General features: G+C 50.7%; 54 protein-coding genes (2 of these 54 only partly in view). 28 read left to right on the top strand and 26 right to left on the bottom strand.

The window, feature by feature from the left end; translation table 11 throughout:
• Positions 1 to 762 carry the 5' portion of a Re/Si-specific NAD(P)(+) transhydrogenase subunit alpha gene (locus tag ACO0LD_RS11455; RefSeq protein ID WP_423006774.1) on the bottom strand. Its footprint begins 354 nt before the window's first position, so the window shows 762 of its 1,116 coding nt (coding positions 1-762); the start codon lies at positions 760 to 762; the stop codon falls past the left edge of the window.
• A gap of 452 nt (positions 763 to 1,214) precedes the next feature.
• Here ACO0LD_RS11455 and ACO0LD_RS11450 point away from each other — a divergent pair, with 452 nt between their 5' ends.
• The 6 genes from ACO0LD_RS11450 (at position 1,215) to ACO0LD_RS11425 (ending at position 6,402) form a co-directional block, all read left to right on the top strand.
• Positions 1,215 to 1,706, top strand: a complete 492-nt coding sequence (locus ACO0LD_RS11450) for an NUDIX hydrolase (RefSeq protein WP_423006964.1) — start codon at positions 1,215 to 1,217, stop codon at positions 1,704 to 1,706.
• On the top strand, positions 1,703 to 2,800 hold the full coding sequence (gene mnmA, locus ACO0LD_RS11445; RefSeq protein ID WP_423006772.1) for a tRNA 2-thiouridine(34) synthase MnmA: 1,098 nt from the start codon (positions 1,703 to 1,705) through the stop codon (positions 2,798 to 2,800). The genes ACO0LD_RS11450 and mnmA overlap by 4 nt, the downstream gene beginning before the upstream one ends.
• 362 nt (positions 2,801 to 3,162) lie before the next feature.
• Entirely contained in the window at positions 3,163 to 4,110 is a 948-nt protein-coding gene (locus ACO0LD_RS11440; RefSeq protein WP_423006770.1) for a MurR/RpiR family transcriptional regulator, read from the top strand.
• Between the two features lies 1 nt (position 4,111).
• Positions 4,112 to 5,101, top strand: a complete 990-nt coding sequence (locus ACO0LD_RS11435; RefSeq protein WP_423006768.1) for an isoaspartyl peptidase/L-asparaginase family protein — start codon at positions 4,112 to 4,114, stop codon at positions 5,099 to 5,101.
• 88 nt (positions 5,102 to 5,189) lie between these two features.
• Positions 5,190 to 5,981 (top strand): prohibitin family protein, encoded by a 792-nt coding sequence (locus ACO0LD_RS11430; RefSeq protein WP_423006766.1) that lies wholly within the window; start codon positions 5,190 to 5,192, stop codon positions 5,979 to 5,981.
• A gap of 76 nt (positions 5,982 to 6,057) precedes the next feature.
• Positions 6,058 to 6,402: a hypothetical protein gene (locus tag ACO0LD_RS11425; RefSeq protein ID WP_423006764.1), complete on the top strand. Its 345-nt coding sequence runs from the start codon at positions 6,058 to 6,060 to the stop codon at positions 6,400 to 6,402.
• A 625-nt stretch (positions 6,403 to 7,027) separates the two neighbouring features.
• Here the strand turns inward: ACO0LD_RS11425 and ACO0LD_RS11420 are convergent.
• From ACO0LD_RS11420 to ACO0LD_RS11405, 4 genes are all read right to left on the bottom strand, one after another.
• Positions 7,028 to 7,552 carry a carboxymuconolactone decarboxylase family protein gene (locus ACO0LD_RS11420; protein WP_186950911.1) on the bottom strand — a complete coding sequence of 175 codons (525 nt, stop codon included), beginning with the start codon at positions 7,550 to 7,552 and terminating at the stop codon, positions 7,028 to 7,030.
• 78 nt (positions 7,553 to 7,630) lie between these two features.
• Complete coding sequence (locus ACO0LD_RS11415; protein WP_110255121.1) at positions 7,631 to 8,179, bottom strand: peroxiredoxin; 549 nt, start codon at positions 8,177 to 8,179, stop codon at positions 7,631 to 7,633.
• 189 nt (positions 8,180 to 8,368) lie between these two features.
• The gene (locus ACO0LD_RS11410; RefSeq protein ID WP_423006762.1) at positions 8,369 to 10,291 is read right to left on the bottom strand and encodes a PAS domain-containing sensor histidine kinase; all 1,923 of its coding nucleotides are present in this window, start codon (positions 10,289 to 10,291) and stop codon (positions 8,369 to 8,371) included.
• A 5-nt stretch (positions 10,292 to 10,296) separates the two neighbouring features.
• A complete protein-coding gene (locus ACO0LD_RS11405) occupies positions 10,297 to 11,601 on the bottom strand; it encodes an HD-GYP domain-containing protein (protein ID WP_423006760.1) in 1,305 nt (434 codons plus the stop codon).
• A 175-nt stretch (positions 11,602 to 11,776) separates the two neighbouring features.
• Here ACO0LD_RS11405 and asd point away from each other — a divergent pair, with 175 nt between their 5' ends.
• From asd to ACO0LD_RS11370, 7 genes are all read left to right on the top strand, one after another.
• On the top strand, positions 11,777 to 12,628 hold the full coding sequence (asd, locus tag ACO0LD_RS11400) for an archaetidylserine decarboxylase (RefSeq protein WP_423006758.1): 852 nt from the start codon (positions 11,777 to 11,779) through the stop codon (positions 12,626 to 12,628).
• Between the two features lie 329 nt (positions 12,629 to 12,957).
• The gene (gene hemP, locus ACO0LD_RS11395; RefSeq protein WP_423006756.1) at positions 12,958 to 13,161 is read left to right on the top strand and encodes a hemin uptake protein HemP; all 204 of its coding nucleotides are present in this window, start codon (positions 12,958 to 12,960) and stop codon (positions 13,159 to 13,161) included.
• Positions 13,162 to 13,188: 27 nt separating this feature from the next.
• The gene (locus ACO0LD_RS11390; protein WP_423006754.1) at positions 13,189 to 13,548 is read left to right on the top strand and encodes a hypothetical protein; all 360 of its coding nucleotides are present in this window, start codon (positions 13,189 to 13,191) and stop codon (positions 13,546 to 13,548) included.
• Between the two features lie 3 nt (positions 13,549 to 13,551).
• Positions 13,552 to 13,791 carry a (2Fe-2S)-binding protein gene (locus ACO0LD_RS11385; RefSeq protein WP_423006752.1) on the top strand — a complete coding sequence of 80 codons (240 nt, stop codon included), beginning with the start codon at positions 13,552 to 13,554 and terminating at the stop codon, positions 13,789 to 13,791.
• An 8-nt stretch (positions 13,792 to 13,799) separates the two neighbouring features.
• Complete coding sequence (locus tag ACO0LD_RS11380) at positions 13,800 to 14,477, top strand: energy transducer TonB (RefSeq protein ID WP_423006750.1); 678 nt, start codon at positions 13,800 to 13,802, stop codon at positions 14,475 to 14,477.
• 261 nt (positions 14,478 to 14,738) lie between these two features.
• Positions 14,739 to 15,584 carry a helix-turn-helix domain-containing protein gene (locus ACO0LD_RS11375; RefSeq protein WP_423006748.1) on the top strand — a complete coding sequence of 282 codons (846 nt, stop codon included), beginning with the start codon at positions 14,739 to 14,741 and terminating at the stop codon, positions 15,582 to 15,584.
• A gap of 48 nt (positions 15,585 to 15,632) precedes the next feature.
• The gene (locus ACO0LD_RS11370) at positions 15,633 to 16,040 is read left to right on the top strand and encodes a DUF2000 family protein (protein WP_423006746.1); all 408 of its coding nucleotides are present in this window, start codon (positions 15,633 to 15,635) and stop codon (positions 16,038 to 16,040) included.
• Positions 16,041 to 16,248: 208 nt separating this feature from the next.
• Here ACO0LD_RS11370 and ACO0LD_RS11365 read toward each other — a convergent pair whose 3' ends face one another.
• The 3 genes from ACO0LD_RS11365 to ACO0LD_RS11355 form a co-directional block, all read right to left on the bottom strand.
• Complete coding sequence (locus ACO0LD_RS11365; protein ID WP_423006744.1) at positions 16,249 to 17,496, bottom strand: hypothetical protein; 1,248 nt, start codon at positions 17,494 to 17,496, stop codon at positions 16,249 to 16,251.
• A 12-nt stretch (positions 17,497 to 17,508) separates the two neighbouring features.
• Positions 17,509 to 18,234 (bottom strand): hypothetical protein, encoded by a 726-nt coding sequence (locus ACO0LD_RS11360; RefSeq protein WP_423006742.1) that lies wholly within the window; start codon positions 18,232 to 18,234, stop codon positions 17,509 to 17,511.
• Between the two features lie 196 nt (positions 18,235 to 18,430).
• Positions 18,431 to 18,787, bottom strand: coding sequence for a hypothetical protein (locus ACO0LD_RS11355; RefSeq protein WP_423006740.1), 357 nt, complete (start codon positions 18,785 to 18,787; stop codon positions 18,431 to 18,433).
• Between the two features lie 445 nt (positions 18,788 to 19,232).
• Here ACO0LD_RS11355 and bfr point away from each other — a divergent pair, with 445 nt between their 5' ends.
• Positions 19,233 to 19,709 (top strand): bacterioferritin, encoded by a 477-nt coding sequence (gene bfr, locus ACO0LD_RS11350; protein ID WP_423006739.1) that lies wholly within the window; start codon positions 19,233 to 19,235, stop codon positions 19,707 to 19,709.
• A 90-nt stretch (positions 19,710 to 19,799) separates the two neighbouring features.
• On the opposite strand, the gene ACO0LD_RS11345 is transcribed toward bfr, so the two are convergent.
• On the bottom strand, positions 19,800 to 20,408 hold the full coding sequence (locus ACO0LD_RS11345; protein WP_423006738.1) for a glutathione S-transferase: 609 nt from the start codon (positions 20,406 to 20,408) through the stop codon (positions 19,800 to 19,802).
• Between the two features lie 263 nt (positions 20,409 to 20,671).
• On the opposite strand from ACO0LD_RS11345, the gene purB reads away from it, so the two are divergent.
• The gene (purB, locus tag ACO0LD_RS11340) at positions 20,672 to 22,039 is read left to right on the top strand and encodes an adenylosuccinate lyase (protein ID WP_423006736.1); all 1,368 of its coding nucleotides are present in this window, start codon (positions 20,672 to 20,674) and stop codon (positions 22,037 to 22,039) included.
• A 154-nt stretch (positions 22,040 to 22,193) separates the two neighbouring features.
• Here purB and ACO0LD_RS11335 read toward each other — a convergent pair whose 3' ends face one another.
• Entirely contained in the window at positions 22,194 to 23,327 is a 1,134-nt protein-coding gene (locus ACO0LD_RS11335) for a sterol desaturase family protein (protein ID WP_423006962.1), read from the bottom strand.
• A 325-nt stretch (positions 23,328 to 23,652) separates the two neighbouring features.
• On the opposite strand from ACO0LD_RS11335, the gene ACO0LD_RS11330 reads away from it, so the two are divergent.
• The 4 genes from ACO0LD_RS11330 to ACO0LD_RS11315 all read left to right on the top strand — a co-directional run bounded on the left by ACO0LD_RS11330 (position 23,653) and on the right by ACO0LD_RS11315 (position 25,911).
• A complete protein-coding gene (locus tag ACO0LD_RS11330; RefSeq protein ID WP_423006734.1) occupies positions 23,653 to 24,189 on the top strand; it encodes a cytochrome b in 537 nt (178 codons plus the stop codon).
• 36 nt (positions 24,190 to 24,225) lie between these two features.
• Complete coding sequence (locus ACO0LD_RS11325; RefSeq protein WP_423006732.1) at positions 24,226 to 24,777, top strand: YceI family protein; 552 nt, start codon at positions 24,226 to 24,228, stop codon at positions 24,775 to 24,777.
• 58 nt (positions 24,778 to 24,835) lie between these two features.
• Entirely contained in the window at positions 24,836 to 25,402 is a 567-nt protein-coding gene (locus tag ACO0LD_RS11320; RefSeq protein ID WP_423006730.1) for a YceI family protein, read from the top strand.
• Between the two features lie 116 nt (positions 25,403 to 25,518).
• Entirely contained in the window at positions 25,519 to 25,911 is a 393-nt protein-coding gene (locus ACO0LD_RS11315; protein WP_423006728.1) for a MarR family winged helix-turn-helix transcriptional regulator, read from the top strand.
• 53 nt (positions 25,912 to 25,964) lie between these two features.
• On the opposite strand, the gene ACO0LD_RS11310 is transcribed toward ACO0LD_RS11315, so the two are convergent.
• From ACO0LD_RS11310 to queA, 10 genes are all read right to left on the bottom strand, one after another.
• Positions 25,965 to 29,060, bottom strand: coding sequence for an efflux RND transporter permease subunit (locus ACO0LD_RS11310; RefSeq protein WP_423006726.1), 3,096 nt, complete (start codon positions 29,058 to 29,060; stop codon positions 25,965 to 25,967).
• Positions 29,057 to 30,394: an efflux RND transporter periplasmic adaptor subunit gene (locus tag ACO0LD_RS11305; protein WP_423006724.1), complete on the bottom strand. Its 1,338-nt coding sequence runs from the start codon at positions 30,392 to 30,394 to the stop codon at positions 29,057 to 29,059. Before ACO0LD_RS11305 ends, ACO0LD_RS11310 begins: the two co-directional genes overlap by 4 nt.
• Positions 30,395 to 30,687: 293 nt before the next feature.
• Positions 30,688 to 31,710 carry a protein translocase subunit SecF gene (gene secF, locus ACO0LD_RS11300; protein WP_423006722.1) on the bottom strand — a complete coding sequence of 341 codons (1,023 nt, stop codon included), beginning with the start codon at positions 31,708 to 31,710 and terminating at the stop codon, positions 30,688 to 30,690.
• Positions 31,711 to 31,743: 33 nt separating this feature from the next.
• Positions 31,744 to 33,621, bottom strand: a complete 1,878-nt coding sequence (gene secD, locus ACO0LD_RS11295; protein ID WP_423006720.1) for a protein translocase subunit SecD — start codon at positions 33,619 to 33,621, stop codon at positions 31,744 to 31,746.
• Between the two features lie 78 nt (positions 33,622 to 33,699).
• Positions 33,700 to 33,966, bottom strand: coding sequence for a preprotein translocase subunit YajC (yajC, locus tag ACO0LD_RS11290; RefSeq protein ID WP_423006960.1), 267 nt, complete (start codon positions 33,964 to 33,966; stop codon positions 33,700 to 33,702).
• 362 nt (positions 33,967 to 34,328) lie between these two features.
• Positions 34,329 to 35,786: a YdgA family protein gene (locus ACO0LD_RS11285; RefSeq protein ID WP_423006718.1), complete on the bottom strand. Its 1,458-nt coding sequence runs from the start codon at positions 35,784 to 35,786 to the stop codon at positions 34,329 to 34,331.
• 214 nt (positions 35,787 to 36,000) lie between these two features.
• Positions 36,001 to 37,524 (bottom strand): flavin monoamine oxidase family protein, encoded by a 1,524-nt coding sequence (locus ACO0LD_RS11280; protein WP_423006716.1) that lies wholly within the window; start codon positions 37,522 to 37,524, stop codon positions 36,001 to 36,003.
• An 85-nt stretch (positions 37,525 to 37,609) separates the two neighbouring features.
• Complete coding sequence (locus ACO0LD_RS11275; RefSeq protein ID WP_423006714.1) at positions 37,610 to 38,023, bottom strand: hypothetical protein; 414 nt, start codon at positions 38,021 to 38,023, stop codon at positions 37,610 to 37,612.
• A 48-nt stretch (positions 38,024 to 38,071) separates the two neighbouring features.
• Complete coding sequence (gene tgt / locus ACO0LD_RS11270) at positions 38,072 to 39,205, bottom strand: tRNA guanosine(34) transglycosylase Tgt (RefSeq protein WP_422640532.1); 1,134 nt, start codon at positions 39,203 to 39,205, stop codon at positions 38,072 to 38,074.
• Positions 39,198 to 40,247 (bottom strand): tRNA preQ1(34) S-adenosylmethionine ribosyltransferase-isomerase QueA, encoded by a 1,050-nt coding sequence (gene queA, locus ACO0LD_RS11265; RefSeq protein WP_423006712.1) that lies wholly within the window; start codon positions 40,245 to 40,247, stop codon positions 39,198 to 39,200. Before queA ends, tgt begins: the two co-directional genes overlap by 8 nt.
• Positions 40,248 to 40,466: 219 nt before the next feature.
• On the opposite strand from queA, the gene recG reads away from it, so the two are divergent.
• Together recG and ACO0LD_RS11255 are read left to right on the top strand one after the other, a co-directional pair.
• Positions 40,467 to 42,632, top strand: a complete 2,166-nt coding sequence (gene recG / locus ACO0LD_RS11260; protein WP_423006710.1) for an ATP-dependent DNA helicase RecG — start codon at positions 40,467 to 40,469, stop codon at positions 42,630 to 42,632.
• Between the two features lie 6 nt (positions 42,633 to 42,638).
• Positions 42,639 to 43,127: a GNAT family N-acetyltransferase gene (locus ACO0LD_RS11255; RefSeq protein ID WP_423006708.1), complete on the top strand. Its 489-nt coding sequence runs from the start codon at positions 42,639 to 42,641 to the stop codon at positions 43,125 to 43,127.
• Positions 43,128 to 43,150: 23 nt separating this feature from the next.
• Here the strand turns inward: ACO0LD_RS11255 and ACO0LD_RS11250 are convergent, their stop codons facing one another.
• Positions 43,151 to 44,029, bottom strand: coding sequence for a LysR family transcriptional regulator (locus ACO0LD_RS11250; RefSeq protein WP_423006706.1), 879 nt, complete (start codon positions 44,027 to 44,029; stop codon positions 43,151 to 43,153).
• 137 nt (positions 44,030 to 44,166) lie between these two features.
• On the opposite strand from ACO0LD_RS11250, the gene ACO0LD_RS11245 reads away from it, so the two are divergent.
• From ACO0LD_RS11245 to ACO0LD_RS11225, 5 genes are all read left to right on the top strand, one after another.
• Positions 44,167 to 44,985, top strand: coding sequence for an SDR family NAD(P)-dependent oxidoreductase (locus tag ACO0LD_RS11245; RefSeq protein ID WP_423006704.1), 819 nt, complete (start codon positions 44,167 to 44,169; stop codon positions 44,983 to 44,985).
• Positions 44,986 to 45,741: 756 nt separating this feature from the next.
• Positions 45,742 to 46,653, top strand: coding sequence for an SDR family NAD(P)-dependent oxidoreductase (locus tag ACO0LD_RS11240; RefSeq protein WP_423006702.1), 912 nt, complete (start codon positions 45,742 to 45,744; stop codon positions 46,651 to 46,653).
• 286 nt (positions 46,654 to 46,939) lie between these two features.
• Complete coding sequence (locus tag ACO0LD_RS11235) at positions 46,940 to 47,884, top strand: hydrogen peroxide-inducible genes activator (RefSeq protein ID WP_423006700.1); 945 nt, start codon at positions 46,940 to 46,942, stop codon at positions 47,882 to 47,884.
• Positions 47,885 to 47,903: 19 nt separating this feature from the next.
• Entirely contained in the window at positions 47,904 to 48,449 is a 546-nt protein-coding gene (rimJ, locus tag ACO0LD_RS11230) for a ribosomal protein S5-alanine N-acetyltransferase (RefSeq protein ID WP_423006698.1), read from the top strand.
• A gap of 176 nt (positions 48,450 to 48,625) precedes the next feature.
• Positions 48,626 to 50,896 (top strand): patatin-like phospholipase family protein, encoded by a 2,271-nt coding sequence (locus ACO0LD_RS11225; RefSeq protein WP_423006696.1) that lies wholly within the window; start codon positions 48,626 to 48,628, stop codon positions 50,894 to 50,896.
• On the opposite strand, the gene ACO0LD_RS11220 is transcribed toward ACO0LD_RS11225, so the two are convergent.
• Positions 50,869 to 51,657 (bottom strand): helix-turn-helix domain-containing protein, encoded by a 789-nt coding sequence (locus tag ACO0LD_RS11220; RefSeq protein WP_423006694.1) that lies wholly within the window; start codon positions 51,655 to 51,657, stop codon positions 50,869 to 50,871. The genes ACO0LD_RS11225 and ACO0LD_RS11220 overlap by 28 nt on opposite strands.
• A 234-nt stretch (positions 51,658 to 51,891) precedes the next feature.
• Here ACO0LD_RS11220 and ACO0LD_RS11215 point away from each other — a divergent pair, with 234 nt between their 5' ends.
• The gene (locus ACO0LD_RS11215; protein WP_423006692.1) at positions 51,892 to 52,152 is read left to right on the top strand and encodes a hypothetical protein; all 261 of its coding nucleotides are present in this window, start codon (positions 51,892 to 51,894) and stop codon (positions 52,150 to 52,152) included.
• 51 nt (positions 52,153 to 52,203) lie between these two features.
• On the opposite strand, the gene ACO0LD_RS11210 is transcribed toward ACO0LD_RS11215, so the two are convergent.
• The 4 genes from ACO0LD_RS11210 to ugpB all read right to left on the bottom strand — a co-directional run bounded on the left by ACO0LD_RS11210 (position 52,204) and on the right by ugpB (position 56,501).
• A complete protein-coding gene (locus tag ACO0LD_RS11210; RefSeq protein ID WP_423006690.1) occupies positions 52,204 to 53,280 on the bottom strand; it encodes a sn-glycerol-3-phosphate import ATP-binding protein UgpC in 1,077 nt (358 codons plus the stop codon).
• 1 nt (position 53,281) lies between these two features.
• Positions 53,282 to 54,133 carry a sn-glycerol-3-phosphate ABC transporter permease UgpE gene (gene ugpE, locus ACO0LD_RS11205; protein ID WP_423006688.1) on the bottom strand — a complete coding sequence of 284 codons (852 nt, stop codon included), beginning with the start codon at positions 54,131 to 54,133 and terminating at the stop codon, positions 53,282 to 53,284.
• Between the two features lie 2 nt (positions 54,134 to 54,135).
• Positions 54,136 to 55,017: a sn-glycerol-3-phosphate ABC transporter permease UgpA gene (ugpA, locus tag ACO0LD_RS11200; protein ID WP_110255157.1), complete on the bottom strand. Its 882-nt coding sequence runs from the start codon at positions 55,015 to 55,017 to the stop codon at positions 54,136 to 54,138.
• A gap of 170 nt (positions 55,018 to 55,187) precedes the next feature.
• Positions 55,188 to 56,501 (bottom strand): sn-glycerol-3-phosphate ABC transporter substrate-binding protein UgpB, encoded by a 1,314-nt coding sequence (ugpB, locus tag ACO0LD_RS11195; RefSeq protein WP_423006686.1) that lies wholly within the window; start codon positions 56,499 to 56,501, stop codon positions 55,188 to 55,190.
• A gap of 191 nt (positions 56,502 to 56,692) precedes the next feature.
• Here ugpB and ubiA point away from each other — a divergent pair, with 191 nt between their 5' ends.
• Positions 56,693 to 57,450, top strand: the 5' portion of a protein-coding gene (gene ubiA / locus ACO0LD_RS11190; RefSeq protein WP_423006684.1) for a 4-hydroxybenzoate octaprenyltransferase. 109 nt of this gene lie beyond the right edge of the window; 758 of the gene's 867 nt are visible here — the first part of the coding sequence; it begins with the start codon at positions 56,693 to 56,695; its stop codon lies off the right edge, out of view.

The following is a 57,450-nucleotide window of genomic DNA, read 5'->3' as shown; positions in this document are numbered from 1 at the left end:
GTCAGCCTGCTTGGCACGTTCATGCACCAGTGCTGCCTGTCTTTCCATCCACGCTGCTGGCATGGAGCGGGCATAGCCGCCTACGCCTTTGGCGATCTCACGTTCTTCATCGGTTTCATAAGGCACGTCGATGAATTTTGCGCCCAGGGATTCAACCTGTTCCTTGACTGGTGGGCGTACATCCGATGCTTCAATCACTGCACCCAGGCGCTTGGCCGTGGCAATCGCTTGCAGACCGGCCACGCCCACACCCATGATCAACACGCGTGCGGCCTTGACCGTGCCTGCCGCAGTCATCAGCATGGGCATGAAACGTTGATAGGTATTGGCGGCCAGCATGACAGCCTTGTAACCGGCGATATTGGCTTGCGAAGACAAGACATCGAGCGACTGCGCACGGGTAATGCGCGGTGCAGCTTCGAGTGCAAATGCGGACAGGCCGTGTGTGGCCATTGCCGCAATATTGTCTGCGTCAAAAGGATTGAGCATGCCGACCAGCACCGTACCTGATTTCATCAGGGCACGTTCTTCTGCATTGGGGGCACGTACTTTCAAGACCAGCTCAGCGCCCAGTGCATCGGCAAGCGTGCCAATTTCCGCACCGGCAGCCTGGTAAGCCTCGTCAGTAATACTGGAAGCCACGCCTGCACCAGACTGCACGATCACCTGGTGTTTGGCTGCAACATATTTCTTGATGGTTTCTGGGGTTGCCGCTACACGCGTCTCCCCCGGCCGTGACTCGGCGGGTATGCCGATTTTCATAGATTTGCTCCCTTTTTAGTATGAATATTGGTGTATCAATTTCGTGCTGGAATGGTCAAGGGTAAGCTCTGATCATCCCATTATTTTTTTGCTGATGCGGGCCACTAGTATCCTTACCCGAATCTTACATTTGATATTCGACAACGATATTACACGCAAAATGTTTTTTAGCACAACCGTTCACTTTTTTGTGTTTTCTGCAAATTTCTTTAAAGAATCATGCCCAGGGTACCCTACGAACGCCTATAAAACTAAATTATTTCCTTTAAAAACAGTCACTTGAAAGCCGAATCTGGAACTATTCAAGTCTGGTGCAAAATCAAAATATGGTGAAAGCGTAAAAATAAGGAGATATAGATAAATTACGCATTAGCTAATTCGCTTTCAAATTTGCTGGTTTGCCACACAAAATTTGACGGCAAAGTAAAATGTCGGACTTACCGAGAGAAGCCATGTCTGCCATTTGGAAACCATCCGTCACTGTAGCCGCAATTATTGAGCGCGACCAACAGTTTTTCATGATTGAAGAAGAAACTATTGATGGCGTGCGCATCAACCAGCCCGCCGGTCATCTGGACCCCGATGAAAGCCTGCAACAAGCCGTCATCCGTGAAACGCTGGAAGAGACCGCGCACGACTTCACACCGACCGCATTGATAGGCACATATCTGTCGCGCTTCATTTCACCGAAGACCGGTGAGGAAGTCACTTATCTGCGCTTCGCATTTACCGGCGAACTGGGCGCAGCACACGACCGCGCCCTCGATACCGGCATCTTGCGCACCGTGTGGATGAGCTACGAGGAGATCGTGGCGGCACAAGACAGGCATCGCAGCCCTCTGGTGATGCAATGCATAGACGATTATTTGCAGGGCAAGCGCGCGCCGCTGTCCCTGTTGTTTACCCATCCAAGCGCACTTGGAAACTTGGAACCGCAAAAATGAGCAAGAAAAAAGTAGTGATAGGCATGTCAGGCGGCGTTGACTCATCCGTCTCGGCATGGCTGCTGAAAGAACAGGGCTATGAAGTCATCGGCCTGTACATGAAAAACTGGGAAGATGACGATGATTCAGAATACTGCTCCACCCGTGAAGACTGGATAGATGCCGTCAGCGTTGCCGACGTCGTCGGCGTCGATATCGAAGCCGTGAATTTTGCCAGCGAATACAAGGACCGAGTCTTTGCCGAGTTCCTGCGTGAATACCAGGCTGGCCGCACACCCAACCCGGATGTGCTGTGCAATGCCGAAATCAAGTTCAAGGCCTTCCTTGACCACGCCATGAAGCTGGGTGCCGATTACATTGCAACCGGCCACTATGCCCGCGTGCGTGAAATGAATGGCCAGTTCCAGTTGATGAAAGCAATGGACGCCAGCAAGGACCAGAGCTACTTCCTGCACAGGCTGAACCAGAAACAACTGGCAAACACCCTGTTCCCGCTCGGTGAAATCCAGAAGACAGAAGTACGCAAGATAGCCGAACAATTGCAGTTGCCGAATGCGAAGAAGAAGGATTCAACTGGCATCTGCTTTATTGGTGAACGCCCTTTCCGTGAATTCCTTAACCGTTACCTGTCGTATAAGCCAGGCAATATCCAGACGCCGGAAGGTGAAATCATAGGCCAGCATGTAGGCCTGAGTTTTTATACTCTGGGCCAGCGCAAAGGCATAGGTATAGGCGGTATCAAGTCGCACCAGAATGCCGACGGCAGCAGCGACGCCTGGTATGTGGCGAAAAAAGATGTAGAAGCCAACACCCTGTATGCAGTGCAAGGCCATGATCATCCCTGGCTTTTGTCTGCAGGTCTGGAAGCGGGACAAGTCAGCTGGGTGGCGGGTGAAGCACCGCAAGCTGGCGACCTGTCTGCCAAGACGCGCTACCGCCAGCCTGATGTCGCCTGTCATTTCAGTGGTGACACTGAGCGCTTTCAACTGGACTTCCCGCAAGCGCAATGGGCGGTCACCCCTGGCCAGTCTGCAGTTTTGTATGATGGTGATGTTTGCCTGGGTGGTGGGATTATCGATGCAGCCAGCCGCTAAGCCATTTTGCTGACAGTCAATCTCCAGCAAACGATCGCCACAAAATTGTATGCCTACATGTCTGTGGGCATTTGTCGGCGGGCATTTTTTACCACTTGGTAAATAATCAAATCTATTTCAATTCGCTTTCATAAATGCCGACAATCTTTTCAATTACACCACCATTAGCTTGCGTAAATTCAGGTAAATTCAGAACAAAATTTGATGTATTTTGTTTATTCTGACAAATCTCCTAAATAGACCAAATTATCCAAAATATGTACGGAGAGAGACATTCATCGATTTGACACGATTCATTTCTTTACAATTTAAATCGATGAAATTATATTTACATTTCTATTTCACCGGAAAAGCCAGCCGATATGAATCGTCCTGATACGCAATCCCTGGGTGGTACTGTTAATGCGCGCATAGGCAAGGTCTATATGAACTTGTCAAAAGCGCACAGAAAAGCAGCCGATTATGTGCTGTCGAATGTATTTCGATCAGCCACCATGTCTATCGATGAGCTGGCAAATGCCGTCGGCATCTCGGTCGCCACGGCAAATCGCTTTGCCAGGGCGCTGGGCTTTGAAGGTTATCCGCAATTCCGTGCTGAACTGGTGTATGGCTTTGAAGCCATGCTGGCACCTATCGATAATCTGCGCAGCGAAATCCAGCGCCCTGCCACCAGCACAGAAATCATTTCCAGCTCTCTCAACGAAGACATGGCCAATCTGGAAGCTACCCGCCGCGGCCTGGCTCCCGATTTGTGTAATCAGGCGGTACGCCAGATCCTGAATGCGGAAAGAATTTACATCGTCGGCTACGGTGCCAGCGCCTTTCTGGCTGGCCTGATGGCGCATAGCCTGGACCCATTTTGCAATACCGTGCAATCAACACTGGGCTCAGGCGGGCCATCCAATGTCGCGCGCCAATTGTTCAAATACACGGAGCGTGACCTGGTCATCGGCATTTCTTTCCCGCGCTATGCAGAAGATGTGGTGACCATTTTGCAGCAGTTACGCGACAAGGGTGTGCCCATCCTGGCGCTGACGGATGCACCAAGCTCACCATTGGCTTCGCTGGCGAATATCACCCTGTATGCGCAAACCCGGCGTAATTTCTCACCGAATTCTGAAGGCGCAGCTCTGTGCCTGATAGAAGCGATCTGCAGTGCTGTCGCCCATCAGGCCAAAGCCCCCGTGCATGCGGCATCTGAAATGACCAAGTTCATGCTGCCATGGCTGTATCAAGAACCAAATGCCACCACCCGCAAATCGCAGGCAGCTGCAGCCAGCAAGATCATCGACATGGACAGGCCGGCTTAAGATGAGTGCACGTGCCGCTATCGCCATCCACGGTGGTGCTGGCACGATCTTGCGCAGCAGCCTGACTGCGGAACAGGAAGCCCGTTATCTGCATGCCTTGCGGTCTGTGGTCACTGCGGGCAATGATCTATTGGCACAGGGTGGCAGCGCGCTGGATGCAGTGAGCCTGGCCGTCAGCCTGCTGGAAGATTGCCCGCTTTTCAACGCAGGCAAAGGTGCGGTATTCACCAATGCTGGCACCATGGAAATGGATGCCGCCATCATGGATGGTAAAACCCGCCGTGCAGGTGCCGTCGCTTGCATACAGCATGTGCGCAATCCCGTTAGCGCTGCCAGAGCCGTCATGGAGCACAGCCCGCATGTCTTGATGGTGGGCAAAGGCGCAGAAGAGTTCCTGCGCCAGCACGGCCTGCAATTCGAAGACCAATCTTACTTTCATACTGAAGAGCGCCACGCTCAATTACAACGTGCAAGGCAGGAATCTGGCGTGCTGCTCGATCATGATGCAGCGAATTTGCTGAACATTTCATCTAAACCTGCACCACTTGATCCCGATAAAAAATTTGGCACGGTAGGCGCTGTCGCGCTGGATGTGCATGGCAACCTGGCTGCAGCCACTTCTACCGGTGGCATGACCAACAAACTGCCTGGCCGCGTCGGTGACACCCCCATGCTGGGTGCAGGCTGTTATGCCGATAACCAGACCGCTGCCCTATCTGCAACAGGTACCGGTGAAGCCTTCATGCGCAGTCTGGCGCTGCATGATATTGCCGCGCAGATGCAATACCTGGGACTTAGCCTGGAACAGGCTGCCAACAATGTCGTCATGGATAAACTGCCCTTGTATGAAGGCCAGGGCGGCATCATAGGCATAGACAGGCTTGGCAATATCGTCATGCCTTTCAATACCGAAGGCATGTACCGTGCTTACCATCGAACAGGCGAAGCAGCATTTGCTGCGATTTATGCAAGCTCAGAGCAAATAAAATAAGCGGTAGTTTTGCCTTCCGATTACCGGGAATACTTATGTAAAAAACACCTATACTGCGGTTGTTTTCATTCCCTGAGTTTAAAAAATCATGCGTAATTTTCTTCCCAAGTTTGCGGTCGGCCTGATCGTCTTGTTGGTCCTGTTCATCTTCAGCCCCTTCGCTACTATCCCCGCTGGCCATCGCGGTGTGTTGACAACATTTGGCAAACCCTCGGATGAGGTTTACAGTGAAGGCATACACTGGGTCTGGCCTATCGCCCAGAAATTGCAAAAAGTCTCCGTCGCCATACAAAAAGGTGAAGGTGACGGCGATGCTGCTTCCAAGGATTTACAGACCGTGCACACCAAGATCGCTATCAACTATCACGTCAGGCCAGATGCAGTGGTATCGGTCTTTCGTGACCTTGGTAACGAACCTGGCGAGCGCATTATCATCCCCAGCGTGCAAGAAGCAGTCAAGGCTGTGACCGCCCGCTTTACCGCTGAAGAATTGATCTCACGCCGCTCACAAGTGCGCGATGAAATCATCCTGGCCTTGAAAGAACGTATGGCAAGACACGGCCTGGTGGTCGATGAATTTTCCATCGTCAATTTCAACTTCAGCCGCACCTTCAATGAAGCGATTGAAGCCAAGACCACCGCTGATCAACTGAAGATGAAGGCCGAGCGTGACCTGCAAAGGATAGAAGTCGAAGCCAAACAAAAAGTATCCCGCGCCCGTGCTGAGGCGGAAGCCCTGGCCTTGCAAAGACAGCAAGTCACACCAGAACTGCTACGCCTGCGTGAAACCGAGAACCAGGCCAAGGCCATAGAAAAATGGGATGGCCATTTGCCAACAACGACTGGTGGCGCTATCCCCTTCATTAATGTTGGGAAATGAGCTGGCAAATAAGTTGCAAAGTAAGTTGTTAAATAAGTCGGTAAATATTCAGCAATAAGCGAGGAGCAAGCCAGCCATGTCAGACCAAAAATCATCCGCCCGTTTCACCGCGTTTTGCATACTCTTGCTAGTCATCTGGTATGTCATGGACAGCCCCATCGATTTAAACCTGGACTGGAGTCCGGATGATTTTGATATTTTTTCTGACAATGGTTTTTCCATCGGCGGCATCGCTGTTGCACTGGTCGCCATCGTCTTTGCCATGATCATGGCGGGGCTGGTGATTGCCGGTGTATCGTTCTTGCTCGTGGGTTTTGCGGTGTTGATAGGTGGCTTGCTTTTGATGATCTTTTCGCCGTTTTTATTGCCGGTTTTATTGCTGGTTGTGGTGCTGGGGATTTTTAAGAGGAAGTCGCGGTAGGGGAGAATTGTTGTAATCTGAAATGCGGGCAAATTGGGCTGTTGCTGTTGCTGCTGCTGTTAGGTTTGACTTTGGGGTTGCTTTTGGTTTTTCGCAGTTCCCATGTGTAGGCGCCGTTTGTGCAGTACAGAAAATGGATCAAGAAATGAACGTTGTCTGAGCGTAGCGAGTTTCGGGCATTTCCCATTTTTTGTACTGCACAAACGGGAACCCCGCAGGGGCGGCTACGCCTGGGTCGCCTTTCTTTGAGTTCTTTCTTTGGCGACGCAAAGAAAGAATTTCGGCCGCCGGGCCGAGACCCGGCTTGGTTCTACGGAGGGCAATCGCTTTAAACAAAGTACGGCAATGCAACGAAAACCACTGGAGCGCTGGACTCCAGCTTTCGTAATGACGAATACGTGCTTGATAAGCCCAGTGTTGGGCTGATAAAGCGTAGCCCAACCTACGTGAAATACGGCAATGCAACGAACGCCGTTGGAGCGCCAGCCCGGTAGCCTCCTGCCTACGCAGGAGCGACGATAATTTGAATAGGGTTTATCGACTGAACCCCATCCTCATCCCAACCTTCTCCTTGAAGGAGAAGGGGCCAAAAACGACAGCCGTCACCTGCACGCTACTTGAAAGCTTACACAGTCTCAGCAGAAATAACCTGCGCTGCGGCATTCACAACCGCCGCAATACGACCCACATCGCGCAATTGCGTGGCTGACATGCCTTCCTTCTTCAACAACTCAAAATGCGATTTCACGCAGAAATGGCATTTGCCGATGATGGAGGCCGACAGGGCGTACATTTCGAAACGGCGCTTATCAACACCACCATTGGTGGCATAGGCATTCATGCGCAACTGCGCAGCCTGGGTTTTCAGGTCGGCATCGTCTGCCATTTCCACATACGGGTACCAGACATTATTCATGCCCATCAAAGCCGCTGCTGTCAGCGCTGCATTGATTTCTTCTGGTGTGATTGCGCCACTGGATTTGATGGCTTCAATGATCACTGTACTTTTTGCTGCGAAGGCAGCTGCCAGCGCCACGCCTACCGCATCATTGCCTTCCAGGCTGGAGCGGGCGATCGTGCCATCGATGTTCAGGCGGATATCCTTGGCGTAATCAGGGATACGACTTTTAATTAAATTCAAGAATTCCATAGCATTTACCTATCAAAAAGTGGTTTTAAAACCCGCCGTAGCGGGTTTATTTTACATCTACAGCATGCGCGCTCTAAATTACAGAGTTGCGCCGCCTACTGTACGGTTGCATGGGCACAGTTCATCTGTTTGCAGACCATCCAAAATACGCAGGATTTCTGTAGGGTTACGGCCAACGTTGAGGTTGTTGACAGAAACGTGTTGAATAACATTGTCAGGATCAACGATGAAAGTCGCGCGCAGTGCAACACCGGCGTTGACATCACGTACACCCAGCATGTCTACCAAAGAACCTGTTGCATCGCCGAACGCGTAGTGGTTCAGTTTGTCCAGGTCTTTGTGTTCACGACGCCATGCCAGTTTGCAAAATTCGTTATCTGTAGAACCGCCCAGCAAGATAGCATCGCGGTCTGCAAAGTCGTTAGTCAGCTTGGCAAATTCAACGATTTCAGTTGGGCATACGAATGTGAAATCTTTTGGATAGAAGTAAATGATTTTCCATTTGCCTGGGAACGAAGCTTCAGTGATGTCCTCGAATGCGGATACGCCATTTTCTTCGTGATGATTGAAGCCTGGCTTAGCTGCTGGGACTTTGAATGCGTCGAGTTTTTGACCTACGGTTTTCATTAATTTCTCCTGATTGACATAACAAGATGGACAATATGTCCACAACGACGAGAAGCATATCACTATGAATTTCAAATATCCAATAGATTTTAACTACCGTCCAATTAGCTAAAACCTTGTCCGGGATATTCAATAAACAGGCTATGCGTGTGTAGATATGAGATAAGGCGTAAAGTCAAAAACTCAAGCCTATCTGTCGTGGCGGCGGTGCGCCGAGGCCAGCAGCGTAAACCAGAATATGCTGCCTTTGCCCTCTTCGGTTTCAAAGCCGATTTCACCGCCCATTTTTTCGACAAAGGTTTTGGTGATATTCAAACCCAGGCCAGTGCCGCCCTGTTGCCGGGTATTGGTGCCATCTGCCTGGGCAAATTTCTTGAAAATCTGCTCCCTGAAAGCCTCAGGTATGCCTTGGCCATGATCTTCCACCTCGACCTTGTAGATGCCTGAGATGTCGGTAATCCTGATTTGCACTTCGGCACCCGCGTGCGAAAACTTGGCGGCATTTGACAACAAATTGGCAAATACCTGCATGACACGCACATTGTCGCCCATGGCCCAGGCATTATCTGGATGGTCAACGATGCGATAGCGTACGTTCAGTGCTTGCGCGTAACCGGCATTGGCTTCTATTGCCTGCCTGGTCACGGCAACCAGGTCGAAACGTTCTATATTGATGACCATTTTTCCGGATGCCAGTTTTTCCATATCCAGAATGTCATTGACCAGGACACCAAGGCGCTGGCAATTGCGGTGTGCGACCTTGATCAATTGCATGGTCTTGGCTGTCAATTCACCGGCTACACCGCTTTCCAGCAAACCCAGTGCACCTCGTATTGAAGTCAGGGGTGTACGCAGCTCGTGGCTGACGACAGAAATGAATTCTGACTTGATGCGGTCAGCCTTGCGCTGTTTAGTCAGGTCCAGTACAAAGCCCACCCATTCTTCCAGCGAACCTTCCAGTTGTGCCAGACCAACCATGACGGGAATGCGCACACCGTCCTTGCGTATCAACTCGCCTTCATAGGGTTTGGCCTGGCCATGCAGGCGTATTTCTGCCATGGCATTTTGATGGGCGGCGTGGCTTTCTTCTGTGGTCCTGTCCAGCCAGCACATGCCAAATTCAGCAAATTCCAGTCTTTGCACACCCGCCAGTTGCAGCAATACATCATTGGCTTCTGTCAGCGTACCACTGAGATTGCCTTGCATGATGCCGATGAGGCTGGAATTGACCAGGCGACGCAAGCGTGATTCACTGATCAGCAGTGCTTCCAGCATGCGTGATTTTTCCTTGCTGGCTTGTTCTGCCGCATCCCTGGCTGCCACCAGGCTGCATTCAGCTTCTTTCATTTGCGTAATGTCACGCACACTGAACACCCGCCCTACCCGTCGGTCCCGCATGAATTCTGGTTTGGAAACACAGATAAAATAACGCCCGTCTTTCAGGGTCATTAAATCTTCTGTTTCCAGGTTCGGGTCATCACGGATTTTTTCCAGGCTGGCAAAAAAACCATCTGCCTCTTGCAGTGCATCTTTGAGGTAGGCAAACATTTGCGCCTCATCTCTGGAGGCAAGCAATTCATCTTTCAATTGCCACATGGAAGAAAAGCGCTGATTGATATTCACGACATTACCGCTCAAGTCTACCGACAAGATACCTTCGGCAGTTGCGTCCAGCGAACTCTGCAATTGCGCCACCAGATGCACATGGCCTTCTACCAGTTCTCGTCTGTGGGTAATGTCTTCGGCATGGATGATAAAAAACTCTTTACCGTTTTCAATAAAAGTTGAAACACGTTTTTCTACCGGGAAAGAAACACCGTGGCGATTGATCCATTCACTTTCCGCAACTGCCCGGCCTTCGGCATGCGCATCTGCACGCAAGGCTTCCCAAAAGAACACATCCTGCAATGAACATTCTATATTTGCCAGAGGCAGGCCCAACAGCTCGTTCCTGGCGTAGGCCAGCATCATGCAAGCCAGCTGGTTGACATCGGCCAGCACCATATGTTGCATATCCACCACCAGAATCGCTTCGCGACTATGGTCGATGATATGGCGCAGTAATCCATGGTTCAAAACGGATACTGACTGTGACATGCCGGCGTCGGTCATTTCTGCTAATTCTGGCCTGGTAAAGGGCCGCCCTGTGTTTTCTTCGATTGCGAGTCAAAATAATAATTGACCCTTTTGCGCGGGTTCAGGTAATTGAAAATTACCCTTGGCAATAAACCTGGTCGTATGCTGGCGTTGATGGATAGCTCTTTGCTCTCTTCTGCGAGGTCCAGGATGATGGCGTCTTCCTTGGGTATCTCGGCGTCATACACCAGCACGCGTGGCCGCAAGGGCTTGCCCACATTCACATTCATGACCAGACCGACTGCCTCATTGGACAACCTGACCAGGGTGCCGGGTGGATACACGCCCAGGCTCTTGACCAGGGTAGCCATGATGACCCCATCAAACTGCGTGCGCCTGTGCGCATACATGGTTGACAAGGCTTCATGCGGGGTCAGCGATTGCTTGGGATCATTGTGATTGCACAAATTATCGTACACATTGGCGATGGTCACAATACGCGTATGTATGCTGATCGCGTCGCCTTTTAGTTGATGCGGATAACCGGTGCCGTCCATGAATTCATGATGCTGGGCAATCACATCCAGCGCTACCTGAGGCAAACCGGCTTTTTTACCCACCTCCACGCCATATTCAGGATGCAGCTCAAAGAAATTTTGCTCAGGCCGGGTCAGGGGTTCGGTCTTGTTGATGATGTGTTCAGGCACGTTGACCTTGCCCAGATCATGGAACAGGGCGGCAATGCCTATTTCCTTGATCATCTCATCGCTGCATTTCATTTCATTGGCCAGCATCATCGCCAGCACTGAAACATTCAATGTATGGAAATACAATTCTTCATTACCCGCAGTCTGCTGTATCAGGTGCATGACAGTGTCATTGCCGCTCAGCAGGACTTCTGACATGCTGTCGACCAGCTTGCCTGCTTCTATGATGGTTTCCTTGGGTCTGGAAAAAATCAGGCGGTTGATATTCTTGACCACACTGGCAGCCTGCACGAATTTTTCTTCGCAGCGTGCAATTTCATCACGTTGTTTTTGCAGTTTTTCAAAACGGGCGCGTTTGGCGTCCATGATGCTGGCATACACCCGCTTTGGCCCTGACTCGCCCGAACTGACAGGGGCGGCCTGGGGCGGGTTCACTGCTTTGGCCCCTGCCGGATCAGACTTCGACGGGATATACCGTACGTGCTTGAGCTTGAGCGCGATCAGGTCATCAATTTGCTGCTGACTCGTGATCTTGAACGAGTTCATCGGAAAAGAATGCTGGAACCAACTCAGGTCGAGTTTGATGAACATTCCTATCCGGATCTGATCAATCACAATTAGCTGGCTATCATCAGACATGGGGACGCAATAATAAGTATTTCTATTGACGATAGCATACGCCCCCCTCATTTGCAAAAACCTTAGCTCAGGAGAAACAATTTCTGACGATGTGCGTGCATAAATGCAGAAAAATCAGCCTTTTTAGCTCGCAACGTTATAATCCCTTCCCTGACTATTTTGAAAGTGACTCATTGTGTCCGATCGTCTTGCCGTCCTGCCCCAATATTTAATGCCTAAACAGGCACTGACCGTACTGTTCGGCAAATTTGCCAATGCAAAAGCAGGCAAGTTCACGACCAACCTGATACGCTGGTTTGTCGGTAAGTATCAGGTGAATATGCAGGAAGCTGCCAATCCAGACATCAGCGGCTATGCCAGCTTCAATGAATTTTTCACCCGCCCGCTACGCGCAGGTGCCCGCCCGCTGGCCGAAAGCGACTTGCTGAGCCCCGTAGATGGTGCCATCAGCCAGTTTGGCCCGATACAAAAAGACCAGATTTTCCAGGCCAAGGGCCATAGCTATAGCACCACCGCCCTCGTTGGTGGCGACAAGCAGTTGGCAGCCTTGTTTGAAGATGGCGGCTTTGCCACCCTGTACCTGAGCCCGCGCGACTACCACCGCATACACATGCCTTGCGATGGCCGCCTGACGCGCATGATCTATGTGCCGGGGGCATTGTTCTCCGTCAACCCAACCACGGCACGCGGCGTACCTGGCCTGTTTGCCCGCAACGAACGTGTGGTTTGCGTATTTGAATCAGCCTTTGGTCCCTTTGTGCTGACCTTGGTAGGTGCCACCATCGTGGGCAGCATGGCCACCGCCTGGCATGGCATGGTCAATCCACCCCGCAGCGCTGAGGTACGCGAGTGGCGTTACGACGACCAGCAAATCATCTTGAAGAAAGGTGAGGAAATGGGCAGGTTCTTGCTAGGCTCTACAGTAGTCATGCTTTTCCCGAAAGGCACGGTGGATTTCAATCCAGCCTGGACACCAGCCAAAGCCATCTGTATGGGTGAGGCCATGGGCATGCATCCAACTAAATAATATAGTTTCTGCTCTACAGTTTCTGCCTTTTAAGCCTCCTGCGCTTTAAACACTGCCATCTCCAAACACTTGCCCAGGTATTCCCGTCTCGGAATGCCTGGCTAAGTATCAGCCCCGGTAACACTCCTCCCTCGTAAAAAAGCGACAAGTATTTGTCAAAAGCATTGCTTTTAAGAAAATTTTCCAGCGTATTTAGTTTGCCACTTTAATGAGCAAGGCAAAAGTAAACCTTGAACTGATGAATATCAATAAAAAACACTTGCCAAACTAGTTCGAATATTCAATAATCTAAATAAGAATTGTTATCGTTTAGATTTGCAAGGTAAAATATGACTACAAATGATGCTATTCACCAATCCGCTGATCTGGCTAATTCAACAGCGACAGCGGCAAAGAATCAGGCTCCAAAAGAGATTCCGCGTATCAAGAGCGGTGATTTGATGCAACAAAAGCGTGAATTGGAAATTGATCATGCGGGTCGTATTTATCGACTGCGCATTACGCAACTGAACAAGCTGATATTGACAGCGTAAAACGCTGATCATATTTGGAGACTGGGCATGCCAGGTGGAACGCTGATGAACGAAGAATTATCGGGTTTGACTGCTACATCCAAGCAGCCTGAATTGCTGGTCTCTGCAGTGTTGCACCTGATGTCGCATTACACGGTCAACAGCACGAATAGTGCAACGCAGGACGAGGCTGAGCAAGCAAGTACCAAGCTGGCATCAGTCATAGAAAGACATTTGTATGTGCTGGCGAATTTGCCGGATCTGGCACCTGTGCTGAAAGCCACTTGCCAGCAGTTATCCGAGCAATGGGCCAGCCTGGTAGAAAAGAAGGCCGCGCAAAAAACCAAACTGCGCAAATTAGGCTGGTTGCTGGCCTTCTCTGGTAAAAAATCTGCATTAATGGAGTAATTCATGATTGTATGTGTTTGCAATAATGTGTCGGAAAAGAAAATTCATCAGGCTGTCGCCATGGGCGTCAGCACGATGGCTGAACTGCGCGAGCAACTCGATGTTGGTACTTGCTGCGGCAAATGCGCAGGGTGCGCACGCAAAGTAATGCGCCAATGTATGGATGAGCAAAGCAATAGTGCATCCAGCTTCCAGAATTTCATTCAACAATTACACTTCCAGCCCAACGCCGTCACTGCGTGAGCTTAGCCATGTCCACACTTACATTACAATCAGCTCCACAAGATTTCACTGCCCCCAAATCTCGCGTCTTTTCTTTTGCCGCCATCGTGGTGGCTCACCTGGCGCTGTTTTATGCACTGGAACACGGCCTGCTTTCGCATGCAGTACAAATGTTGCCAAAAGAAGTGATGATGACCTTTGTCGAGCCACCTGCAGTCAAGGCAGAACCACCACCCAAGCCTATCCCCACAAAGAAACTGACCTCGGTGCAGGTGCCAGCACCTGTCGTGCAGCACATCACACCAGTCGTAGAGATACCTGCCGATGTACATCAGATCACCACACAGGCGGCACCACCTGCCCCGCAACCAGCACCGCTGATGGCCAAGGTAGAAGCCAGCCCAACACCGGTAGTCGCTGCCCAGCCAAAACAAATCAGTGCTGTTGAATATGTGCGCGCACCTCAGGCAGACTACCCGCCTATGTCCCGACGCATGGGTGAAGAAGGCAAAGTGACTTTGCGCGTGCTGGTCAATGAAAAAGGCCAGGCAGAAAAAGTCGACGTGCAAAAATCATCCGGTTCCAACCGCCTTGACGAAGCTGCCAAAGTCGCCATTTTGCGCGCGATTTTCAAACCTTATCTGGAAGATGGTAAAGCCCAGACTGTGATTGCTACAGCCACTATCAGCTTTTCCCTGAGCACCTGAGAATAAAGAACCCTCCCCGGGAGAGGCCAGATTGCGGAAGTCTCGCAATCTGGCCTTTTTTTATCGTGCTGTAACCTGAACCCAGACTTATATTTCTTTGACGAGCATCAGGACACATTAGATGCTTCAGTAAACTGCAAAATCATTAGCTTGGTCAGCGTGGGTTTACCGAGCTGACAGGCAGCACGACCCTGACGCTTGCTTGCTGAATGCCGGACTATGATATCTTGTTCTGGATATTGAATTAATCGGGGTTCGAGCATGAAGCCAGCTGACAATAGTGCTGATTGGATACGTATCCGCAGAGATCCAGAAACAGGAATTGAAAGCGTCCATGCACATTTCCATGGGCATGCTTACGACGCACATGATCACGACGAAATGCTGGTTGGTGTCACGCAACAGGGAGTACAACGCTTCACTTGTCACGGTTCAGTACACACGAGCACTCGCGGGCGATGCATATTGATTGAGCCTGGTGCTGTGCACGATGGGCACGCGCCTGAGCAAAATGGATTCACATACGCAATGCTATATCTTCCTCAAGCATGGGTGAACAGCATGACCCAGCGACTGGGATTGGGAGATGCATCGTCGCTGCAGGGCGCATTCCGAAATACCTTGGCTGATGACGCCATGCTAAGCACCATGACCATGCATGCGTGGCAGTCCATACATTTTACTGAAGGTCGTCTGGCGCGGGACGAAAGTCTGGATCAGTTGATTTCACTGCTATCCAGTCATCTTTACAGACGTCCACTATCAATCAAACAAGACTCCAATAACGAAATGGCACGTGTCCGCGACTATCTTCATGCGATGATGCCGGACAATATCGGGCTGGACGAGTTGGCAACGCATTCCGGCATAGACCGCTTTCGCCTGACCCGGCAATTCAAGCGTGCCTTTGGTCAGTCACCCCATGCCTACCTGATAAGATTGCGCCTGCGTGTCGCGAGGGCTCTGCTAGCCTCAGGAAAAACGGCGGCAGAAGTCGCGTCAGAAGTTGGCTTCGCCGATCAAAGCCACATGGGCTTGTGGTTCAGGCGCGCATACCGCCTCACCCCGGCTGACTATCAGCGACAATGCACAAATCTTACAGACTGAGCATGCAATGCGCTTCTATCATAGGGATTTAACCCTAAGGAGTGCCTGATGTTTGATACAAAAGTAGCCATCATCGTTCGCAACGATCTGCCAGCCTGGCAACGCATGAACGTAGTCGCCTTTCTGGCGACCGGTATAGCATTTGCTGCCCCAGAGGTCATGGGGGAAGCATATATCGATGCCAACGGTCATTCCTACGGAAAAATGTTTGGTCAACCCATACTTATTTTCGAAGCTGAGCTTGCAGGTTTACAAGCTGCGCATCAGGTAGGGCTTGCCCGGGAAATTACGGTATTGCCCTACGTGTTCGCCATGTTCTCTACCGGCCATGATGAGGCCAACCGCAAGGTGTTTGCTGAAGAAGATCCGGCGAACATGAATCTGGTAGGACTGGCTTTACGTGGGCCAAAGAAAGCGATAGAAAAAGCAGTAAAAGGGATGGCATTGCATAAGTAATCAAGTTCAGTGTCAAGCACTGAACTTAGGAATCATTTCAGCAAGAGATGCTGGTGGCTTTCCAAATTTCTTACATTTCAAAATCATGCTTGCGACTGTGCAGGCCTATTACCTCTTAAAAGGGCAAATGCATGGTTGAAAATATTGGATTGTCAGAACGCCCCCAGTTTCCAGAAAATTCGCATTTTCCTCGCATGAATTCTTGCGCTCAACCCGGCTTGGCTTGAGCAGCTTTAAGTGATTCGGGCACACTCCTGAGCAAGCGGCTGGATGGCGTGTCGTCACCCATCAGCAAGTCGGCAATGTTTTTTGCAGGCAGCAAGGGCACCGCCTTCGACGAGTTCACCGGTACTGTTGTGGCATCAATCAGGTCTCGTTTGGAATCCCGCTCTTGCGCGTGGTTCGTGACAGGACTCACTGGAGGAGATGGGTTTGGATGAGCGCTCGGATCGAATGTTGCAGGCTTTTTCTTGCCATCGCTGGTATCGACATAAGAGAAGGCTTTGTTATCGGAAAATTTTACATTCTGATTGATCAGGTCTTGCTGCAAACCCAGTCGCTTCATGTCGAACTGCACTTCAGGGGTGACGTATTTCTTGTCAGTTTTGTGATAATAATCTTGATACGCTTTCTCATTATTACCCGCAACATTGGCCGCCCAGCTACCATAGAAGTTGGTGTAATCGAGATTGTGATTCGACCCAAGCTTGGAGACGTTCCCGGGCTTATCGAAGTAATACTTGCCCATGGCAGAGATGTTGTCCTTGGAGCTGGACATGGTCATATCGGCGTCGATAGTCAGGCCCGGCTTCATTGCGTAGTTAAAATTTGGCCGCGAGCCAGTTACGTCGATAAAATCCTGCATACGTCCCTGGTGGGTATTGTAGATGTCCTTGAGCGTCGCATTAGGGTTATCTTTCCTGGCTTGCGAAACAATCGCATTGAAGCCACCGATATGCGCGGAGGCCTCGTCTTTGCGAGATGACTGGATAAAGTCTTCAGTCAGCTTGGTATAGTCGTGCGGCGATGCCTTGCTCTTTGCCAGTGTTGTGGTGCCATCAAGGAAATCCTGCGTTATCTTCCTGGTCGCAGCAGCATTGAATGAGTGCTGGATCTCATGCCCCATCACAAAAATCAACTCGGCCTTATCGCGTGGATTGGTGCTGGCGCCTTTGAGCGCATCCATCGGTACATTGATGGCTTTTGCGCTCGGGTCATACGAACCACCTGTACCAGAGTTGGGAGGAAGCGCCTGAAATTTGCTTAAATATCCTTTATCGACCGAATCGAGGATCCGTTTCTTCAAATCGGGAGAGGCGTCGAGGACCTTACGCAAATCCTCGCCCGGGTTGTTATTCGCGGTTTTGTTGGTGTTGCCAAAATCGTCGAGAATTTTATCCAGTTTTTTTTCGGCAGTGCTTGGCACCACGCCAGGCTTGTCGCTCGGTCCGGTCATATGGCATCCATCTTAAGCGTTAATGGTAATCATAGAGACGCAATCGTGATTAGGCTTTTCTTTGCTTTCTCCACGAATGTCCACATGAATCACAATTTCATCACGTGAGAAACGCCAAGTACTGAGACGACCATGTTCGCCATAAACAGCTTGCCGTTGAAAGCCAAGTTCATTCAGTCGTTTTGCATAGGCGTCAAAATCGACTTTGCAAATCAAGGTCATATCTGCGTGACTATGGGTTTGGTCGTCGAAGGAAAATAGCAAACGGCTACGCTCACCGTCTTTGCTGCCTGAGATCACGGTAATATTAAAGAACCAGGTATCGGTAATTTTTGCTCCAGTTCCGTATTCCTTGGAATTTACTGGATCAAAATAAACTTTCAGACCTGTCGCAATCTCCAGATTTTTGGCAGAAAAATCCTCAGCAGTCTTGATCTTGCTAATCAGGTCCAGCATGCGCTTGCTGACATCTTCGGCAGTCATTTGCGGCACTTCTGGCGATACGTTTTGATGAGTGGTTTCCATAGATTTCTTGTTTGCGATAGAAGTTGAGGAAGAGACAGTACCCGAAGAACTATTTCCCTGTGCCAGTGCACCAGGGTTTTGCGCGCAAGAAGTCGTCAGCAAAGTAAGTAGCGCCGAAGCAAAAACTATACGGAGGGTATTGATACGGCGATGTTTTGCCGACTCTGCGTTTGGAGGATGGGAAGATGACGAAGCAATGGTACTGGATTGCACTATCAAGTCCTTTCAGATGATTGGCAAACGGAGAATTCCGGGCATACAAATCAAGAGCGAACAATATTTTCCGGCAGATTGGCCGCACTTTAAAAGCGTTGCCAACTTAGCATCGCAGTATAACACTGTTGCCATTATCGTCAACCGATGCGTCTCCCCAAGGCAGGGCAGTCGTGTAAGGCAGAAAAACCAGGGGTCAGCGATCGACCAAGTCCAGCACCCTTGGATCGCCAGGTGCAAGCTTCAGCGCTCGGTCTCGTAATTTTTGGAAGCCGACGTCATCGCCAGATAACCAATAACAAAGAGCTGAATAAACCACAGCAGTAAGGTTCTCGGGGTCTAGCTCCAATACTCTTCCGAAAAATCGCAAAGCAATCCCTGGTTCAGACGCCATGACTTCCTCGCCATAAGCAAGTAATGCCTCAATCGAAGACTCATCGCGCAACGAAGCGTATAATTTTTTTCGAGCATCCGCATACGCACCAGTAAGTAAGTTATATTTATTCCAAAACTCATTCATATTTACTCTCAAGGACATAAAGGCTGCGGTCATCTTTCACCACGACATTAGCGATAAATAAAATCTGGTTTTCGTCGAAAAAATATGACTACCAAAGCAGCATTAAAAAAACATCCGGATGTGAAGGAACTGAGATTGTAAGGTCTACAAATTACCTAATTCAATTCAACAAGCAAGCGAACAGTGAGACAGAATTAGATGCAAATGCCGGAGCATAAATTTAGCGCAAACTAACTGTAAGACACCGAAAAGTTTTGCCTCTTTTAAATTTATAGAAAACTAAATGAGAATAATTGCGCTTCACCTATCTATGTCGAATTTAAAAGTACCGTCTCCCTAAAGCACTGAATCCAGTGATGTAGCTCATCTTCATTTTGCAACTGCCACTGAATGATCTATCATGTGGTAAAAGCCTGTAAGCATAAGCTCATCAGCAATCACCTCACCAACAATATCAATAGCCACAGGAAGGAAAGCCATGAAAGGCGACGCGAAAGTCATCAAACTGCTTAACGCACAACTCACCAATGAATTGAGTGCGATTAATCAGTATTTTTTGCATGCACGCATGTACAAGCATTGGGGCTTTGAAAAAATAGCCAAGAAGGAATACGAAGAGTCCATCGGCGAAATGAAGCATGCTGACAAACTCATCGACCGCATCCTCATGTTGGGTGGCCTGCCGAATCTGCAAGCCCTGCACAAGCTGATGATAGGCGAAGACACAGTAGAAATGCTGGGATGCGACTTGAAGCTGGAAGTTGCCGCTCAAAAAACAGTCAAGGAAGGCGTCGCCACTTGTGAAGCAGTAGGTGATTATGTCTCACGCGATCTGTTCCAGGTTATTCTGGAAGATACTGAAGAACATATAGACTGGCTGGAAACCCAATTGGAATTGATAGAAAAAATTGGCATCCAGAATTATTTGCAATCGCAAATGTCTACAGAAGAATAAGTCGCTGTCAGGTAGCTGGCACGACAGAAGAGCAAAAAGGGATGGAGCTTACGCTCTATCCCTTTTGTGTTTCAGCCCTGCTTATCGTGTTTATTGAGGCAAAGTGTCTTTGAAAGAAGCACGTTCCGACAATTTATCAAACAATTTAGCCAGATTTGGATAGTCGCCACGCCAGTCTATCTCCGGGAAGCGGAAGCTCAGCCAGCCCAGGGAGCAACCCACGCTGATATCTGCCAATGTCAAATGCGTGCCTGTACAGAATGGCGTATCACCGAGACCGCTGGACATGGATTTCAAGCCAGCATGCACCTTGCTCATTTGCCTGTCTATCCAATCCTGGCTTTGCTGCTCAGCCGGGCGCAAGGTTTTTTCCAGACGCACAAGGATGGCGGCATCCATGATGCCATCTGCCAAGGCTTCCCAGCATTTGACCTCAACACGTTCACGGCCTTGTGCCGGGATCAGTTTGCCAACTGGCGTCAGGGTATCGATATACTCTACGATCACACGCGAATCAAACATGGCACCGCCGTCTTCCATCAAAAGACAGGGTACTTTCCCGAGGGGATTTGATTGCTGTATCGTGGTATCTGCTGCCCACACGTTTTCTTGCACAAAAACGTAATCAAGTTTCTTCTCCGCCATGACAACGCGGACTTTTCTTACAAAAGGACTAGTGATGGAGCCAATGAGTTTCATAGGAATCTGGTAGTAGGTTTAGCGCGGATTATAGCATCGCCTGCCTGTAAACCCATGCCTGCAGGGCTGACGTGCGGAGCAGCAACATCGCTACGATTCTATAATTTGAACGCATTCAAATGGTAAAATCGCGTATTCGGTGCAAAAAAAACTGTATTTGCACAACAATTGTAAATTTTTGCCAAATCTTTACCATGTGCAAAATCTACACTTTTGTTGTTTTTTGCGCAAGGCTTTCTGTCATTCCATCTCTATAGTCCATCATGTCACTATCCTCACTCTCTGCCCTTTCTCCGCTCGACGGTCGTTATGCAAGCAAAGTGGATGCCTTGCGCGCCACCTTGTCCGAAGCTGGCTTCATGCATCACCGCGTTAAAGTTGAAGTGTCCTGGCTGCAAGCTTTGTCACAAGCCGGTTTCGATGAGATCAAGGCTTTTTCCCCGGCGGCAAATGCCTTGCTTGATAAACTCGTTGCCGAGTTTTCTGAAACAGATGCGCAACGCATCAAGGATATCGAAGCCGTCACCAATCACGATGTCAAAGCTGTCGAATATTGGCTGAAAGAGCAAGTCAAGGATGTGCCTGAACTGGTTGCTGCCAGCGAATTCATTCACTTTGCCTGCACTTCTGAAGATATCAACAATACCTCACACGGCATGATGTTGAAGACTGCGCGCAATGATGTGATGTTGCCAACGCTGCAAAAGTTGATCAGCAAACTGACAGAAATCGCGCATGCAAATGCTGAAGTGCCCATGCTGTCCCGCACACATGGCCAGACTGCCAGCCCGACTACCCTCGGCAAGGAAATGGCCAACGTCGTTGCGCGTCTGCAGCGCGCCATCAAGCGCATAGAACAGGTAGAAATCCTGGGCAAGATGAACGGTGCAGTCGGTAACTACAATGCTCACTTGTCTGCCTACCCACAGCATGACTGGGAGAGTTTTTCCAAAAACGTCGTGGAACAGCGCCTGGGTCTGACATATAACCCTTACACGATACAGATCGAGCCGCATGATTACATGGCCGAAATGTTTGATGCCTTCGCGCGCGTCAACACTATCTTGCTGGACTTGAACCGCGACATCTGGGGTTATATCTCAGTCGGTTATTTCAAGCAAAAAACCAAGGCGGGTGAGATCGGTTCGTCCACCATGCCGCATAAAGTCAATCCTATCGACTTTGAAAATTCCGAAGGTAATCTGGGTTTGGCTAATTCTTTACTGCGTCATCTGTCAGAAAAATTGCCGGTGTCCCGCTGGCAGCGTGACCTGACTGATTCCACAGTCTTGCGCAATATCGGTGTGGCATTTGGTTATACCCTGCTGGCCTACGACAGTTGCCTGCGCGGCTTGAATAAACTGGAAACCAATCCTGAACGCCTGGCTGCTGACCTTGACGCGACCTGGGAAGTATTGGCAGAACCGGTACAAACCGTGATGCGTCGTTATGCGGTTGAAAACGCTTACGAACAATTGAAAGAACTGACACGCGGCAAAGGCATCACTAAAGAAGCCCTGCAAGAGTTTGTCGAAGGCCTGGCTATCCCGCGTGAAGCCAAGGATTTGTTGCTGGCAATGACACCGGCGAACTACACCGGTATTGCAGCGAAACTGGCAAAAGCAATTTAATACTTGTAGACCAAAAAACTCACCACAGAGGCACGGAGACACAGAGGTAGCACAGAGAAAATCGAAGAAAGCCCAAAAATATCAAGGCTAACTCGCATTGCTTTCTCCTGCTTTTCTCTGTGTCTCTGTGCCTCTGTGGTTAGTGGTCTTGAATCTATTTCTGCGAACGGAATGGGAACATCAGTTGTTTCACGAAACCGTCCGGCATGTAGTCACCCTGTACACCATACTTCTCAGGGAAGCCCTTTTGTCCCTTGATGGCCGTACCAAACAGATGATCGAGGAAGGCATAGTGGGCGGCATAGTTTCTGTCGATTGCCACATCATCTGATGAATGGTGCCAGTGATGGAAATCTGGCGTAACGATCAGGTATTTGATAGGTCCCCAGGGCAAATGCACGTTGGCATGGTTAAACACTGCCTGGAAGCCGACCACGATGATGTAGACATCCATGACAGTCTTGTCAAAGCCCAAAACATACAAGGCACCCAGGACACCTACGCGGGTGCAAATCAATTCAAGGATGTGCTGGCGCGAACCGGCCAGCCAGTCCATGGTCTTGGCCGAATGGTGGACGGCATGGAAGCGCCACAGGAATGGAATTTCATGATAAGCGCGGTGCGTCCAGTACTGCACCATGTCAGCAGCCAGGATACACAACAGTAACTGCGGGAAGAACCAGATAGACTGCACAAAGTCACGCACACTGTCATGTGCCATCCAGCCAAACAGGCGATGGATGGCAAAGTTGACTGTCAACAAAGCCAGGCCAACGATGAAGTGATTGACGGCAAAATGCACCATGTCGGTCTGCCATTCGCGGCGGAAAATCAACTGTCCCTTATACAGCGGGAAGATTTTTTCTATGACGACAAAAATAATGGTGGAACCCAGCAAATCGAGGATGAACCAGTCCAGGCCAATATACGGGGTGTGATCAGGGAAATCTGCCACCGGCACATGTGATCCGCCAAAAGCCACGGCTCCAATGACCAGGACTGCAGCCACCGCATTCAAACCGCGCCGGCGATTGAACAGTATGTTCAATAAACTGATCACACCAGAGAGCACCAGCGCTGCAAAGAGAATATGGCGTATCACATCAGGCGAATAGTTTTTGCGCAATTCAGGCGTAGTCAGATACTGCGGGAAGTGAAAAGCAATCACGCCCAGCAAGCACAGGAATGCCAGCGTCAATGCCAGCACGCCACTGGCCAGGCCCGTGCCTGGCTTCAATGGTCCGCTTTGATCCAGCAAACCCGTGGTTTCACTGACGGCACCGGCCATATTACCGAGTACGTTTTTGGCAGGGTCAACTAATATCTTCCCTAAGAGTTTTTCTGGAATTTCTGGTTTCATTATTGATATGATGAATTGACAAGTAAGCCAATGATAAATGAATGCCTTAATGGCAGGGGAAAAACCTTTTTATGGCAAATTGCGCGGAGATTCCGGCCAAAGTATAGCTGCAAGACTCAGGTTCACAAGCATGATGTAGCAGCTGCTTACATATTATCCGCTTAAAAATTGGGCGGCTCTCAGCAGACTTTCTATTTTTGCGCTATATTAGTTCTACTTCGAACTAATTATCTCTTTCATCAGAGGAGCCAGCATGGCAGCCACTCAACGATATTCCAATTTCAGCATAGTGTTGCACTGGCTTATAGCCTTGCTGATTATTATCGCCTTCATCCTGGGCAACATCATGGTTGATATGAAATTCAGCCCGACAAAATTGCAATATTTTTCTTACCATAAGTGGTTAGGCGTTACCGTGCTGGGCTTTGTCGCACTGCGCCTCATCTCCCGCCTGTTAAGCAAGGCACCACCTTACCCTGCCAGTATGGGTAAAATCCAGACGCAAATCGCCAATGGCACGCACATCCTGCTCTATGTGCTGATGTTCGGCGTGCCGTTGTCTGGTTATTTCTATACGCTGGCGGCGGGCTATCCGGTAGTTTATCTGGGAATGTTCGAATTACCAGTATTAATGGGTCCTAACCCGGAAATCAAGGAAACTTTGAAAGAATTGCATGAAATATTAAACAAAGTCATGTTTGTTCTGGTCCTACTCCATGTTGCCGCAGCACTGAAACATCAATTTTTTGACAAAGACGGTCTCATGCAGCGCATGCGTCCAGGTCGTTAATTCTTTTTACACAGGTACCCCATGTCTGATTATTCCATGAAAAAAATCGCTGCCTCTGCTGCAGTTGCAGTATTGATTGCCAGTCCGGCCATTGCCTCCATCGTCAAAGTCGACAATGCCAAAAGCGCGGTCAACATTGTTTTTAAGCAAATGAATGTGCCGGTTGATGCCAAATTCAAAAAATTTAGCGCCAGCATCGACTATGACAGCGCAAAGCCAGAAGCATCCAAAGCAACGGTAGACATAGATGTCGCCAGCTTTGATCTGGGCGATGCCGAGTACAACAAGGAAGTCTTGAAGAAGGAATGGTTTAATGCCGCCGCCTTCCCTAAAGCCAGCTTTGTATCGACTTCCATGAAAGCCGGTGCAGCAGGCAAACTGGATGTCACAGGCAAGCTCAGCATCAAGGGTAAAACCGTGGATGTCAGTTTCCCTTTAAGTGTCAAGAAAGAAGGCAATAACCAGGTTTTTGATGGCAGCCTGCCTATCAAGCGTCTCACCTTCAATATCGGTGAAGGCGAATGGAAAGATACCGGCATGGTCGCCGATGAAGTACAGATCAAGTTTCACGTAGTAACAAACCCGTAATACTCAGTACCACTCAACCTTTTTAAGCAAACAAATTTTCGCCATTCAGGAGTCACACATGAAAATCGCCAAACTTATCGCCGCCGCCCTGTTGATCAGCACTGCACCCGCATTTGCCCAAACATACAATATCGAATCCAACCACACTTATCCAAGCTTTGAAGCTGACCATATGGGCATCTCTGTATGGCGCGGCAAATTCAATAAAACTTCGGGCAAAATCGTGCTGGACCGTGCTGCGAAAACTGGCACTGTCGATATCACTATCGACGCCAGCTCCCTCGACTTTGGTCATGAAAAAATGAATGAACATGCAAAAGGCAAAGACATGTTCAATGTAGCGCAATTCCCTACAGCGACTTACAAAGGTACGTCCATCAAATTTGATGGCGATACACCAGTTGCAGTTATCGGTGAATTGACTATGCTGGGCGTGACCAAGCCAGTCACGTTAACTATCAATAAATTCAAGTGCATCCAGCATCCTATGTTCAAGAAAGAAGCTTGCGGTGCAGATGCTTCAGCAGAATTCAAACGTACAGATTTTGGCCTGAACTATGGCACACCACGTTTTGCACCAGAAGTAAAACTGGCTATCCAGGTAGAAGCGATCAAGGCTGACTAATTTTTGAATTAGTTGCCGTCCCTGGTGTGATGCGCTCTGCGTATCACACCATAATCCTCACAAACTATTTTATGGGTGAACGTTACCTGCGCAGCATACGATTACTGTCGGAGTGCATGCAATTATTTGAACAGGCTTCTGCCAGGAATGTGCGCAAGCTTGGTTTTACGCATTCTCAATTCGATATCATCGCCACGCTAGGTAATACGCCTGGCATGACTTGCAAAGAGCTGGGTGAAAAAACCCTGATCACCAAGGGTACGCTGACCGGTGTGCTCGACAGACTGGAACAAAAAGGTTTGATACAGCGTGAACGCGGCAATGATGACCGACGCCAGTTGTTCGTCAAACTGACACCCGTGGGTGAAACCACTTTTGATGATATCTTCCCCAAGGTAGTACAGTCTGGCAAGCAACGTTTCAAGACCTACACCGAAGATGACTACCTGAATCTGGAAACCAGCTTACTCAAACTCAGGCAGCACTTGCAGGAAGACGACTATAATTAATTCGTCCATCCCTTTCAATCCGCAGGCAAATTCTATCGCGGATCAAGTCAAATTTACTTCACTTCCAGTGTGTCACCGATGATAGGTCCTTTACCGCTGAAACGGTCAAGTGCCAGATAAATCACAGGTGTAATGAACAAGGTAATCGCCTGTGAAAAAATCAGGCCACCAACCACTGCCAGTCCCAGAGGCTGACGTAATTCTGCACCAGCTCCCAAGCCCATGGCAATCGGCAAGGCCCCTACCAAGGCCGCCAGTGTCGTCATCATGATGGGGCGGAAGCGTTGTATGCAGGCTTCGCGTATCGCTTCAGGCGGTGTCATGTTGTGATGCCTTTGCGCATCGAGCGCAAAATCTATCATCATGATGGCGTTTTTCTTGACGATACCGATCAAGAGCAAAATACCGATGGTGGCAATCAGGGTCAGGTCTTCACCAAACATTTGCAAGGTCAGCAAGGCACCCACTGCAGCAGAAGGTAAGCCAGCCAGGATGGTGATAGGGTGTATATAACTTTCATACAGCACGCCCAGCAAAACATAGATCACCAGCAAGGCGGCAACGATCAGTATCACCTGGCCTGATTGTGAATCCTTGAACACCGCCGCATCACCACCGTAGGTAGTGATAATGGAGGCTGGCAATTTGATTTCATCGCGGTATTTTTCTATGCGGTTAGTCGCCTCACCCAAGGCCGTGCCTGGTGCCAGGTTAAAGGATACCGTCACCGCCTGCAATTGCCCTACGTGATTGATGGCAGTTGGCCCTACCGTACGTTTGACCGTTGCGATACTGGACAAGGGGACGAGTGTGCCAGTGTTGCCGCGTACATAAATCCCATTGATGGCGCTTTCATCTTTCTTGGCATCCGCTTCAACTTCCATGATGACCTGGTAGCTATCGACATTGGTGTACATGGTCGATATCTGGCGCTCACCAAAAGCGCTGTACAGGGCAGAACGTATGCTGTCCATGGTCACGCCCAGGGCATTGGCACGATCACGGTCGATATCAATGCTGGCCTGCAAGCCTTTCAGTTGTGAATCGGTCGTGACATCCTTGAAGCCGGGGTCGCTGCGCAGTTTTTCTTGCAGCTTGATGGCCCAGTCACTGAGAGAACTGGCTTCCACACTTTGCAGGATGTATTGATACTGGCTCTTGCTGGGACGTCCACCCAATTGCAAGTTCTGGGTTGGACGCAGGAAGACAGAAATACCCGGCACCTCATTGAGCTTTTTGCGCAAATTATCGACCACGTCCTTCATGGGCTTGCGTTCACCACGCGGCTTCAGATTGACGAACATGCGGCCAGTATTTTGTGAACCACTGCCACCATTAAAGGAAGTTGCAGTTGCCACATTCGGATCATCGCGTATGATTTTGGCGACTCTGTCCTGCAGTTTGACCATGGCCGGGAAAGAAGTCTCTTCTGCTGCCTCGGTCGAAACATTGATCTGGCCTATGTCTTCTTGCGGGAAAAAGCCTTTGGGTATGACATTGAACAGATAAGCGGTTGCAGCAAATGTCGCCAGGGCGATCAGCAACACCAGCTTGCGGTGACGCAATGCCATGTCCAGGCCACGGGTATAGCCGCGCAAAGACGCATTGAAACTGCTTTCAAAAACATGCAACATGGCAGCCACTGCTTTTGGCGGTTCTTTCAGTTCATGTTCGCTCTTTAAAAAGCGGCTGGCCAGCATGGGCACCAGCGTCAGCGATACAAAGGCTGAAGCAACAATCGCCAGACTGACGATAACAGCAAACTCGTGGAATAACTGACCGATGACACCGGGCATGAAGAAGATGGGGATAAACACCGCCACCAGTGAGGTGGAAATCGAGATGATGGTAAAGCCCACTTCACGTGAACCCTGCAGCGCCGCCTTGAAAGGCGGCTCGCCATTTTCCACATGGCGCATGATGTTTTCCAGCATGACGATAGCATCATCAACCACCAGGCCCACCGCCAGCGTCAAACCAAGCAGCGAAACATTATCCAGCGTATAACCAAAGCCCCATAACAGAGCGATGGCACCGATCAGGGAGACTGGCAGTGACAGCGTAGGAATGATAGTCGCCACCATACGGCGCAAGAACAGGAAAATGACAATGACGACCAAAAAGATCGTCAGCAACAAAGTCAGGTTCACGTCATGCAAGGCATCCCGAATCGAGATCGACCTGTCATTCACCAGATTCATTTTGACTGAAGCGGGCAATTGCGACTTGAAGCCTGGCAAGGCTGCCCTGATGGAATCAACGACCTTGACGGTGTTGGCATCAGTCTGTCTTTGTATCGCCAGGGTAATCGAACTTTCGCCATTAAAATTGGCGTTGGTCTTGACTTGCTCGTAGCTGTCTTCAACTGTCGCAACTTCGCGCAGACGCACGACTTGCCCGCCTTTGTTACTGACCACCAGGTTGGCAAATTCTGCAGCACTCTGCATTTGTTTATTGGCCAGCAAAGTCAGTGTCTGCTTGTCACCTTCCAGCGTACCAACGGGCGTATTCGCATTCGAAGTGCGGATGGATGCAGACAATTCATCCAGCGTCAGATTGCGCGCCTGCAAGGCATCTGGCATGACGCGTATGCGCACGGCATAACGCTTGATACCAAAAATATTCACCTGCGCCACACCTTCCAGTGTCGACAAACTGGGTGAGATCAGATGCTCGGCATAACTGGTCAATTCAGATAAACTCAGTGATGGCGATGTCAGGGCAATGAACAGCACCGGCGCATCTGCAGGATTAACCTTGCGATACGATGGTGGCGATGTCATGTCGACGGGCAAGGAGCGCTGCGCGCGTAGCAGCGCAGCCTGCACATCCACGGCGGCGGCATCAACATTGCGGTTCTGGTCAAACTCCAGTGTCAGTGAAGTAGAGCCCAGGGTGTTGCTGGAACTGATAATCGATAAGCCAGGTATGGTGGCAAACTGTTTCTCCAGTGGCAGAGCCACCGAAGTTGCCATGGTCTCAGGACTGGCACCCGGCAAGTTGGCATTCACGCTGATAACGGGCGTGTTATAGCTGGGCAAGGCGGCGATCGGGATATAACGATAAGCCAGTACACCTGCCACGACGATGGACAGGTTCAGCAATACCGTCATCACCGGGCGGCGTATGAATAATTCTGACAAATTCATGATGCGCTCGCTGCGGAGGCTGCGGAAGTTGTTGGTACTACAGTTGCTGGCGCTACGGTTGCAGGTACGGCAGTTGCGGATGAGGAACTGGCCGAAGACGCAGCACTGGCAAATGCATCGGGCTTGTCTGCTCCTCCCTTGGATCCCTTGTCAGCCTTATCACTCTTGCCTTCTTTGCCGTCGCCATTGCGTTCCTTGACGATTGCACCTGGACGCAGGTTTTGCTTGCCATCCAACACAACTTTGGCACCTGCATCTATGCCAGTCACAACAGCATCGTTACCAAAACTATTAGTGACAACTACTGGCTTCATGATTGCCTTGCCTTCAGCATCCACGACATACACTGAGCTACCGCGCGGGCCAACGATGACGGCATCTTGCGGAACCACGACCACATCTTTCAAAGTCTGTACGCTGAGCTCCAGATTGGCATAGGCACCAGGCCAGAGTTTCAAAGCTTTATTCTCAAATACGGCCTTGACCTTGATGGTCCCGGATGCAGCATCCACGGCATTGTCGACGAACTGCAATTTACCCTTGAACTTGATGGCCGTGTCCGGCAAATTGGCCATGACATAACTATCACTGCGCCTCATGCTTTCCAGCGCATCTGGCAAATTGCGCTGTGGCAGCGGGAAGGAAATCGCGACCGGGTCCATCTGGGTAATAGTGACCAGTGGGGTTGTAGTTGCAGGTTGTACCAGCGAACCTGGGAAAACGCTGATGATGCCAGTACGGCCTGCCGACGGTGCAACAATGCGGTTATAACTGAGTGCAACACGGGCGGCATTTACTGCCGCCTTGTCCGAGGCAATCACGGCTTGCTGTGTATCGACTTGAGTCTGGCTGGTATCGGCAGCACTTTGCGCGACAAATTTCTTGCTGACCAAATCCTTGCTACGTACCAGCTGGCGCTGATAGTCTGCCAGCGTTGCCAGATCTTTATCAAGTTGTGCCTGGGCTTTTGCCAGATTGACCTCATCCGCACGGCTATCCAATGTGAACAAAACATCACCAGCTTTGACAAACTGGCCTTCCTTGATATGCACTTTGGCAATAGTGCTGCTCACCTGCGGACGGATATCCACGCTGTTCAATGCTGAAACCACGCCATTCGCAGTAATCCTGACATCATAGTCACGCTTTTGCGCAATGATGGTAGAGACACTGACGGGGCGGTTTTGCGCCGCACCAGCACCCGCAGCACTGCCACCTGCTTTTGTCGACGCCCCCTCACCTGCTGCCTTATCAGATGTCTTGAAGTAAGTGTAGGCCGCTCCCGATATGGCCGCCAGAGCAGCGACGATGATCAGGGTTTTGAATTTGCTCATATTATTTTTATCCAGTGCAGAGAAGTACCAACAGGCATTTGCATAACGTGACCGGCTACTTCCACCGGCTTGATTGGCAGCTATATATCTTCTTGATTTATCTGCTTCATTTTGCAACAGCCTCTGAGACCCGATTCAACATCAAAAGTTCAGACTGGAATGCTAACAAAGAAAAAGCCAGCACACCGGCTGGCTTTCATTTTAGATACCTTCCGTTACATGGAAGAGACACAATTGCCTATATTTAAACAAGGCGTTTAAAAAAAAACGTTTAAACAACACGCTTAAAACCTTTATACAACTGCACCATCCGCATCATCTTTTTCCTTGACTGGCTTGATCAGATCTTCACGCTTGACACCCAACCACATGGCAATCGCCGCAGCCACGAAAACCGAAGAGTAAATACCAAAGCAAATACCTATCGTCAGTGCAACTGCAAAATAATGTAAAGTCGGGCCACCGATCAACAACATCGACAAGACCATCAACTGAGTACAGCCGTGGGTGATGATGGTACGTGAGATCGTGCTGGTAATCGCATTGTCGATGACTTCAGTCACAGACATTTTGCGCTGCTTGCGGAAATTTTCACGGATACGATCGAAAATAACCACAGACTCATTCACCGAGTAACCCAGCACCGCCAGTACTGCTGCCAGTACCGACAAATTGAACTCCCATTCAAAGAAGGCAAAGAAGCCCAGGATGATGATGACGTCATGCAAGTTGGCGACAATCGCCGCCACTGCAAATTTCCATTCAAAACGGATTGCCAGATACAGCATCACACCCAGTATCACAAACAGCAGAGCCATCAAACCATCATGTGCCAGTTCATCACCTACTTGCGCACCAACCAGTTCAACCCGCTGCAATTTGACCAGCTCATTTTTTGCTGCATCCAGACAAACCTGCTTCTCGGCGGTGGTGCCGCTGTCTGCGCTTGGAGCAACTTTTGTCAGGCTGCCACTCTCAGCTTTGCAAAGGCCCTCGAACACCGCATCAGCTGGGCTGATCTTGGCATCTTTTTTGGTTTCAGGCAGGCGTATGACTACATCCTGCGCTTTGCCAAAAGGTTGCACTGGTGAGTCAGTGAAACCGAGTTGCTCTACTGTATGGCGTATCGCATCGACATTGGCGGCCTTGTTGTAGGTCACTTCCATGACCGTACCGCCAGTAAATTCGACTGAGAAATGCAAACCCTTGTGCAGCAGGAAAAACACAGCTGCAACAAAGGTCAGAGCAGAAATGACATTGAAAATCAGCGCATGGCGCATGAAAGGAATGTCTTTTTTAATGCGGAATAATTCCATAATGAATTCCTGTATTCTTGTTTTGCCCGGCGCTTACTTCAAAGCGTTTTCTGTTGGTTTCCAGATTTGTCCAATAGAAATGGACGCGAGTTTTTTCTTTCTTCCATACCAGAGATTGACCACACCGCGCGATACAAACACTGAAGAGAAAATCGACGTCACAATACCCAGGCAATGAACCACGGCAAAACCGCGTATCGCACCAGAACCAAATACCAGCAATGCCAGACCAACAATCAAGGTCGTCACGTTGGAATCGAGAATCGTCGCCCAGGCATGATCAAACCCTTCTTCTATGGCTTTTTGCGGCGCTTTACCAGCACGCAATTCTTCACGGATACGTTCATTGATGAGCACGTTGGCATCAATCGCCATACCCAGTGCCAAAGCAATCGCAGCAATACCAGGCAAAGTCAGGGTAGCCTGCATCAACGACAAGGCCGCCACCAGCAACAGCAAGTTGAAGGACAGGGCCAGCACGCTGAAGAAGCCAAACATCAGGTAGTAAGCCATCATGAAGACAGCAATGGCAGCAAAACCATATAAAGTGGAGTTACGGCCCTGCTTGATGTTTTCCACACCCAGTTGCGGGCCAATCGTGCGTTCTTCGATAATTTCCATAGGCGCAGCTAATGAACCTGCGCGCAACAACAGTGCCAGGTCACCAGCAGCAGAGGAAGAACCCATGCCGGTAATGATGAAACGATTGCGCAATTCATCATTGATAGTAGGTGCAATCAAGACTTCGCCCTTGCCTTTTTCAAACAGGACGATCGCCATGCGTTTGCCTATGCGTGAACTGGTGGCATTACCCATGCGTTTGCCGCCATCACCGTTCAAATCAACACTGACCGCAGGTTGCTGATGCTGATCAAAACTAGAGGTGGCATTGGTGATGTCATCGCCTGTAATAACAGGGTCCTTGGTCAGGATCAGGTACTCGCCACGATTGGAGATGAATTTTTCTGAACCGTAAGGAACAGCTGTATTGGCGTCGACTGAACCTATCACGCTTTCATCGAGCAAACGGACTTCCAGCGTTGCCAGACGATTGATGATGTTCTTGGCGCGCACTACGTCTTGCACACCTGGCAATTGCACGACAATACGGTCAGCACCCTGTTGTTGAATAATAGGCTCAGCGACACCCAGTTCATTCACACGCTTGGACAAGGCCGTAATATTTTGTTTGATGCCTTCTGAAATGACTTCTTTCAGTGCCTTTGGTTTCAAAGTCACTTGCAAGCCATAATCAGCACCGTCACTACCTGTGGTATCGAGCAGGTCTACATCTGCCATCTGCGAAGTCAGGACATTCTTGGCCTTGCCACGTTCTTCTGCATCACGGAATTTCACCTTGATCTGATCACCTTCACGGCTCAGACCTGCATGGCGAACTTCTTTTTCACGCAAATTGCTACGCACACTCGACAACAGGCCCTGCATGCGCTTGTTCATGACAGCCTTGGTATCAACTTGCATGAGGAAATGCACACCGCCGCGCAAATCCAGACCCAGATACATAGGCAAGGCATGCAAACTCTGCAACCATTTCGGTGTATTCGACAAGAGATTGAAGGCCAGCGTATAAGTAGGGTCTGCAGGATCAGCATTCAAAGCTTTTTCCAGAGCAGACTTGGCTTTGAACTGAGTATCCACATCTTCAAAACGGGCGCGTACTGTACCTTGAACGCCGTTATTTTCGTAGAAGATATCCTTGCTTTTCAGGCCAGCCTGTTGCAGCGCTTTTTCAACGCGGCTGGTCATATCAGCTTCAACTTTGACAGTGGCTTTCGCGCTACTGACTTGTACTGCAGGTGATTCGCCAAAGAAATTGGGGACGGTATAAATAGCACCGAACACCAGGGCGATCAGAATCAGTATGTACTTCCAGAGTGGATAGCGATTCATAATGGGAAAAATAATTGGAAGCTAAAAAAGCACAACGCAGCCCAGATTATTTTGGACTGCGTTGCCGTGTTTTGCTGATTAAATCGCTTTAATCGTGCCCTTGGGCAGCATCATGGTGATGGACATTTTTTGCACAACGACTTCTGTGCCATTGGCGATTTCTATCGTGATGTAAGCATCAGTTACCTTGGTCACTTTACCCAGAATACCGCCTGCTGTAACCACTTCATCATTTTTTGCCAGGGCATCCATCATTGCCCTTTGCTCTTTCTGACGTTTCATCTGAGGACGTATCATCAGGAAATACATTACTGCTACCATCAGGAGCAAAGGCCACATACTCATCAGATTGCTCTGGAGATCGCCGCCAGCGGCTGCTTGTGCGTAAGCATTGGAAATAAACACGTTCAGACTCCTGTCATTTTAATAATGAAATACTAATTTCTTGGCTAAAAACTGGATATAAATTGCCGCAATCCTGGCTCAATTCTTGCTCAGTTGCTGCTATATAGCACCAAATGCCTATTTTTCAATTGGCAAAGCTCTGTATTTTAGCATCGCCCATGCGAATTGCTGGAAATTGTCAGGATATCTGCAAAGAAAGCTGTGCTTACAAAAAAAACAGGCAATCACCGGAACACCGGATGATTGCCTGGATCTTACTATTTTGTCTGGCTTAATTGCCAAACTTAATGCATGGACAAGAATTATGGTCGGCTAAATGGCTTGCCGTTTATAGTTAAAGCACCCTGCTTCCATTCGATTTTGGAACTGAGGAGTTTGCCACTGCGAGTGATAAAACCTTGGCCTTCGAAGGCTTGAATTTGCTGAGCCATCGCATCCTGAGCTGCTTTTTTAGCTTCTGGATCTTTTTGGCTCGCACCACCCAGCTTGGCCACCAGAGCTTCCGTCAAAGTCACATCCAGAATGCTTTGCAATTTTGGCAACAGCAACATAGGATTGGCTGCATCAGCCGCTGTAGCACCTACAAGCTTGGCTGAGCCTGCAAGTTTTGCCTCGCCATCCACGGTCATGACACTCAGACGTTCCAGCACCAGCTCTGGTTCTTTTTGCAAAACAACAGCGGCGACTTCATCCCACACGGCTTTCAGGGCTGCCATTCTTTCAGGATCACCGGCTGTACTGGCAGCATTCGTGTAGGCAGCGGAAATTTTTGCCAGAGAAGGACCATGAAGGCGTTTGACACCGTAGTCATAATGAAAATCTGTGAACTCTTGATTATCAAAACTAAGCTTGGCAGCACCAATTCTGGCAGCAAAGTCCATCAGCTCATCTTTCATATTGGCTTCAGTGCCCAGCTTGAACTGATCCAGGTTAAAGCTTTTCTTGGCATCGACCTTATCTGTGTAGCTGATATTGGTGACCGTCGTTTCAGTCTTGCCCAGATACAGATTGGTACCTGGATAGGCTTGCGTGACCTCACCTTTGAGGCTGACCGCGCCCAGTTTGAATGATTGACCTTCCAACCCATCCACAGTCAAACCAGGGGCATTCATCACAACATTAAATGCCTTGTAATCTTTTTCAAAGCCGACTTCCAGGCTCAAACCCTGCCACGCGACTTTTTCTTTGTCTTTTTCCATGACGGTATTAAATGCCGGGCTGGAAATGCTGACACGACCACTGCCGCCATAATTCAGGCGCGAAGTAATTTCCAACGGATTGGCAGTACCAAACAGCTTGGCAAGTTGTGCCTTGCTTTCTGCATCCAGCACCAGTTCAGTCTTGATCAGCGCCGCACCATAGCCACGGAACGCAGGCAAAGGACCATGCTGGATGTGATTGATAAAGTGTATCTGTATGGGCTTGGATGCCTTCTCTGGCGCTGGTACAGCAGGGTCTGCCGCTGGCGCGTCTGCTGCTGCAGGATTATCTGCAGCTGGCTCCTCTGCCGCACCTGGCAAAGGGAAATCTGCTTTTTTCATGCCTGGGAAGTTCAGTTCCAGCGTCGTATCTTGCACGGAAGAGAATATCCCGCGTTGATAATCCTGCTTGACGACTTTGACATAAGGAGAAGATTTAGCCTGATTCATGCTTGACTCTGCCAGCTTGGCTTCTACACTTTTTCCGGTGTACCAGGCTGCAGCAGGATATGCCACCGCCAGAACCACTACTACCGCGATCAGTTTTATACTTTTACTCACAAACTTTCTCCATTTAAGCTATATGCTTGCCATTTTGGCTTTGGTCATGACGACCTGCAGGGAGTGTAACAAGCTTCTTTTCGATTGTCATTATTGCATTCGGCAAATAATACTTTGGTATGTGGCAATCTTTTCTCCATTTCAAATTCACAAAAAACAAAAGAAAAAGGCAGCAAACTTGCGCTTGCTGCCTTGTCTGATGGTTTTGCCTGGCTTAGTTGGGACGTATTGTCGCCAGAGCCAGTTCCGAGGTGTTCAAAGCCCCCTCGACAAAGCCCTGATAATCAGAATACGCTTCACCAACGATGTGGATATTCTTGGCACCGCTGCCAAAGTCGAAGGCCTTGAAAACATCCATGACCTTCCATGAGCGCACACCTGGTTGCCAGCCATGGTTGGCCGCACCATAAGGTGCCCTGGCCCAGTCGCGTATGCCATAGGTGACAATGGAATCCTTGATGAAGTCGCGGGTGTCTTCCAGCGACTTTTCTTCAAACATATGCTGGGCCTGGTCTGTCAGTTTCAAGCCGGAACGCTTGATATCGACGAGGCGTTTGACATCACGCGCGACAAACAGAGAGAAGGCATCGACGATCTTGACGTTCTGGTCGATCTCGGCGCGGTCATGCTTGTCGGTTTCCATGACGTAGTGTTTCCAGAATTCTGTCGATGGGCGGTCCATGTAGAGCAAGACCATGCCGTGACCATCCTTGTCCTGCCCTTGCGGGCGGCGGAAATAATGGATTTCACGGGTAGGCAGGCAACTCGCATATTGTTGCGGGCGCTGAGAATAATCCCACCATGGTGAATCTGTGACAAAGAACAGTTTTAGCATCGGGAAGCCATTCACCGCATCCAGTTGCGAAGAGACATGTTCAGGCAGGCAGGATGCCAGCTTCACCAGCGGCATTCTCGGCAAAGCCAGGATCAGCCTGTCAGTCTGCAATTGGATATTGCCATTCTTGGTATGTACATCCAGTTCCAGCCTGGGCTGGCCCATGGCGATTTGCTTGAAGCTGGTGAGCATATGGCCGCCGGCCAGAGTGACATTACTGAGGCTGCGCAATTTGGCCATCAGGCTCTCGGTCAGTTTTGCGGTGCCGCCATCAACGCTGGCCAGTTGCTGGCCTACGGTTTTCAGGGCGCGCAACCACCAGATGATCCATTCGATCGCATTCAGGTTTTCGGGGATCATGTGGTAGAAAGTGCCAGTATCGCGCAGCTTGGTCAGTGCCAGGTGGCTGAGTGCGCCTTCGGCAGACATGGCATTCCAGAAACCCATGCTCCACAGCGGCTGGCCATTGAGTTGTGCATGTTTGCGCATGCGCTGGTAATCAGCCTCAGTCTGCGCATCTATCCAGGCCTGGTCTTGTGGGTCTTGCCCCATCACCAGCATGATGCCGCGCTTGAGCAGTTGCAGGGAGTTGAGTCCCATTTCTTCTGCAGGCAAATCATAAGTAGGTGCGTTGACTTCTTCACCTTCTGGGCCGCTGAACTCGGTCAGCTTGACGCCCAGGTCACGGCACAATTTATCGAAGCGTGGTTGCAGGGTGGGTTCGAAACGCATAGGACCCCATTCAGCGATGAAGCCATCCAGATCCTCAGTCTCTATGCGACCACCCCAGCGGTCAGATGAGGCTTCCAGCACCACGACTTTTTGTCCGGCCAGCGCCAGGCGCCATGCGCAATACAGGCCAGAAATGCCGCCACCAGCAATGATCACGGGATGATAATTCATAGAAAACCTTTTTAATTTTGCGTGGTCTTTGCACGCTTATGTGTAGTATGTGTTTTACCGGAAGCAGCACAGCCCGCGCTCGAAACTAAAACCCGTTATTGGCCGCACGTCTTGCTGCTGCACGGGCACCAGCTTCACGCTGCCTTCTGTCTTCTTCGTCAGCCTGCCGCTTGGCGAGATCAGCAGCTCTTTGCTCATCCGCTTTTTTCTGCCTGTACTGAAAAGCTTCGTCGTCTTCCTTGCGTTTTCTGGCTTGCTGACGTTCATCAAATTCAGCGCTTTTCTTCTTCCAGTCTGTCTGTTGCCGACTCACATCTTCTGATGATGGCATATCGTTTTTGATGATGACTTCAGTGGCGCTTTTCGCGTTCTTGTCGCAGGGTTTATCGACAAAACTGGTTTTGCCGTCGGCAGACACGCACTTATAGATCTCACGTCCCTGTACGATAGTGACAGAGCACAGGGAAAGTACAAAAACAGCGAAACGATGGTATTTCATTGCGCCTCCATAAATCGAAAAAATGCTATCCGACACGCCAGGCTGGCATTAAACGCCACGCGCCCGATCAGCATGGAATTGCTGGACAAACTCAGGGAAACGCTCATCGTCGAGTGCTTTACGGATGTTTTTCATCAAATCCAGGTAATAATGCAGATTGTGGATGGTGTTCAAACGTGCGCCCAGGATTTCGCCAGTGCGGTGCAAATGATGCAGGTAAGCGCGTGAGAAGTTCTTGCAGGCATAGCATTCGCAAGTCGCATCCAGTGGTTCTTTTTCTTCCTTGTAACGGGCATTCTTGATCTTGATATCACCAAAGCGGGTAAAAATCCAGCCATTGCGCGCATTGCGGGTAGGCATGACGCAGTCAAACATATCGATGCCATTGGCAACGCCAGCCACCAGGTCTTCTGGCGTACCTACGCCCATCAGGTAATGCGGCTTGTTTTCTGGCAGCTTGGGGCCGACATGCGCGAGCACGCGCATCATGTCTTCCTTGGGCTCTCCTACAGACAGGCCGCCGATGGCGATACCGTGGAAATTCAGTTCATTCAAGCCAGCCAGGGACTCATCGCGCAGGTGTTCAAACATGCCGCCCTGGACGATGCCGAACAAGGCATTCGGGTTTTCACCCTGGTTGAATTCATCGATGGAACGCTTGGCCCAGCGCAAAGACATGCGCATGGATTTGCCTGCTTCTTCTGTCGTCGCTGGCCTGCCATCTATTTCATAAGGTGTGCATTCATCAAACTGCATGACGATGTCAGAATTCAGGGAACGCTGGATTTGCATGGAAATTTCTGGCGACAGGAACAAACGCTCACCACTGATAGGCGAAGAAAACTTGACGCCCTCTTCGGTGATCTTGCGCATTGCCCCGAGTGAAAATACCTGAAAGCCACCAGAGTCAGTCAGGATAGGTTTATCCCAGCCCATGAAATCATGCAAGCCGCCAAACTTGTTGATCACGTCCATGCCAGGGCGCAGCCACAGATGGAAAGTATTGCCGAGAATGATATGGGCATCAATCTCTTTCAACTCCAGCGGCGACATTGCCTTGACCGAGCCATATGTGCCAACTGGCATGAAGATAGGTGTTTCTATTTCACCATGGTTGACTTTGACACGGCCACGACGTGCAGCAGTAGTTTTATCTTTTTTAATCAGTGTGAATTCAAGCATGGTCTTCCCCGGAGGAATTGGTCAGCAGCATGGCATCGCCATAGCTGAAAAAACGATATTGTTGAGCAATTGCATGTGCATAAGCAGCGCGGACGCGATCATACCCGGCAAATGCCGATACCAGCATCATCAAAGTGGATTTTGGTAAGTGGAAATTGGTGATAAGCCTGTCCACGGTTTTGAATACATAGCCAGGTGTGATGAACAGACGGGTGTCGTCACTGCCCGCCTGCAAAGCACCAGCTTGTGAAGCAGATTCGAGCGCGCGCATGCTGGTGGTACCAACAGCAACCACTTTGCCGCCAGCGACTTTGGTGGCCTGCACTGCGGCCACGGTCTCATCTGGCACGGTATACCATTCGCTGTGCATCTGGTGATCTGCCAGGTTTTCGGTACGCACGGGCTGGAAAGTACCTGCGCCCACATGCAGGGTCACATAGGCGAGTTTAATGCCCTTGTCCTGGCAACGCTGCAACAGCGCCTCGTCAAAATGCAGGCCAGCGGTCGGCGCGGCTACTGCACCCGGCACACGGTTATACACGGTCTGGTAACGCTGCTCGTCAAAGTCATCTGCATCATGTTCTATATACGGCGGCAAAGGCAGGCGGCCATAGGTTTCCAGCAGCGTGAAGATATCAGACGGGAAATACAGGGTGAAAAACTCACCCACACGCTCACCGACAACCACGTCGAAACTATCAGCCAGGCGGATTGTACTGCCCGGCAGTGGTGACTTGGAAGCGCGCATCTGCGCCAGCACGCTGCGTTCCTTTTCATTATTCGACAGCACACGCTCTACCAGCATCTGTATCTTGCCGCCGCTTTCCTTGACACCAAAGAAACGTGCCTTGAGTACGCGGGTATCATTAAATACCAGCAAATCACCGGCAGACAGTTGATCTAAGACGTCAGCAAAATGCCGGTCTATCAGTTGATCGCCATCTACATGCAGGAGGCGCGAAGCAGTACGATCAGGCAAAGGAGTTTGCGCGATCAGGGCTTCGGGCAGTTCAAAATCAAAATCACTTAGGGAGTAGCGCATGCAAAAATTCGACAAAATTCAAGGTAATCAGGGAAAATAGGTAAAAAGCTGCTGCGCACTGTATAAAAAATCAGTAGAATGCAAAGCAAGAAGCTTGCAAGGCTATACATAACAGCAATGAATACGCTTTAAAATGCCAGAGCAATCATTTTTACCTGTCCTGAGACAATAGTAAGCTAAGAAAATAAGCTAACAGCAAAACCCACCATTTTACACCCCATGGCCGCTGAAGACCAAAGTGCAAGTGCAGAGTTAAATAATACACAAGCTGATGCGGCCATGGCTGGCAGCTATGCAATGCCTGAATCCAGCTCCAAAAAACCTGCAAAAAAAACCAAGGCCCCGGCCAATGCAAGCACTACTGCAGCCAAAGCCAGTGAAAAACTTGCCAAACTGGGCTTGCGCAAGGACATGGATTTTGTCTTGCACCTGCCCATGCGCTATGAAGACGAAACAGAAATCGTCAGCATGCGCGATGCATCTTTCCGTGGTGGCAGCAGTGTGCAGGTTGAAGGCCTGGTCACAGAATGCGATATCCAGTACCGCCCGCGCCGCCAGTTGGTGGTGACTATTGCTGACGATAGTGGGCAAGTGGTACTGCGCTTCCTGAATTTTTATGGCAACCAGACCAAGCAAATGGCAGCAGGTGTGCGGGTACGGGCGCGTGGTGAATTACGCCATGGTTTCTTTGGTGCGGAGATGGTGCATCCGCACTACAAGATCGTCAATGAAGGCGCACCTTTGCCTACAGCGCTGACGCCAGTTTATCCGTCTGGCGAAGGCGTGCCACAAGCTTTATTGCGCAAGGCCATTGCCAATGCCATGACACGCGTTAACTGGCGCGACACCCTGTCGCCTGCACGGCTGGCCGCCCTGCATTTGCAGGATTTTGAAAGCAGCATACGCACCCTGCACAATCCACCGCCAGATGTGGACCAGCATAGCCTGATAGAACGCGAACACCCGGCCTGGGAACGCATGAAATTCGATGAGCTGCTGGCCCAGCAATTGTCACTGAAGCGCGCACAAATTACACGCCGCAGCAAAGGTGCAAATGCCCTGCCACTGGTGGGTGAGCTCAGTAATGCCTTCTTGCTGAACCTGCCATTTTCACTGACCAAGGCACAGGAGAAAGTGCTGGCAGAGATACGCGATGATCTGCGTGAAGCCTTCCCCATGCAACGCCTGTTGCAGGGCGACGTAGGCAGCGGCAAAACCATCGTTGCAGCACTGGCGGCGGCGCAAGCCATAGACAATGGCTTTCAGGCGGCGCTGATGGCACCGACAGAAATTCTGGCCGAACAGCATTTCAGGAAAATCGCTGCCTGGCTGGAACCGCTCGGTGTAAAAACCGCCTGGCTGACCGGTAGCCTGAAGAAAAAAGAAAAAGACGCGGCCAATGCCCTCATCACCTCCGGCGAAGCGCAGTTGGTGATAGGCACCCACGCCCTGATACAGGACAGTGTGCAATTCAAAAAGCTGGGCCTGGTCATCGTCGATGAGCAACACCGCTTTGGTGTCAGCCAGCGCCTGAATTTGGCCAACAAGACTGAGGCTGGCAAAGTGCCGCATCAACTGATGATGTCGGCCACGCCTATCCCGCGCACATTGGCCATGACGTATTACGCTGACCTGGAAGTATCCATCATTGATGAATTGCCGCCAGGCCGCACACCTATTGTCACCCGCGTCATCGACCAAAACCGCCGCGATGAAGTCATCGCCCGCGTGCAGGCAGCGGGACAGGAAGGCAAACAAGTCTATTGGGTATGCCCACTCATAGAAGAATCAGAAACCCTGCAACTGCAAACAGCAACTGACACACACACCATGCTTGCTGAAGCCCTGCCAGAACTGAAGGTTGGCCTGGTACATGGCCGCCTGAAACCGGCAGAAAAACAGGCTACCATGGAAGCCTTCATCCGCAATGACAGCCAGGTGCTGGTGGCTACCACGGTGATTGAAGTTGGTGTTGATGTACCGAATGCCAGCCTGATGGTGATAGAACACGCAGAGCGTTTTGGCCTGTCGCAATTGCATCAGTTGCGTGGCCGAGTAGGCCGTGGTGCAGCAGCCAGTGTTTGCCTGTTGCTTTATCAAGGCCCGCTGGGCGGCACCGCCAAACAAAGGCTGGCCACCATGCGCGAGAGTAATGATGGTTTTGAAATTGCCCGCAAGGATCTGGAATTGCGCGGCCCGGGTGAATTCCTCGGGGCACGCCAATCCGGCGAAGCCATGTTACGCTTTGCCAACCTGGAAACTGATCAATGGCTGGTGGATAAAGCGCGTAATCTGGCTGATGATTTATTAAAAAATGACCCGGTCACCGTTGCCGCTCATCTGGAGCGCTGGCTGGGATATAAAGAAGAATTTTTGAGAGTGTAAAACCCTATGCTGAATATCCTGAATGTCGACGTCAATAATCCACAACATGCCAAAGACCTGGTCAGCATGCTCAATATGTATGCGCTTGACCCTATGGGTGGTGGCGAAGCACTCTCTGATTATGCCCAGGCCAATCTCATTAGTGAAATCAAAAAACGCAATACCGTGCGCGCCATCCTCGCTTATGTGGATGAGCAGGCTGCCGGTTTTGCAATTTGCATAGAAGGCTTTTCCACCTTTGCCTGCAAGTCTTTATTGAACATCCACGACTTTGCCGTGCATCCTGATTTTCGTGGCCAGGGCATAGGCAATAAAATGATGCAGCATCTGACTGCACTTTCTGAACAACAGGGTTATTGCAAGATGACGCTGGAAGTATTGGAGGGCAATACCCGTGCACAAAATCTGTATCGTGCAGAAGGCTTTGCACCTTACGAATTGAACCCGGAATTTGGTGGGGCGATCATCATGCAAAAGAAAATTGGCAAAGCCTGATTTCATCAATTTTCTAATAGAAATCAGCCAAATTTCTCCACCATAAAATCCACAAAACTGCGCAGCTTGGGCGTGCGGTATCTGTCTTGCAGATAAACCACGCTCAGCGCACGACTCGGCAATTCATGGTCGGGGAATAATTGCACCAAAAGCCCGGCCTTCACATCGGCCTGCAACAATATCGCTGGCTGCAAGACTATGCCCAGGCCATGCAAGGCAGCAACCCGCAAGGCCTGTCCGTGATTGACTTGCAAACGACCAGAGACAGGAACACGGTAAATGCCATCCTCGTCTTGCAAGCGCCAATTGGTAATGGCTGCCGGACTGAAAGACAGGCATTCGTGCTGTGTCAAATCTTCTGGCTTGCCTGGTGTGCCTTTGCGGGCCAGATAGTCAGGTGAGGCGCAAATCATCAGTCGATACGGGCTCAAGGATTTGGCGATCAAGGCAGAATCTGGCAATTGACCTATTCTTATCGCCACTTCAAATCCTTCCTCTAGCATATCCATGACGCGATCAGACAAGCTCACATCGACGCTGACTTCAGGATAGCGTTCCAAATATTCCGACAATGCCGGCATCAGGGCCTCTGTGCCAAAAGTAACTGGCGCAGTGATGCGCAGCTTGCCTGCCGGAGCCAGTTGCAGGTTTTGCGCCTGTTTGTCGGTTTCAGACACCAGTCTGAGGATTTCCTTGCAACGTGCATAGTAGTCCTCACCAAAGGCAGTCAGATGCTGACGCCGGGTAGTCCTTTGCAGCAATTGCATGCCCAGGCGTTTCTCCAGCATGCGTAAATGATTGCCTGCCATGGTCGCCGAAATCCCGCTAGCCGTGGCCGCCCCGCTCAGGCTGCCTTTTTCCACGGCAAAGACATAGACCTTCATGCTGTCCAGCAAATCCATTCAACACTCCTGATTATAGATGTATCAATCATAGACTCATTTATCTCATTTTAGTTTCAAATAAGAATAGCGCCTTGTTTGCATGCAGATGCTGGCGAACAAACAGCGATTCCCACACAATTTTTTGGAGCTACACCATGACTATCACCACACTTGCCTCCCGTTTTACCAACCGCACCGTCCTGATCACCGGCGGAGGAACCGGCATGGGCAAAGCCGCCGCCCTGCGCTTTGGCCGTGAAGGGGCAAACGTCGTCATCGCTGGCCGCCGTCCTGCGGAAATTAATCTGGTTGCCGATGAAATCAAGGCAGCAGGCGGCATCGCCCTGGCTATATCCGCCGATGTATCCGACGCCGAGCAAGTCCAGGCGCTGGTACAAAAAACCGTCGCCACCTTTGGTGGCTTGCACATGGCCTGGAATAACGCGGGCATCCTCGGTGGTTTCCAACCCTTCCAGGAAACCAGCCTGGCTGATTTTGATGTCGTCATGGCGACTAACCTGCGCGGCGTCTTCGCCTGTATGAAACATGAAATCGCCGCCATGCAGGAAGCTGGTGTAGGAGGTGCTATCGTCAACACCTCCTCCTGGACCGCCCACGGCGCCATGCCCGGCCTGTCCGCCTATGCAGCAGGAAAAGCCGCACTCGATGCCTTGACACGCACGGTCGCAGTCGAAGTCGGCCCCCTGCAAATCCGCATCAACAACGTCAGCCCCGGCATCATCGCCACCCCCATGGCAAGCGGCGTACTGGCATCCAGGACATCTGCACTGCCATTTGAAAAACAAACCCCTTTGCAGCGCATAGGCCAGCCGGAAGATGTTGCCGATGCAGTACTGTGGCTATTGTCCGACGATGCGCGCTTTGTGACCGGGCAAAGTTTGCTGGTGGACGGTGGCTTTACCATAGGCGGCTTGCGTCCCTGGTTTAATGGGTTTGTGGCGGAGCATGTTTGAGATTGATTTGAGCAATTAGATATCAGGCATTTGTCTGTTTTTTGCATACTTGAATCTTTCTCATGCGATTACCCTCCGCAGATACAAGCTGGGTCTCTGCCTGATGGCCGTTACGCATACGTCGTTGAGGATGACCAATTAACCTGTGTTTTGGGATTGCTGTTGTTTTTGACTTTTTGCAGTTCCCATGTGTAGCCGCCGTTTGTGCGGTACAGAAAATGGATTAAGAAGAGCCGCTGTCTGAGCCGCAGGCGAGTTTCGGATCTTCCCATTTTTTGTACTGCACAAACGGGAACCCCGCAGGGGCGGCTACGCCTGGGTCGCCTTTTTGGCTTACCTTTTTGGCGAAGCAAAAAGGTAAGTAGCCGCCGGTCTACCACCGGCTGGCGATCTTAAAATACGGATACAGGCATGTGAAGATCAAGGTATTCAAAACACCAATATCCAGACGTTAATAACTTTCACAATATGTCACGACCGCCACTGGATTCCTGCCAACAGCACGCAGGAATGACGTATTTTAATGTTACGGTAAAGTATAAAGAAATGGCTTCGGCAAAAGCCATCCGAGAAAACCTGCATCAATTTGCTGAGAGTGCAAATCCTCATTGGCAAATCATCTCCCCCACTCCATAGCCAAAATCACAACTACCGCCCCCACCTCATGTCAAGGTAAAATCCCCCAGAACCTAAAAACGACCAACGCATAAATGCCAAACGCACTGGCTATGTGCACACACAATATAAGGATCAGCAATGACTATAGATTTCAAAGGCCGTGTCGCCATCGTGACCGGTGCAGGTGGTGGTTTAGGACGTGAACATGCGCTGGCGCTGGCGGCGCGTGGTGCGAAAGTGGTGGTCAATGATCTGGGTGGTGCGCGTGATGGCTCTGGTGGCTCATCCGCTGCTGCGCTGGCAGTCGTCGAAGAAATCCGTGCGGCTGGTGGTGAGGCGATAGCCAACGGTGCATCGGTCACCGACTTTGAAGCGGTGCAGTCTATGGTGGCAGATACCATGGCGCAATGGGGGCGGATTGATATCCTGGTCAATAATGCTGGTATCTTGCGCGACAAGAGTTTTGCCAAGATGGATATCGCTGACTTTAAACTGGTGCTGGATGTGCATCTGATGGGTGCTGTGCATTGCTGCAAGGCAGTCTGGGCCATCATGACAGAACAAAAATATGGTCGCATCGTGATGACCACTTCCTCTTCAGGTTTGTATGGCAATTTCGGCCAGTCGAATTATGGTGCGGCCAAGATGGCCCTGGTTGGGTTGATGCAGACGCTGGCGCTGGAAGGGGCCAAGTATGATATCCGCGTCAATAGCCTGGCACCAACGGCGGCAACACGCATGACTGAAAGCCTGTTCCCGGCAGAATTCCTGGCGGCCCTGCAGCCGTCCGATGTAGTACCAGCCATGCTGGTACTGGCATCCGAGCAGGCACCTAGCCGTGCCATCCTGTGTGCGGGTGCGGGTAGCTTTGAGGCCGCGAATATCACCCTGACCCAGGGTGTCTGGGTAGGCCGTGGTGAAGATGCACCAGAGCAACTGGCAGCACGCCTGGCTGAAGTGCGCCAGCGTGAAGACGAATCTGTGCCAGAAAGCGGCGCGGCACAAGGACATCTGGAGCTGACCAAAGCCATGAGCCAAACCAAGGGCTAATCCTGCGCATGTAGATTCAAGAGGGGGTGGCGCATCAGGGCCACTCCTTAATCCCCTATCACAAGCCGTGCTCAAGACACTGCGCCAGATCAATAATCAGGCACACAGTCAGCATCTCATAAAGAATTTAGTTTCCGGCAGAGTATGCGCCAAAACAGCGAGATATCGTATATACAGTATGACTGTCAGAAAATACTCCCCCTGTCATTGTTAAATTCAGGAAAAAATTTACGCTCTGTACAAAGCTCTTGCTGACGCTGCACTCAGTCTGTGCCAAACTAACGGCATGACACTCACAGAATTAAAATATATTGTTGCCGTAGCCCGGCAAAAACATTTTGGCCATGCGGCAGAAGCCTGTTTTGTCGCCCAGCCTACGCTGTCTGTCGCCATCAAAAAACTGGAAGATGAACTGGGCGTCACTATTTTTGAACGTGGCGGCACCGAGGTTTCGACTACCCCGCTGGGGGCGCAGATTGTTGCCCAGGCTGAGCGCGTGCTCGAGCAAACCGCCGCCATCAAGGAAATCGCCAAACAAAACAAAGACCCGCTGGCTGGCCCTTTCCGCCTCGGCGTCATTTATACGATAGGCCCCTACCTGCTGCCTACCCTGGTGAAAACCATGATACAGCAGGTGCCGCAAATGCCTTTGGTGCTGCAAGAGAATTTCACCGTCAAACTCATGGAGTTATTGCGCCAGGGTGAACTGGATGCCGCCATCATGGCCTTGCCTCTGCCAGACCAGGGCATGATGATACAACCGCTGTATGACGAACCCTTTGTCGTCGCCATGCCGCGCACCCATGCCTGGGCAGAGCGCAAGGAAGTCTCAGCCGAAGAATTGAAGTCAGAAACCATGCTCTTGCTCGGCAATGGGCATTGCTTCCGCGACCAGGTGCTGGAAGTGTGCCCTGAAATGTCGCGCTTTTCCACGACGGGTGATGGTATTGCCAGGACCTTTGAAGGCTCTTCACTGGAAACCATACGTCACATGGTGGCGTCCGGCATAGGCATCACGGTATTGCCGATGGCATCGGTACCTGACATGGATGCCAAGGATGGCATGCTGCGTTACCTGCCTTTTACTGCACCAGCACCCGACCGCCGCGTCGTGATTGCCTGGCGCAAGAGTTTTACCCGCCAGGCTGCAATTGAAGCCATACGCAAGGCTGTCATGGCTTGTGATTTACCCGGCGTCACCATGCTCGACGAAGCGGCGAGCACTCAATAATTTTTATCTCCCCTGCACGATGAACAAAGAAGTGATCGCGACCACGCGCCTGCAATTGCGGGTACTGATGCCCGAACATGCACCCATGATGCAGCAATACCTGCTGCTCAATCGTCATCACCTGGCGCCATGGGAACCGGTACGTGACGAAGATTTTTTCTCGCTGGAAAAATGCGAAGAAAGGCTACTGGCCAGTTTCCGCCTCATGGAAGCTGGTCTGGCCATGCATTTTGCGGTTTGCCAGGATCAAACCATGATAGGCATCTGCAATTTCAGCAATATCGTCCGCGGTGCTTTCCATGCCTGTCACCTGGGCTATGCGATTGCTGAACAACAGCAAGGCCAGGGTTATATGCAGGAAGCAGTGCAGGCTGGCATAACCCACATGTTCCAGCAACAGGGTCTGCACCGTGTCATGGCCAATTATGTACCAGAAAACCAGCGCAGCGGCGCTTTGCTGGAACGCCTGGGCTTTGAAAAAGAAGGCTATGCCAAGTCTTATCTCAAGATTAACGGCGTCTGGCGTGACCATATTTTGACTGCTCTCGTTAATGTGGATAACTAAGCTGCATAACTAAGCTGAATAACTAAGCCAGACAATTAGAATCACAGCCACGAATTAACAAACTGCCCGTCATTGAGCTGGACGATAAGTATATACTGCGGTCTTTTGCGAAACACGCTGCTGAGATTCTGGAGTACTAGCCCGGCTCATCACATTTCTACAGAAAGCTTCAGTCCATGTCATTGTCCCGGATACTGGTGATACTTACCTGCGCCTGCGCGGCAGCCAGCTTGTTTACCTTTGACAGCCAGGCGCAAACCACTGGCGACGTACAAAATTCCAGCCCAGCCATCATCAATGCCAATGCTCAGCCCGGCCGCCCCAAAGTGGCGCTGGTTCTGTCAGGTGGCGGTGCACGCGGCTTTGCCCATATCGGCGTCTTGCGCGCCTTGCGTAAAATGCGGGTGCCTGTGGATATGGTGGTGGGCACCAGCATAGGTGCTGTCGTTGGTGGAGCCTATGCTGCCGGGCGCTCGGCCGATGAGCTGGAGCAAATCGTCCGTGATACCGATTGGGAAAGTGTGCTGGCCGACCGCCCTGCGCGTTACGACCTGGATTTCCGCCGCAAGGAAGAAGACTTGTTGCTGCCTTCGCGCATAGAGTTTGCAGTGACCAAGTCTGGCGTGTTTTTACCCCCTGCTGCAGCCGGTAATGCCGCGCTGGAAAATGCCCTGACACGCTTGATGCCTGAAGGCATGCGCGACCAGCCAGTCAATCAACTGGCCCTGCCTTTCCTGTCTGTCGCCTCCGACTTGTTGACTGGCGAAATGGTGGAATTGAATGACACGCCCTTGTTGATGACCATGCGTGCCTCGCTGGCATTGCCGGGCGTTTTTGCGCCAGTGCGTATCAAGCAAAAACTGGTCGTCGACGGTGGCCTTGTCAGTAACCTGCCGGTAGAACTGGCACGCGCCATGGGTGCGGATATCATCATTGCCGTCAATGTCGGCACGCCCCTGGCCAAGGAGCATGAACTCAATAGTGCCATTGATGTAACCAAGCAGATGCTGCAAATCCTGACCGAGCAAAATGTACAGCGCTCTATCAAGGACTTGCGCAAGACCGACGTGCTGATAGCACCAGAATTGTCAGGCACCAGCTTCCTGGATTTTGGCTTGTATCAGCAATCCATCAAGGCTGGCGAAATCGCCACCAACAAAATGGCAGCACAACTGAGTGCCTTGCGCGTGCCGGATGAACAGTATGCGGTGTTTGAATACCAGCGCTCTAACGCGGGTCAGGCTGCAAGAAATACTGCTGATAAATTACCACTGGCAAAGATAGAAGTGGAAGGACCGCGCTACATCAATCCGCAGGCTTTAATAGCGCAAACGGGTTTGAAGGCAGGCCAGATACTGTCGCAAGAGCAGATCAGGCAAGCCTCGGGCAAGCTGTATGGGCGCGGCGATATCGACAATATAGAAACCGTCATCAGTGATGAAGATGGCAAACGCAATGTGCTGATCAAACCGTCAGAGTCGAATTCCAGTCGTAACCGCCTGCGCGTCGGCCTGGAGCTGACCAGTGATTTTGCAGATGAAAATCGCTTTGGCCTGAGCGTCATGCATATTGCATCCTCACTCAATAATTATGGCGCTGAATTGCGTACTTTTGCCCGCATAGGCAGCCAACGTCAGTTGGGTACGCAATTCTGGCAACCACTGGCTTCTGGCTCCCCCTGGTATGTCGCCCCTTCTCTTGAATACAATGGCAGCAGCCTGGACTTGTATCAAGAGGGACGCAGAACCTTGCGCGTTGGCGTGCGCGGCACCCAGGCCAGCCTGGCTTTTGGGCGACAGCTGGATAATTGGGGCACCATAGAAGCTGGTGCCAGCCGTGGTTTTGGCAAAGTTGATTTCTTGTTACCTGCCAATGCAAACCAGGACAGTTTGCGTTATTACAGTACCACGCACTTCTTGCGCTTCCGTCTGGATACCCTGGATTCACTGGCCAACCCCAGCCGGGGCTATCTGGTTACCTCATCGTGGGAACAAACTTCAACACAGAATCCAGGCGAACGCTCGCAAGCACAATCGCAGATTGATGCCTTATCAGCCTTCCAGCTAGGCGAGTGGGCTGGGCATTTATATGGGGAATGGAGCCGTTCAGAACGTGGCGGTGCACCCAATCCACTGGGCGGTTTCTTGCGTCTGTCAGGTACGGCGAACAACTCACTGGATGGTGATGCCACGGCTTTTGGCCGCTTTGTGCTGGCGCGTAAAATCGGCTCATTGCCGACTACCATAGGTGGGGCGATACGGACCGGGTTTTCGATAGAAGTGGGCAATTCTTATGGCAATGGCCAGGCGCTGCGCCTGCACTCACTCAAGCAGGCAGCCAGTGCCTTTGTCTCTGTAGAAACGCGTTTTGGCCCGCTGTTCTTTGGTGCCGGGGCGACGCGTGGCAACGGCTCTTCGCTTTACCTTTTCCTTGGGCCTATCTGGTGAGTCAGACCTTTGACTGGCGCTGCCGTCTCTGGACGACGCAGCGCCGTAAAGGCTGAAAACTCCCAGGACCGGAAACCCACCAGCAAGGTAAAGCCATCGCGCTCTTCCGGCCTCAAACGGCGGTCATCCTGGTGCAGACGCGCCAGTTCGGCGGCCAGTTGCTGTATCTTTTGCACCATCTCCATGGCACTGTGCGATGACACCCGGGCAGGTACAAAGAGCAAAGTCTCGCCCTGCGCGGCAAAACTGCCATCAAAATAATCGCTGACCACCACGTCCCTGAAATATTGTTGCACCGGCCCGTCAGGACGCCAGTGGAATGCTGGCGACACCTTCAAACGGTAGCGATTCAGGGGACGCAATTCTATGACTTCGAGTTTGTCCAGCGCGACCATATGCAAGACGCATTCAGCTTCGGACAAATGATAGGTTTCTATGATTTGCTCCAGCGTCCAGTGCCCCAGACAGCAAATCGCCACCAGCAATAACTTGGGGTCGGCCATCAGCGACTGTTCTTGCGTCAGGCTCAGGGTATCGGCATGCGGTGTGACATCGGCAGCCTGGCGCAATACATCTTCCATGGCAATGCCTGAAGCCTTGCAGATTTCTGCCAGGCGCGACAGGCTCATATCCTTTTGCCCAAACATGCGCTTCATGCTGGATTCACTCATGCCTATGCGCTCGGCCAGCATTTTGTATGTCACGCCTGCGGCACGCAACTCTGAACGCAAGACTTTCAAGACCAATTCGGGTGAACTCATGAGTGCTTCCTGGCTAAATGTGAAATTTTGCAAATAGTACCGCAAATCGATACCAAAAATACTGAATAACTGTTCTTTCAGCAATTTTCTGGTACGTTTTTTTAATTATTGCGACACTTCGACCTGCAAAAGCGGCGTGAAGTTCAATAGCAGGCGTATCGATATTAAAACTCACCGCTGATGTAAATATGCAAGCAGTCTGTAAGCAAGAATTAAAGATTACAGGAGTCAGGGATGCGAACAGGAAGTGACACCAACAGTAATATGATTAAACACCGTGAAACGATACGCAGGTATGCCATTGCAGCGCTACTGACCTTTGCTGTATTTGGGCTGGGTTATATTTGCGGGCAAAAGACGGAGAGACAGGCACCCGCTATCAGCAAAGCCAATGGACACAATGAACTCAATGGCACACCCAGCCGCGCCAGTGTGCATTCTGATTTTTTAAAACAGCAACAAGGTCAAAAGCGCAGGGCTGCACTGATCGTATAAACCTCTAATCGTGTGATTGTCTAATCCCAAGATTGACTTGCCACATCCGCTTTAGATGCGCTTGCTTGAGATGGGATCAAACCAATGCACTACATCCGCAGCAAAGCCGACTGTCGTGCGCTGACCTGCTTCTACTGCCGTACCCGCAGGCGTACGGATGACCATGGGTTCACCACCACATAGGCCATGCACCAGCAAATCTGCCCCCAGCGACTCTACCAGTTGTACATCCAGTGGCAAACCTGGCATGCCTATGAACAAATGTTCTGGACGCACACCCAATATCAGTTCACGGTTGGCGACGCGCTCTGCTTCGCTTTGCACCAGCGGCAATGATACCAGTGCCTGACCTATTTGCATCTGCCTGCCATTTTCAGTCAGCTTGCCACGCAAGAGATTCATGGGTGGTGAACCAATAAAGCTGGCCACAAAGGTGGTGGCCGGGGTCGCATACACTTCAGCCGGTGTGCCTATCTGCTCAGCCACACCACCATTCATGACGATCATGCGCTGACCCAGAGTCATGGCCTCGACCTGGTCATGCGTGACATACAGACTGGTGGTACCCAGTGCCTTGTGCAGACGCTGGATTTCGAGACGCATTTGCACCCGCAATTTGGCATCCAGGTTTGACAGCGGTTCATCGAATAAAAATACTGCCGGTTCCCTGACGATGGCCCGGCCCATCGCAACCCGCTGGCGCTGGCCGCCAGAAAGCTGGCGCGGGGTCCTGTCCAGCAATGCACCCAGCTCCAGTATCTGCGCAGCTTTTTGTACCCGGGTCTCAATATCAGTCTTGGAAAAGCCACGTATCTTCAAACCATAGGCCATGTTCTGGTACACGCTCATGTGCGGGTACAAAGCATAGTTCTGGAACACCATGGCGATATCCCTGTCCTTGGGTTCCAGATTATTGACTACTCTGTCGCCTATGACGATATCGCCGGAAGTGATTTCTTCCAGCCCCGCGACCATGCGCAAGAGCGTCGATTTACCGCAGCCAGACGGTCCAACCATGACGATAAATTCACCATGATTGATATCCATGGAAATGCCATGGATGACAGCAACAGCCTTATCGCCCTTGCCGTAAGTCTTGGTGACGTTTTTAAAATGTAGTTGTGCCATACTATTTTTCGGAATCTACCAAACCTTTAACAAACCATTTTTGCATGATGACGACCACCAAGCCAGGTGGCAACATTGCCAGCAGCAGGGTCGCCATCACCATATTCCATTCGACTGCAGCATCACCGCCAGCAATCATGCGTTTGATGCCCACGCCTATCGGGTACATATTCTGTTCTGTCGATACCAGCAAGGGCCACAGGTACTGGTTCCAGCCATAAATGAACATGATGACGAACAGGGCAATCACATTGGTGCGCGACAGCGGCCACAGAATATCCTTGAAGAAGCGCAAGGGGCCAGCGCCGTCTATGCGGGCGGCTTCTGCCAGTTCATCGGGAACTGTCAGAAAAAATTGCCTGAACAAAAAGGTCGCCGTCGCCGAGGCGATCAGCGGCACTGTCAAACCCGCATAGCTATTGAGCATGGACAAGTCAGACACCACTTTATAAGTCGGGCTGATACGTACTTCGACAGGCAGCATCAGGGTGACAAAAATCATCCAGAAAAACAGCGTGCGGCCAGGAAAGCGGAAATACACCAGCGCAAAGGCAGACAACATGGAAATCGAAATCTTGCCAATCGCAATCATCAGTGCAGACACCAGGCTGACCCACATCATGCGCCCCACCGGGCTGCTGGCGACATTGCCTGATGTACCTGTGCCCAGCACCGCCTGCAGATTGATCCAGAGCTGGTCACCCGGTATCAAAGACATGGGTGCCAGTGCAGATTGTTCAGCCGTCTGGGTGGCGGCAACAAAGGCGACATAGATGGGAAAAGCCACCAGGCTGACACCAAGTATCAGGATAAAGTGGCTGAACATGCCCAGAAAAGGCCGGCGTTCTATCATGCTTAATACTGCACTTTCTTTTCTATGTATTTGAACTGCAGCACGGTCAAAACGATGACGATGCTCATCAATATGACTGACTGCGCAGCGGCACTGCCAAGATCACCACCCTTGAAACCATCATTGAAAACTTTGAACACCAGGATCTCGGTATCCTTGCCAGGGCCACCTTGGGTAGTCGCTTCAACGATTGCAAAGGTATCAAAAAAAGCGTAGACGATATTCACGACCAGCAAAAAGAAAGTGGTTGGCGTCAGCAAGGGGAAGACGATGGTGAAGAAGCGTTTCCACGGCCCGGCACCATCTATAGCAGCCGCCTCGATTAACGACTTGGGTATGGACTGCAAACCCGCCAGGAAGAATAAAAAGTTATAGCTGATCTGCTTCCAGACTGCAGCCAGGACAATCAATATCATGGCGTGACGGCCATTCAAGAGATTATTCCACTCGATACCAAAATGACGCAGGCCATGGGCAACAATGCCCAGTGTGGGGTTGAGCAAGAACATCCACAGCACGCCCACTACCACAGGTGATACCGCATATGGCCAGATCAGCATGGTCTTGTAGATGGAACTGCCCCTGACTACCCTGTCTGCAAAAACCGCCAGCAGCAAAGACAGGCTCAACCCCAGCACAGCCACCAGACTGGAAAACATGGCCGTGGTCTTGAATGCTGCCAGATAAGTTTCATCAGCAAACAGAGACTTGAAATTATCAAACCAGACAAACTGCGTAGACATGCCAAAGGCATCCTGCAACAAGACGGATTGATACAGGGCCTGTACCGCAGGCCAGAAAAAAAACAGCACCGTTACCAATAGCTGCGGCAAGAGCAGCAGATAAGGCAACCAGGCTGAACGAAACCGCGCACGCTTTTCCAAAAAAACCTCATTGAATAACTTTAAAACCGAAAAGCTCACCACAGAGGCACGGAGACACAGAGGGGGCACAGAGGAAAAACAAAGACAATGCGCTTCTTTGCTCGCTTTGCTTTTCTCTTGATTTTCTCTGTGCCTCTGTGCCTCTGTGTTGAGAGGTCTTGATCTTGACTTTACTTATTCGCTTTTTCGAAACGATCCAGTAACTCATTGCCCCGCAAAACAGCATTGTCCAGCGCGGCCTTGGCTGACTTTTTGCCGCTCCAGACGGATTCCAGTTCTTCATCCATGATGGTGCGTATCTGGACAAAACTGCCCAGGCGTATGCCACGGGATTTGTCCGTGGTCTTGACGATCATTTGCTGGACGGCGACGCCAGGGCCTGGTGTTTTTTCATAGAAGCCAGACTTTTTGGTCATCTCATAGGCTGCATTGGTAATAGGCAGGTAGCCGGTTTCCTGATGCCATTTGGCCTGTACTTCAGGCTGCGAGAGGAACTTGTAAAACTTGGCGACGCCCTTGTATTCCTCTGTCTTCTTGCCATTCATGCTCCACAGCGAAGCGCCACCAATGATGGTGTTTTGCGGTGCGCCTTTGACGTCAGAATAATACGGTAGCGGTGCAACAGCAAATTTGAACTTGGCATTCTTGGCCACATTGCCGTAGGCAGAACTGGACGAAGTCAGCATGCCGCATTCACCGGAATAGAATTTCGCTTCCGGCTCATTCTTGCGACCGGCATAGGTGAAGTAACCTTGCTTGGCCCAGTTTTCCAGGTTTTCTATGTGGCGTACATGCAGGGGACTATTGAAGCTCAGGCGAGCATCGAGGCCGCCAAAGCCATTGCCTTTGGAAGCGAATTCTACATTGTGCCAGGCTGAAAAACTTTCCAGGTGCACCCAGGTTTGCCAGCCTGTGGTGTAAGCGCATTTTTCGCCACTGGCTTTAAGGCGGGCGGCGGCGGCGACCACTTCTTGCCAGGTTGATGGCGCCTTGTTGGGGTCCATGCCAGCCTTGGCGAACATGTCCTTGTTATAGTAAAACACGGTAGTTGAACTATTAAAGGGGAAAGACAGCATCTCCCCCTTGGGTGAAGTGTAGTAACCCGCCACTGCGGCCACATAACCGGACGCATCGAATTTCTCGCCTGCGACTTTCATGACTTCGGATACCGGCTTGACCGCACCCTTGGCATACATCATGGTCGCAGTACCGACTTCAAACACCTGCAATATATGCGGGGCATTACCAGCGCGGAAGGCCGCGATACCCGCGGCCAGGGCTTCGTCATAACTGCCTTTATAGACAGCGGTGACCTTGTACTCATTCTGGCTTTTATTGAATTGCTCAGCCAGTGCAGTAACCCGGTCACCCAAGGCTCCAGTCATCGAATGCCACCAGCTTATTTCAGTGACTGCATGGGCAGAGCTGGCAAAGCTCATCAATACAGCGGCACTGGCCCAAGCCAGTTTGGTTTGCAGTTTCATAGATAGTCCCGGAAAACTTGTAATAATAATTATATTGGCCCGCTACAAAATCATGGTCAGCAAATGCCATGATGCATTCAGATTCTTGCTGAATGGCATCTAATGTAGCAATTCGTTAAGATATCACTCCGCACCACTCTGTGTATAGATAACACTTATAATTCTGCCATGCGCAACAACAAAGCTGAATCATGAATTTCTTGCTGACTCGCCTGGGCTGGTACATCAAACTGGTCAGGCTGCACAAGCCCATAGGCATACTCTTATTACTCTGGCCTACGCTGGCAGCGCTGTGGATAGCCTCGAATGGCCAGCCGGACTGGCATCTGGTATTGATTTTCAGTCTGGGCACGGCCCTGATGCGCTCTGCCGGTTGCGCGATCAATGATTATGCTGACCGTGACTTTGACCGCCACGTCAAACGTACCGCAGACCGGCCACTCACCAGTGGCAAGATATCCGGCAAAGAGGCTGTCGGTGTCGCCGTAGTACTCGCCCTGATTTCTTTTTGCCTGATCCTGCCGCTGAACAACCTGACCAAGATGCTCTCGGTCGCTGCTGTTGTGGTTGCAGGCAGCTACCCTTACTTCAAGCGTTTCTTCGCCATACCCCAGGCCTATCTGGGCATTGCCTTTGGTTTTGGCATACCCATGGCTTTTGCGGCAGTGCAGAATACCGTACCTGTGGCGGCCTGGATTTTGCTGCTGGCGAATGTATTCTGGGCGGTTGCCTATGACACCGAGTATGCGATGGTGGACAGGGATGATGACTTGAAGATAGGCATCAAGACGTCGGCCATTACCTTTGGCAGCTATGATGTGCTTGCCGTCATGCTGTGCTATGCACTCAGCTTCATGCTGATATCACTGACAGGCTGGCAATTGGGCCTGCGCACCTGGTTCTTCGCTGGCATGGGCGTGGCAGTGGCATTTGCGCTCTACCATTACAC

It is taken from the genome of Undibacterium sp. Ji83W (assembly GCF_049340385.1).
Lineage (GTDB): Bacteria > Pseudomonadota > Gammaproteobacteria > Burkholderiales > Burkholderiaceae_D > Undibacterium.
Note: the sequence above shows the minus strand (reverse complement) of the source record. Positions and strands in the feature narration are given on the sequence as shown.

What these genes read in the sequence shown, in the direction of transcription:
- ACO0LD_RS11450 (WP_423006964.1), top strand. Translation starts at nt 1,215, where the DNA reads ATGTCTGCCATTTGGAAACCATCCGTCACTGTAGCCGCAATTATTGAG.
- mnmA (WP_423006772.1), top strand. Translation starts at nt 1,703, where the DNA reads ATGAGCAAGAAAAAAGTAGTGATAGGCATGTCAGGCGGCGTTGACTCA.
- ACO0LD_RS11440 (WP_423006770.1), top strand. Translation starts at nt 3,163, where the DNA reads ATGAATCGTCCTGATACGCAATCCCTGGGTGGTACTGTTAATGCGCGC.
- ACO0LD_RS11435 (WP_423006768.1), top strand. Translation starts at nt 4,112, where the DNA reads ATGAGTGCACGTGCCGCTATCGCCATCCACGGTGGTGCTGGCACGATC.
- ACO0LD_RS11430 (WP_423006766.1), top strand. Translation starts at nt 5,190, where the DNA reads ATGCGTAATTTTCTTCCCAAGTTTGCGGTCGGCCTGATCGTCTTGTTG.
- ACO0LD_RS11425 (WP_423006764.1), top strand. Translation starts at nt 6,058, where the DNA reads ATGTCAGACCAAAAATCATCCGCCCGTTTCACCGCGTTTTGCATACTC.
- ACO0LD_RS11420 (WP_186950911.1), bottom strand. Translation starts at nt 7,552, where the DNA reads ATGGAATTCTTGAATTTAATTAAAAGTCGTATCCCTGATTACGCCAAG.
- ACO0LD_RS11415 (WP_110255121.1), bottom strand. Translation starts at nt 8,179, where the DNA reads ATGAAAACCGTAGGTCAAAAACTCGACGCATTCAAAGTCCCAGCAGCT.
- ACO0LD_RS11410 (WP_423006762.1), bottom strand. Translation starts at nt 10,291, where the DNA reads ATGACCGACGCCGGCATGTCACAGTCAGTATCCGTTTTGAACCATGGA.
- ACO0LD_RS11405 (WP_423006760.1), bottom strand. Translation starts at nt 11,601, where the DNA reads ATGTCTGATGATAGCCAGCTAATTGTGATTGATCAGATCCGGATAGGA.
- hemP (WP_423006756.1), top strand. Translation starts at nt 12,958, where the DNA reads ATGACTACAAATGATGCTATTCACCAATCCGCTGATCTGGCTAATTCA.
- ACO0LD_RS11390 (WP_423006754.1), top strand. Translation starts at nt 13,189, where the DNA reads ATGCCAGGTGGAACGCTGATGAACGAAGAATTATCGGGTTTGACTGCT.
- ACO0LD_RS11385 (WP_423006752.1), top strand. Translation starts at nt 13,552, where the DNA reads ATGATTGTATGTGTTTGCAATAATGTGTCGGAAAAGAAAATTCATCAG.
- ACO0LD_RS11380 (WP_423006750.1), top strand. Translation starts at nt 13,800, where the DNA reads ATGTCCACACTTACATTACAATCAGCTCCACAAGATTTCACTGCCCCC.
- ACO0LD_RS11375 (WP_423006748.1), top strand. Translation starts at nt 14,739, where the DNA reads ATGAAGCCAGCTGACAATAGTGCTGATTGGATACGTATCCGCAGAGAT.
- ACO0LD_RS11370 (WP_423006746.1), top strand. Translation starts at nt 15,633, where the DNA reads ATGTTTGATACAAAAGTAGCCATCATCGTTCGCAACGATCTGCCAGCC.
- ACO0LD_RS11365 (WP_423006744.1), bottom strand. Translation starts at nt 17,496, where the DNA reads ATGACCGGACCGAGCGACAAGCCTGGCGTGGTGCCAAGCACTGCCGAA.
- ACO0LD_RS11355 (WP_423006740.1), bottom strand. Translation starts at nt 18,787, where the DNA reads ATGACCGCAGCCTTTATGTCCTTGAGAGTAAATATGAATGAGTTTTGG.
- bfr (WP_423006739.1), top strand. Translation starts at nt 19,233, where the DNA reads ATGAAAGGCGACGCGAAAGTCATCAAACTGCTTAACGCACAACTCACC.
- ACO0LD_RS11345 (WP_423006738.1), bottom strand. Translation starts at nt 20,408, where the DNA reads ATGAAACTCATTGGCTCCATCACTAGTCCTTTTGTAAGAAAAGTCCGC.
- purB (WP_423006736.1), top strand. Translation starts at nt 20,672, where the DNA reads ATGTCACTATCCTCACTCTCTGCCCTTTCTCCGCTCGACGGTCGTTAT.
- ACO0LD_RS11335 (WP_423006962.1), bottom strand. Translation starts at nt 23,327, where the DNA reads ATGGCCGGTGCCGTCAGTGAAACCACGGGTTTGCTGGATCAAAGCGGA.
- ACO0LD_RS11330 (WP_423006734.1), top strand. Translation starts at nt 23,653, where the DNA reads ATGGCAGCCACTCAACGATATTCCAATTTCAGCATAGTGTTGCACTGG.
- ACO0LD_RS11325 (WP_423006732.1), top strand. Translation starts at nt 24,226, where the DNA reads ATGAAAAAAATCGCTGCCTCTGCTGCAGTTGCAGTATTGATTGCCAGT.
- ACO0LD_RS11320 (WP_423006730.1), top strand. Translation starts at nt 24,836, where the DNA reads ATGAAAATCGCCAAACTTATCGCCGCCGCCCTGTTGATCAGCACTGCA.
- ACO0LD_RS11315 (WP_423006728.1), top strand. Translation starts at nt 25,519, where the DNA reads ATGCAATTATTTGAACAGGCTTCTGCCAGGAATGTGCGCAAGCTTGGT.
- ACO0LD_RS11310 (WP_423006726.1), bottom strand. Translation starts at nt 29,060, where the DNA reads ATGAATTTGTCAGAATTATTCATACGCCGCCCGGTGATGACGGTATTG.
- ACO0LD_RS11305 (WP_423006724.1), bottom strand. Translation starts at nt 30,394, where the DNA reads ATGAGCAAATTCAAAACCCTGATCATCGTCGCTGCTCTGGCGGCCATA.
- secF (WP_423006722.1), bottom strand. Translation starts at nt 31,710, where the DNA reads ATGGAATTATTCCGCATTAAAAAAGACATTCCTTTCATGCGCCATGCG.
- secD (WP_423006720.1), bottom strand. Translation starts at nt 33,621, where the DNA reads ATGAATCGCTATCCACTCTGGAAGTACATACTGATTCTGATCGCCCTG.
- yajC (WP_423006960.1), bottom strand. Translation starts at nt 33,966, where the DNA reads ATGAGTATGTGGCCTTTGCTCCTGATGGTAGCAGTAATGTATTTCCTG.
- ACO0LD_RS11280 (WP_423006716.1), bottom strand. Translation starts at nt 37,524, where the DNA reads ATGAATTATCATCCCGTGATCATTGCTGGTGGCGGCATTTCTGGCCTG.
- ACO0LD_RS11275 (WP_423006714.1), bottom strand. Translation starts at nt 38,023, where the DNA reads ATGAAATACCATCGTTTCGCTGTTTTTGTACTTTCCCTGTGCTCTGTC.
- tgt (WP_422640532.1), bottom strand. Translation starts at nt 39,205, where the DNA reads ATGCTTGAATTCACACTGATTAAAAAAGATAAAACTACTGCTGCACGT.
- queA (WP_423006712.1), bottom strand. Translation starts at nt 40,247, where the DNA reads ATGCGCTACTCCCTAAGTGATTTTGATTTTGAACTGCCCGAAGCCCTG.
- recG (WP_423006710.1), top strand. Translation starts at nt 40,467, where the DNA reads ATGGCCGCTGAAGACCAAAGTGCAAGTGCAGAGTTAAATAATACACAA.
- ACO0LD_RS11255 (WP_423006708.1), top strand. Translation starts at nt 42,639, where the DNA reads ATGCTGAATATCCTGAATGTCGACGTCAATAATCCACAACATGCCAAA.
- ACO0LD_RS11250 (WP_423006706.1), bottom strand. Translation starts at nt 44,029, where the DNA reads ATGGATTTGCTGGACAGCATGAAGGTCTATGTCTTTGCCGTGGAAAAA.
- ACO0LD_RS11245 (WP_423006704.1), top strand. Translation starts at nt 44,167, where the DNA reads ATGACTATCACCACACTTGCCTCCCGTTTTACCAACCGCACCGTCCTG.
- ACO0LD_RS11240 (WP_423006702.1), top strand. Translation starts at nt 45,742, where the DNA reads ATGACTATAGATTTCAAAGGCCGTGTCGCCATCGTGACCGGTGCAGGT.
- ACO0LD_RS11235 (WP_423006700.1), top strand. Translation starts at nt 46,940, where the DNA reads ATGACACTCACAGAATTAAAATATATTGTTGCCGTAGCCCGGCAAAAA.
- rimJ (WP_423006698.1), top strand. Translation starts at nt 47,904, where the DNA reads ATGAACAAAGAAGTGATCGCGACCACGCGCCTGCAATTGCGGGTACTG.
- ACO0LD_RS11225 (WP_423006696.1), top strand. Translation starts at nt 48,626, where the DNA reads ATGTCATTGTCCCGGATACTGGTGATACTTACCTGCGCCTGCGCGGCA.
- ACO0LD_RS11220 (WP_423006694.1), bottom strand. Translation starts at nt 51,657, where the DNA reads ATGAGTTCACCCGAATTGGTCTTGAAAGTCTTGCGTTCAGAGTTGCGT.
- ACO0LD_RS11215 (WP_423006692.1), top strand. Translation starts at nt 51,892, where the DNA reads ATGCGAACAGGAAGTGACACCAACAGTAATATGATTAAACACCGTGAA.
- ACO0LD_RS11210 (WP_423006690.1), bottom strand. Translation starts at nt 53,280, where the DNA reads ATGGCACAACTACATTTTAAAAACGTCACCAAGACTTACGGCAAGGGC.
- ugpE (WP_423006688.1), bottom strand. Translation starts at nt 54,133, where the DNA reads ATGATAGAACGCCGGCCTTTTCTGGGCATGTTCAGCCACTTTATCCTG.
- ugpB (WP_423006686.1), bottom strand. Translation starts at nt 56,501, where the DNA reads ATGAAACTGCAAACCAAACTGGCTTGGGCCAGTGCCGCTGTATTGATG.